The sequence below is a fragment of the Methylobacterium trifolii genome (genome assembly GCF_022179685.1).
GTDB lineage: Bacteria > Pseudomonadota > Alphaproteobacteria > Rhizobiales > Beijerinckiaceae > Methylobacterium > Methylobacterium trifolii.
In genome coordinates, this window is record NZ_BPRB01000055.1 from 1 (window position 1) to 40,464 (window position 40,464).

Here is a 40,464-nt window from a genome sequence, read left to right on the forward strand (position 1 = left end):
GCACGGGAGAGGGAGCCGCCCGGCGCTTCGGACGACCTGTCCGGTTCCCCCGCGCGGATGTGTGAATCCGGTAGCCTCTGCGGGAGAGGGAAAGCCGTTGCGTATCACAGTATACGCCGTTCAGGCCGCGCCCGCATGGGGGGCCGGCACCTCCGTCGAGATCGCGTCCACCGTGCGCTGGGGCGGGCTGCCCATGCCGTCCGAGCGGACGATGCGGATCTGCTGGTTGACCGGCTGCATGTTGCCGTAGGGCGTGGAGAAGGCGATCTCGGCCGCGTCCCGGCCGACGCCGATGCGCACGAGCCCGTCGAGGTCGGCCTGCCGCGTGGCGTCGAACAGCCACCAGCGCCCGTCGAGATAGGCCTCGAACACCGCGTGGAAGTCGCTCGGCACGAGGCCGTGGGCGTAGCAGGAGACGAAGCGGGCCGGGATGCCGAGCGCCCGGCAGAAGGCCGTGCCGATATGCGCGAAGTCGCGGCAGACGCCCGCGCGCTTCAGCAGGCTCTCGTCGGCGGTGGTCTCGCCGTCGCTGGTGCCCGGCTTGTAGGTCATGTGGTCGTGAATCCAGTTGCAGATCTGGTTCACGCGGGCGTGGCCCTTGGGCAGGGCGCCGAACTCGGCCTGGGCGAAAGGCGTCAGCCGGTCGGAGGAGACGAAGCGGCTGGGCAGCAGGAAGGGCAGGATGTCGAGGGGCAGCGCCGAGATCGGCGTCTCGTTGATCGTGGCCGGATCGGCGCGGTGCACGGTCAACTCGACCTCGGCGTTGTATTCGAGGGAGAACTGGCCCATCGGCACGTTGACGCCGAGGTAGCGGTTGAGGAGATCGGGCGTCGTGTAGATGTCGCGCTTGAGGTTCGGCGTCAGCACCAGCGACTCGCTGAGGATTTCCAGGCTCCTGAGGCGGGCCACCTCCAGGTTGAAGATGAAGGTCGTGTCCGAGAGGATGTTGTAGGACAAGCTGCAGCCCAGCGTGTAGCGCACCAGTTCTCTCCGTCTTGCCAGAAACCCTGCCGGCGGCCTGCAAGGCCCGCGCCGACTGCCCTGCCGGCCACCGTACCGTCGCTCGGATCGGAGAACGCTGGCCGCGCGGGCCGGTTTCTCGCGGACCCAGGTTCTTTGGCGACACCGCGGCCAATCCGTTTCCGGATCGGGCACGAGGGCGATAGACCGGTCGGACACTCCACGAACCGGGCCCGACCGACCATGCCGCTCGACCTCGTCGTCCCCGTCACTGCGGCGAATTTCGACGAGGCGCGCTATCTCGCCGTCAACGCCGACGCGCGGGCCGCGATCGCCTCCGGCCGCCTCGGTTCGGGCCGGGAGCATTTTTCGCGGTTCGGCGGGCCGGGTGGCCGCCTCATGGCCTATGCGAACCCGGACCTGCCGCGGGCCCGGGCGGACAAGATCACGCGGCTTCAGCCGTTCCTGCGCACCGACATGGCCTGCACCTGGGACGAGGGCCGGGCCGACTTCCTGACGCCGGAGCTGCGCGCAAACGCCCGGATCGCCGCGACCGAGGCGGTCTCATCCAACGGCTACGATCCGACAGCCCTCGACCTGATCGCACGCCATGCCGATGGATTGGTCCTCGATTGCGGGGCCGGCTACCGGTCGACCTATTACGAGAACGTGGTCAACTACGAGATCGTCGCCTATCCCTCGACGGACGTGCTCGGCGTGGGCGAGGCCCTGCCCTTCCGCGACGGCAGCTTCGACGCGGTGCTCTCCATCGCCGTGCTGGAGCACGTCCGCGACCCGTTCGCGTGCGCGGCCGAGATCGCCCGCGTGCTGAAGCCCGGCGGCCGGCTCTATTGCGGCATGCCCTTCCTCCAGCCCTATCACGGCTACCCGCACCACTACTTCAACGCCACGCCCCAGGGCGTGCGCCGGCTGTTCGAGGATCACCTCGTGGTGGAGGACGTGCGGGTCATCGATTCAATGCACCCGGTCTGGGCGCTGCACTGGATTCTCGCGGTCTGGGCGGAGGCGCTCCCGCCCGAGACCCGCAAGGCGTTCCGCAAGATGACGGTGGCCGACCTGATGCGGGCGCCGATGGAGCAGGTGGGCCAGCCCTTCTGCCGGCACCTGCCGCCCGACAAGCAGCTCGAACTCGCCTGCGCCACGGTGCTCACGGCGCACAAGCCCGAGATTTGAGGCCGCCTCAGGCCTGGCGCGGCAGCAGCACGACCGTCAGCGAGCGCACCCCTTGCGCCCCATGGATCAGCACGCCCTCGATGTCGGCGGTCGCCGAGGGGCCGGTGTGGAGCACGGCGTAGGCCGAGCGCCCGAATTCCGGCCGCAGGTAGGCCGCCTGGATGTTGGGCAGGATGTCGGCGGGGTCGAGCAGCACGATCAGGTGCTGGGCGAGGTAGGCCACGGCGTTGACCACCAGTTCGCCTTCCGTGAACAGCACCGAGCCGGTCTCGGCGACGCCGAAGACCGCACGGACCACCGCAACGTCCACGTCGTCCACCTCCTGTGGACGTTGCACCGCGGAGAGGTCGCGGTTGCCGGCCACCTCCGGCACCGCGGAGGCGATCACCGTGGCCGCGTCCAGGCGCTCGCGAACGCCGGCCAGCGGGTCGGGGCCGCCCGAGACGCGGCCGCCCATGCGCTTGAGGCGCTCGCCGAACTCTTCCACCAGATCGTCGCCGACCAGCGGCGTGAAGCGCGGCACCACCGGCAGCGGATGGTCGCCCGCCGGCCGGTTCTGCCGGATCGCCGCGAGCGTCGCCTCGCGGGCGCTCACTTGCCGGCCTCCTTGCCCATGCGGTTCTGCTTGTACCAAGCGTGGAAGCTCTGCTTGGGGGTCTCGGGCATCTCGCGCTTCTTCCCCCAGGTGTTCAGGGGGTTGTAGACGGCAAAGCGCGGCAGGACCTTGAGGGCCGAATCCGCGGTGCCGATGGCCGCCCGGTAGGCCGCCGGGCGGCTGAGCACGGCGCCGGCCGCCTTCATCATCCCCTGCTTCAGGAGCGGGATCTGGTGCTCCTCGGCCAGGACCTTGCGCCAGGCGAAGATCTGCTCGTGGATGTTGATCTTGACCGGGCAGACGTTGGTGCAACTCCCGTTCATGGTCGAGGAGAACGGCAGGGTCGAGTATTTCCGCTTGTTGAAGGTCGGGTCGATGATGAGCCCGATCGGCCCGGAATAGGTGGCGCCGTAGGACAGGCCCCCGGAGCGCCGATAGACCGGGCAGGTGTTCATGCAGGCGCCGCAGCGGATGCATTTGAGCGAGGTCCAGAACTCCTCCATGCCGAGGCGGGCGGAGCGGCCATTGTCCACCAGCACCATGTGCATCTCGGTGCCGGCCCGCGGCCCGCGGAAATGCGAGGTGTACTGGGTGATCGGCGAGCCCAGAGCCGAGCGCGAGAGCAGGCGGATGAACACGCCGAGATGCTCGATCCGCGGGATCAGCTTCTCGATGCCGATGGAGTGGATCTGGAGCTTGGGCACGTTGCCCGAGAGGTCGGCGTTGCCCTCGTTGGTGCAGGTAACGACGGTGCCCGTCTCCGCGATGGCGAAGTTGCAGCCGGTCATGCCGGCATCCGCGTTCAGGATGTAGGGGCGCGTGGTCTCGCGCTGGCTCTCGGCGAGGTAGTGGGCGTCGTCGTTCTCCGGATCGGTGCCGAGCGTCCGGGCGAACACCTCGGCCACGTCCATGCGGGTCTTGTGCACCGCGGGTGCCACGATGTGGCTCGGCTCCTCGTTATCGAGCTGCTGGATGCGCTCGCCCAAGTCGGTCTCGATGATCTCGATGCCGTTGGCCGCCATGTGGTGGCGGAAGCCGCACTCCTCCGTCAGCATCGACTTCGACTTGACGAGCGTCTTCGCTCCGTGATCGCGCAGGATGCCGAGCACGATGCGGTTGTGGTCGGCCCCGTCCGCGGCCCAGTGCACGTGCACGCCGTTGGCCTTGGCCGCCGCCTCGAACTGTTCGAGATAGCGGTCGAGGTTCGACAGCGTGTGCGCCTTGATGCTCGATGCGATCTCGCGCAGTTCCTCCCATTCCGGGATGCCGTGGGCTGCCGTGTCGCGCTTCTTGCGCAGGTCCCACAGGCGCTCGTCGTGGGCGGCCTGATGCAGGGGGGCGGCCAGGAACCGCTCGGCGGCTTCCGCCTGGTCGATCGGCCGGTCGCCGCGGATCTTGGCCCCGCGCGGCTGCTTCTCTCTAACCTTCGGCGCGGCGATCGGCCGGCTCGCGGCCTCGGCGTGCTGGAGGCGCCGGCCGTCCTGGCCGCGCTCGCCCTCGTCGCTCGGCGGTCGGACCTCGGGGTGGATCGTCGGCTCGCCGTCGGTCGGCCGCACGTCTTCGGCGCTCATGCTGCGGCTCCGTTCAGCACCTGGGCGATGTGGAGGTACTTCAGGGGCAGGCCGAGGCGCCCGGCGCAGCCCTTCTGGTGCATCAGGCAGGAGGAATCGGACGAGACCACGTATTCGGCGCCGGCCCGGTTCTGGTCGGCCACCTTGTCGTAGCCCATCTTGGCCGAGACGGCGGGCTCGAACACCGAGAAGGTGCCGCCGAAGCCGCAGCACTCGTCGGGGCGGGCGAGGTCGACGATCTCGATCCCCTTCACCTTGGCGAGCAGGTCGAGCGGCTTGGAGAAGAACGGCGCCACGATCTCGGACGGCCGGGCGTGGTGGATGCCCCGCAACGCGTTGCAATTGCCGTGATAGGCCACCTTGTGCGGGAAGGCGGCCCAGGGAAATTCCTCGATCTTGAGCACGTCGTGCAGGAACTCGACCAGTTCGAAGGTCTTGCTGCGGACGGCCAGCACCTCATCCGTCTGGGGGATCGCGGTGAGGTGCTCGCGCACCTGGTGCACGCAGGAGCCCGAGGGCGCGACCACGTAGTCGAACCCGGAGAAGTTCCTGACGAACAGGGCCTCGGTCGCCGCGGCTTCCGCGTGGCAGCCGGTGTTGGCCATGGGCTGGCCGCAGCAGGTCTGGTCGAAGGGGTATTCCACGTCGAGGCCGAAGCGTTCCAGCAGTTCGAGCGTGGCGATCCCCACCTCCGGCTCGAAGGCGTCGACGTAGCAGGGGACGAACAGTCCGATCCGCATTTTTTATACCTTCCGGCGTCAGGTCCTTGGGGCGTCCGGGCTCACTTCCACCAGGAGCTTGCCGAAATTGCCGCCGGTGTAGAGGCTGTCGAGGTGGGCCACCGCCCGCTCCAGGCCCGGCCGCACGTCCTGCCGGGTCCTGATGCGGCCCTCCGCCATCCAGCCGCCCAGCGCCGAGACGGCCTCGCCCCAACGGTCCGCGAAGTCGGTGACGATGAACCCGCGCACCGTCAGCCGCCGCATCAGGAGCCGTGTCCACGGTGCCGGCACGGTCTGCGCCTGCGTATCGTTGTAGCCCGAGATCAGGCCGCAGAGGGCGACGCGGCCGAACAGCCGCATCCGGCCCATCACCGCCTCCATGACCGGGCCGCCGACCTGCTCGAAATTGATGTCGACGCCCTCCGGCGCCAGGGCGTCGAGGCGGGCGCCGACGTCCTCCCTGCGGTAGTCGATGGCCGCGTCGAAGCCGAGTTCGTCCACGATGAAGCGGCACTTCTCGGGCCCGCCCGCGATGCCGATGACGCGGCAGCCCTTGATCTTGCCGAGCTGCCCGACGACCTGGCCGACCCCGCCGGCAGCCGCCGACACCACAAGGGTCTCGCCGGCCTTGGGCTGCCCGATGTCCAGCAATCCGAAATAGGCGGTCGGCCCGACGAGGCCGAACACGCCGAACGCCACCGAAAGGGGCACGCCGGGGGGCAGGTCCATGCGCGAGAAGTTCTGCCCGCCCGTGACGAGGTGGTCGGCCCAGAGGCCGAAGCCCGAAAAAATCTCGCCCTCCGCCACGCCGGCCTTGCGGCTGCGGACCACGCGGCCGGCCACGAGGCCGCGCATCGGCTCGCCGATCGCCACCGGCGGCATGTACTGCTCCATGTCGCTCATCCAGATCCGGTTGGTCGGATCGAGCGACAGGTAGATCACCTGGAGGAGGAACTGCCCCTCCGCGAGGTCGGGAATGGGCTCGGTGCGCAGGACGAGGTCGCCCTCCGTGACGGAGCCCACGGGGCGGCGCGCGAGTCGCCAGATCTGACGGTCGGAAGCCATGGTCGGCGTCTCGTCTCCCGGAATGCGGATCCGCCCGCGATCGCCTTCTCGGGCCGCCGGTGCCGGCGGTCTGGAACGATTGTAGGGTGAGACCTAGCGGATGAGGTTGGTCTTGGCGAGGTCGAGGACGGAATCGCCGCGGCCGCTCATCACGGCGCGCAGCAGGTACATGCTGAAGCCCTTCACCTGCTGCCCGTCGATCTTGGGCGGGATCGAGAGTTCGTTGCGGGCCACCGACACGTCGAGGAGGGACGGGCCGTCGAAGGCCAGGAACTCCGCTACCGCACCGGGAAGCTCGCCCGGATCGTCCACGCGCCGCGCGAAGATGCCGGCCGCCCGCGACATCGCGGCGAAGTCCGGGTTGTCCAGCGCCACCCCCGTCTCGAGGTAGCCCGCGGCCTTCATCTCCATCTCGACGAAGCCGAGCGTGCCGTTGTTGAACACGACGACCTTCAGAGGCAGGCGGTGCTGGCGCAGCGTCAGGAAGTCGCCCATCAGCATCGCGAAGCCGCCGTCGCCGCAGAGGGCGATCACCTGCCGGTCGCGCTCGGCCGCCTGCACGCCGATGCCCTGGACCATCGCGTTCGCCATCGAGCCGTGCACCCAGGAGCCGAGCAGCCGGCGCTTGCCGTTCATCTTCAGGTAGCGCGCCGCCCAGATCGTCGGCGTGCCCACGTCGGCGGTGAAGACCGCATCCTCCGCGGCCGCCTCGCTCAGGAGCTTGGTCAGGTATTGCGGGTGGATCGGCCTGCGGCCGGGCTTGCCCACCGCCAGCTCGTCCAGGTCCTCGCGGGCCTTGGCGTAGTGCTTGAGGGAGGCGTCCAACCAGGCGCGCTCTGCCTTGACCGTGAGCTTGGGCAGCAGCGCCCGGAGGGTGGCGCCGACATCGCCCACGAGGCCGAGGTCGAGCTTGCAACGCCTCCCGAGTTCGCCGGGCCGGATGTCGACCTGCGCCACCTTGGCCTTCTCCGGGTAAAACTGCTTGTACGGGAATCCGGTGCCCAGCATCAGCAAGGTCTCGCAGCCGTGCATGGCGGCGTAGCCGGAGGAGAAGCCGATCAGCCCGGTCATGCCCACGTCGTAGGGGTTGTCGTACTCGACGTGCTCCTTGCCGCCGAGCGCGTGCACGATCGGGCTCTTGAGGGTCTCGGCCAGGTTCAGCAGGTCCGCATGCGCCCCGGCGCAGCCGCGGCCGCACAGGAGCGCGATCTTCTTCGACGCGTTGAGGAGGTCGGCCAGGGCATCGAGTTCCGCGTCCGCAGGCCGGACGATGGGCTTTGCCGGGATCAGGCCGGCCTTGGGGCCGACCGCGCGCTTGGGGGCCTCCTTCAGGGCCACGTCGCCGGGGATCACGACGACGGCCACGCCCCCCTGCCCCACCGCGGCGCGGATCGCGTTCTCCAGCACGTAGGGAAGCTGGGACGGGTCGGAGACCAGTTCGCAGTAATGGCTGCACCCGCGAAACAGCTCGGTCGGACTGGTCTCCTGGAAGTAGCCGGAGCCGATCTCGGCCGATGGGATGTGGGCGGCGATCGCCAGCACCGGGGTGCGGCTGCGGTGGCAATCGTAGAGGCCGTTGATGAGGTGCAGGTTGCCGGGGCCGCAGGAGCCGGCGCAGACGGCGAGCTCCCCGCTGATCTGCGCCTCGGCGCCGGCCGCGAAGGCGGCGCTCTCCTCGTGGCGGGTGTGGACCCATTCGATCGTGCCGCGGGCCCGGATCGCCTCGGTGATGGCGTTGAGGCTGTCGCCGACGACCCCGAAGATGCGCCGGACGCCGGCCTCCTGCAGGGTTTCGACGAAGAGGTCGGCGACGTTGACGATCCGCATGCTCGGCTCCCGTGTTGGGAGCCGAACTTGGTGCAATGCCGCAATGTTCCGGGGTGGAGCCGCTCAGGCCGGGATGTCGGCTTCCCGTCCGGCCACCACCGCGAACAGGTCGGCGAGCGCCGCGAGGCTCGCGGCCTGGAGCTGGGCGGCCGGAACCACGGAGCCGTCCGGGGCGGGCAGAGCGCGGGTGGCGGTGGCCGCGGCCACCACGGTCGGGCGGAAGCCCAGGCTGAAGGCGGAACGCGCCGTCGAGTTCACGCACATATGCGTCATGAAGCCGGCCAGGATCAGGTCGGTGACGCCGGCAGCCTTCAGCCGGTCCTCCAGGTCGGTGCCGACGAAGGCGCTCGGGTAGTTCTTGGTGACGACCGCCTCCTCGCCCTGCGGGGCGACCGCGTCGCTGATCTGTCCGATCGGCGCGGTGAGGTCGTAGGGCGAGCCCGGCCCGGCATCGTGCCTGATATGGATGACCGGGATGCCCGCCTCCCGCGCCCGCGCCAGCAGGGCCGCGGCCTCCGCGATGGCCGGCTCGACGCCGTCGAGGCGCATCACGCCCTCGCGGTAGGTGTTCTGCAGGTCGATCATCAGCAGGGCCGAGCCCGTCAGCCCGGCCGGCTCCGGGCTGAGGCCGGACAGGCCGCGCAGGGTCTTGAGGTCGCTCATGGGCGTGTCTCGCTCGTTGCCGTGGATCGGTGCCTCAGCGCTTCATCAATCCGCCGAGCACGTTGCGCAGGATCGCGTTGCCGACCTGGGTGCCGACGCTGCGCGCCATCGAGCGGGCGGCGTTGGACACCACCTGTTCCGCCAGGCTCTTGGGCGGCCGCCGGCCGCCCTTGCCCTGGGGGGCGGGGCTCCCGAACACGCTGCCCATGATGCCCCCGAGGAGGCCGCCGAGACCGCCGCCGGAGGCCTGCGCGGCCTCGGCCGGGGCGGCGTCGAGGTTCTTGCGCTTGGCGAGCATCTCGTAGGCGCTCTCGTTGTCGACCGCCTCGTCGTACTTGCCGCGCAGGGGGCTCTTGGCGATCAGGTCGGCGCGCTCGGCCGGCGTCAGGGGGCCGACGCGGCCCTGCGGCGGGGCGATCAACGCCCGCTCCACGATCGAGGGCGTGCCCTTCGGCTCCAGGAAGCTGACCAGGGCCTCGCCCACCGCCAGCTCCGTGATCGCGGAGGCCACGTCGAAGCCGGGGTTCTGGCGGAAGGTCTCGGCCGCCGCCTTCACCGCGCGCTGGTCGCGGGGAGTGAAGGCGCGCAGCGCGTGCTGCACCCGGTTGCCGAGCTGGCCCAGGACCGTCTCCGGCACGTCGAGCGGGTTCTGGGTGACGAAGTAGACGCCCACCCCCTTCGAGCGGATCAGGCGCACCACCTGCTCCACGGCGTCGAGTAGCGCCTTGGGCGCGTCGTTGAACAGCAGGTGCGCCTCGTCGAAGAAGAACACCAGCTTGGGCTTGTCGAGGTCGCCCACCTCGGGCAACTGCTCGAACAGCTCCGAGAGCATCCAGAGCAGGAACGAAGCGTAGAGCCGCGGCTTCTGCATCAGCTTGTCGGCGGCCAGGATGTTGACGATGCCGCGCCCGTCCCGGTCCGTCTTCATGAAGTCGTTGAGGTCGAGTGCCGGCTCGCCGAAGAAGGCGTCGGCCTTCTGGTTCTCCAGCATCAGCAGCTGCCGCTGGATGGCGCCGACCGAGGCGGCCGAGACGTTGCCGTACTTGCCCGAGATCTCCTTCAGGTTCTCCGTGCAGAAGGCCAGGAGCGCGCGCAGGTCCTTGAGGTCGATGACCGGCCACTGGTTCTCGTCGGCCACCCGGAAGGCGATGTTGAGCACGCCCTCCTGCGTGTCGTTGAGTTCGAGGAGGCGGGCCAGCAGCAGCGGGCCCATCTCGGTCACGGTGCAGCGGATCGGGTGGCCCTGCTCGCCGAACAGGTCCCAGAACACGGTCGGGAAGCGGTCGGGCTCGTAGGCGATACCGAGCTCTTCCGCGCGCTTGACGAAGACGGGCTTGGACTCGCCGGCCGCGGCCAGCCCCGAGAGGTCGCCCTTGATGTCGGCGGCGAAGACCGGGACGCCGGCATTCGAGAACCCCTCGGCCATGACCTGGAGCGTCACGGTCTTGCCGGTGCCGGTGGCGCCCGCCACCAGTCCGTGCCGGTTGGCGAGCCTGAGGGCCAGGACCTCGGGCTTCGTGCCGCTCTTGCCGACCAGGATCGTGCCGCCGTCCGCCATCGAATCCGTCCCGTGCCGTTGCCTGGGGCGGTTATGCCGGGCCGTCACTGCGTTTGCCAGACGCTGGTCCGCCGACGCTTGATTTCCTCCGGCCCAGGCCCGAAGGACGGCGGGAAAATTCTCGGAGAGTTTTTGGCCATGGAAGAACTGATCGCCCGCGTGACCAACCGGACCGGACTCGACGCCGCCACGGCGCAGACCGCGATCGGGCATATCCTGGCCTTCCTCCAGAAGGAGGGGCCGGCCACCGAAGTGAGCCGGCTGATGGCCGCGCTTCCCGGCTCGGAGGCCCTGGTCGCCCAGTCGAACGAGGGCGAGGGCGGCGGCGGGCTGATGGGCATGCTCGGCGGCATGATGGGCGGCGGCGTGATGGGGCTCGGCCAGAAGCTGATGTCGGCCGGCGTGCCGATGGGCCAGATGCAGCCGCTGGGCCAGGAACTCTTCGCCTACGGCCGCGAGACGGCCGGCGAGGACACGATGGGACCCATCGTCGGCGCGATCCCCGGCCTCAACCAGTTCGTCTGAGCCGACCAGCCTTCGTGTCCCGGCTACCGATCCCGCATCGGTGACCGGGACCGGCGGCGTCCCGCCAAGCCGTTGATCGGGAACGGGTTCGGCTGTCATAAAAGCGTGCGCGCTTCGTGGTTCTGTCCCGGCTCAGGGCACGGAGCCGGCCATCCCGCGGGGATGGGCTCCGCGGGGCCTGGGGTCGGGCATCGACGATGGTCGCGAATCTGTTCGGGCGGGGCGCATCCGCAGCCTGGGCCAGCGGCTGGGAATGGGGCGTGAACGCCCCCATCGCCAAGCTGAAGCGGAAATCGGCCGAGGCCGGCCTGCCGGGATTCGGCGGCCGAAACCTCGTCCCCCCCGGCGCGACGCCGATCCGCTTCGCCGAGCGCCTGACGGCGCCCGAGCCCGCTCTCGGGCCGAGCCTCGGCCGCATGGGCTCGCTCGAAGTCCGCCTCGCCACGAAGAAAGCCGAGGTGCGCCGCGCCCAGCGCCTGCGCTACCGCGTGTTCTACGAGGAGATGTCGGCGATCCCCACCGGCATGGCGATGCTGTCCCGGCGCGACGTGGATGCCTACGACCCGATCTGCGACCACCTCCTCGTCATCGACCATGCGGCCACCGGCGGAAAACCCTTCCCCAAGCCGCGCCCGAAGGTGGTGGGCACCTACCGGCTCCTGCGCGGCGAGGCGGCCGAGCGGAACTTCGGCTTCTATTCGGCGGGCGAGTACGACATCGCGGCGCTGCTCGCCGCCCATCCGGGCAAGCGTCTGCTCGAACTCGGCCGCTCCTGCGTGCTGAAGCCCTACCGTACCAAGCGCACGGTCGAACTGCTCTGGCACGGCATCTCGGCCTACGTCGCCCATCACCGGATCGACGCCCTGTTCGGCTGCGCCAGCCTGGAGGGCACGGACCCCGACCGCCTCGCCCTCCCCTTGAGCTTCCTGCACCACCATGCCCGCGCGCCCGATGCCTGGTGCGCCCGCGCCCTGCCGGGGCGGCGCGTCGCCATGGACCGGCTGGCGCGCGAGGCGATCGACGCCAAGGCCGCCCTCCAGGCCCTGCCGCCCCTCATCAAGGGCTACCTCCGGGTCGGCGCCACCTTCGGCGACGGGGCGGTGGTCGATCACCAGTTCGGCACCACCGACGTGTTCGTGGTCCTGCCCATGGAGGCGATCAGCGCGCGCTACCTCGGCCATTTCGCCCCTGCCGCGAACCGCCGCGCCGCCTGATTCTTTTGGGACTTTTGGGCGTGGCGGCCCGGTGATGGTCGCAACAGGCACGCGGCCTCGCCGCCAGGAGCAAAAAACCGTCGCGTTGCCGCCCCAATGCTCTGGCAGCGGGGCGGTGTCAGGCCGGAATGCCCCTCGCCTGCCACCCGGTTCCAGGAGGCGGCGCGATGCGCGGCTACCGCTACGAGGCCCTCGACGGCGTGCGCGCGCTCGCGGCGCAGGTCGTGCTCGTGAGCCACGGCCTCGGCATGGCGTTCTTCCCCGTCCACTCGCCCGGCTCCGCTGCGGCCGAATGGTTCGGGCGGCTCGCCGTCATGGCGTTCTTCTCGCTTTCCGGCTTCGTCATCGCCACGAGCCTCGGCCGGCTGATAGCCTCCGAGGGCAGCCGGTTCGCGGTGCCCTACGCGGTGCACCGTATCGCCCGGATCTGGCCGCCCCTGGTGCTGGCCATCCTGGTCACCTTCGGGATCGGCTGGCTCGGCCAGAACGGCCTGCCGCTGCTCACCAAGACCGGCGACCCCTACCGCCTCGACCTCGTCGCCTTCCTGCGCGGCATCACCCTCACCTTCGCGCCGGGGGATGCCACCTTCGTCATCGACCGGGCCCTGTGGTCCCTGCGGCAGGAGGTCTACCTCTACGCGGTCGCCGCCTTCGCGGCCCTGGCGCTGGCCGGGCGCGGACCCTGGCGGTTCATCGGCGGCGCCATGGCGCTGACCCTCGTCGCGGTCACGGCCGAGCGCTTCTTCTACCTGCAATCCCTGGCCCTGTTCTGCGCAGGCGCCGCCGCGGCCCATTTCGGCGCGGACGCGCGCCTCCTGCGGATCGCCGGGTCTCGCTGGATCGCCCCCGCGACACTGATGCTGCTCGCCCTGCCGCTCGCCTTCGTCGGCGCGCCAGGCTTCATCGACGCCATGAGCGAGAGCCGGCTCTTCCTCGGCTACCAAGCAGTGCTCGGCCTGCCGGTGGCCGTCTGCCTGCTCGGCCTCGCCACGGGGGACGGCGCCGCCGGCCGCCTGTTCGCCCGCTCCGCCTTCGCGGCGTCCTTCTCCTACACCCTGTACGTCATCCACGTGCCGGTGATGACGCTGGTCTTCTCGCTGCGCGCCCATCTGAACCTCGCCCCCGGTCTCGCGGGCACGGTGGCGACCCTCCTGGCGGCGCTGGCGGTGGCCGAGATCGTGTCCTACGCCGCCGCCCTCGTGGTCGAGCGCCCGCGCGTCTTCCGGAAGCTGCTGTTCCGGCTGCTCACCGCGACGGGCGTCGCGCGGCCCGCACTGGCGCCGACCGCCTGAAGCGTCAGGCGTCGTCCTTCAGGGCGGCGAGCCCTTCGCGATAGGTCGGATAGGCGAGGTCGACGCCGAGTTCCTCGCGGATCAGTCGGTTCCGCACCCGCTTGTTCTCGCCGTAGAAGCTGCGCGCCATCGGGCTCAAGTCGGCCGTCTCGAAGTCGACGGCCGGCGGCAGGGGCAGGCCGGCGAGCGCCGCTGCGTGTTCCGTGACCACCTGCGGCGGGGCCGGTTCGTCGTCGGTGACGTTGTAGACCGCCCCCGCCCGCGGGCGCTCGAGGGAGGCGGCCAGGGTCGTGGCGATGTCGTCCACGTGGATGCGGTTGAAGACCTGGTCGGCCTTGACGATGCGCTGGGCCTTGCCCTCGCGCAGCTTGACGAAGGGGTTGCGCCCCGGGCCGTAGATGCCGGAGAGACGGAACACCTGCACGGGCTTGCCGGCGATGGTGCCGAGCGCCAGCCAGGCGTCCTCGACGGTCAGGCGTGCCAGCGACCGCTCGCTCCTGGGCAATGCGGGCGTGTCCTCGTCGGTCCAGGCCCCCTGCCGGTCGCCGTAGACGCCGATGGTCGAGAGATAGCCGATCCAGCCGATCCGGCTGTTGGCGATCGCCTCGCCGAAGCGCCGCAGCACCGGGTCGCCCGCCCGGTCGGGGGGGATCGAGACCAGGAGCACGTCGGTGTCGGACAGGTCGGCCGGGATCTGCGGGTCGTCCGCCTCCGGGCCGAAGGCGCGCATCGTGAGGCCGGTCTCGGCCTCGATCGCGCGGGCCTTGTCCGCATCCGTCACCGTGGCGCGGATCGTGGAGAAGCGGGCGCGTTCGCGCTCGGCGAAGCGCCGGGCCGTGAAACCGAGGCCGAAGACGAAGAGGTTCATGGCCCTGCTGTCTCCGCTGCGGCCGGATCGGTCAAGTCGAGCACGGCCCGCCATTCCGCCCCGACCATGGGATCGGTCTCGTCCGCACCGTGCCGTTCGTACAGGGCCCGGCAGGCGGCATGGTCCAGAAGTTCCCCGCAGGCCCAGACCGCCATGCCGCGCACGATTCCCGCCCGGTCGGTCAGGCAGTCCTCGGCCGCCGCCGCCAGCGCCGGGTCGCCCGAGTTGCCGATGGCGATGAGGACGTTGCGCAGGAAGCGGTCGCGGCCGGTGCGCTTGACCGGCGTTCCGGCAAAGCGCCGGCGGAAGGCCGCATCGTCGAGGGTCGCGAGCTCCGCCAGCGGCGGCGCCGCGAGGTCGTCACGTGCGGCGAGCCGCGCGTCGGCGGCCTCTGTCGCGAACTTGTTCCAGGGGCAGACCGCGAGGCAGTCATCGCAGCCGAAGATCCGGTTGCCGATGGCCTTGCGGAATTCCGGCGCGATCGGGCCGGCATGCTCGATGGTGAGGTAGGAGATGCAGCGCCGCGCATCCAGCAGGTAGGGCGCCGGAAACGCCTGCGTCGGGCAGACGTCGAGGCAGGCCCGGCAGGAGCCGCAGCGATCCGTGCCGGCCTCGTCCGGTGCGAAATCCGCGCTGGTGTAGATCGCCCCGAGCAGCAGCCAGTTGCCGTGGCCGCGGGAGATCAGAACCGTGTGCTTGCCCTGCCAGCCGAGGCCGGCGGCCTCGGCCAGCGGCTTCTCCATCACCGGGGCGGTGTCGCAGAACACCTTCACGCGCACGTCGCCCTTGGCGGAGAGGTAGCCGCCGAGTTCCTTCAGCTTGCCCTTCAGGACCTCGTGATAGTCCCGCCTTTGGGCGTAGGCCGCGATTACCCCCCGGTCCCGCCGCTCCAGCAGGGCGAGGGGATCGGTGTCGGGGCGATAGCTCATGGCGACCATCACCACGCTGCGCACCGCAGGCCAAAGGATGTCCGGGCGGGCGCGCTGGTCGGCGCGCTCCGCCATCCAGGCCATCTCGCCATGCGCACCTTCCCCCAGCCAGGCGCCGAGGCGCGCGGGCAGGTCCGGCACGGCTTCGGGGCTGGCGATGCGCAGGTCGCAGAAGCCGAGATGGCGGGCGCGGGCCTCGAGGAGGCGGCGCAGGTCGGGCCCGGAATGGGTCCGGCGGGCGGTCAGAAATCCAGGTCCGCGTAATGGGCGGCCGGCGGCATGCCCGCCACCCGGTCCGCCAGGAGGCTGCGGAACGAGGGGCGCGACTTCACCCGCGCGTACCAGTCCCGCGCGATCTCGTCCTCGTCCCATGGCACGTCGCCGAGATAGTCCACGCAGGAGATGTGGGCCGCGGCCGCCAGATCCGCATAGGTCAGGTGGTCGCCCGCGATCCAGCGACGCCGGCTGATCAGGTAGCCGATGTACTTGAGATGGTAGCGCACGTTGGTGCGTGCGGCGCGGATGGCGTTCATGTCGGGCGGGCCGCCGCCCTCGGCGCCGGTCATGAAGCGCTTCGAGATCTTCTCGGTGACGAGGTAGCCCGTCACCTCGGCATCGAACTTCACCAGGAACCAGTCCAGCAGCCGGCGCACCTCGACCCGCTCGACGGTGTTCTCCGGCATGATCCGCCGGCCGCTGAGGCCGAGCCCCCGCGTCTCGTCGAGATACTCGGCGATGACGCCGGCGCCGGGCACCACGAGGCCCCCCTGTTCCAGCAGCACGGGGGTCGTGCCCGCCGGGTTGATCAGCAGGAAGTCGTCGCGCCGGTCCCAGGGCCGTTCCTCGATGAGGACGGGCTCCATGCCCATCTCCGCCAGGACGAGGCGGATGAAGCGGGAGTTGGCGCAGAAGGGGAAGTGATAGAGCGTCGCCATCGATGCCGTGGTGAGGCGGGTGGGGGTGCCGGCGGGACGCACCGCACGAAAAACCGAGCCCGCAAGCCCGAGCGCGGGATTGAGGGATATTGCTCGATCGTTGCCGCCCCCTTAACACGCGCGGCAGGGCACGGTAACCGCCCGTCAACCCTGATCGGCCAAGTCTGCGGCCGGGTGCTGCATTGCACCCAGGAACGCCCGTTCGGCCCGCGGCCGGCACCCAATCGCGCGAGGCGGATACGATGATGGATGCGATGAGCATCGCGAAGGCGGTCGTGCTCGCGGTGGTCGAAGGCGCCACCGAGTTCATCCCGGTCTCCTCGACGGGGCACCAGCTCCTGGTCGGGCACTTCATCGGCTTCCACTCGCCCAACAACACCTTCGAGGTGCTGATCCAGCTGGGCGCGATCCTGGCGATCCTCGCCGTCTACTTCCGCCGGCTGCTGGGCATCACCCTGGCGCTCCCGAACAACCCGCAGGCCCGGCGCTTCGTACTCGGCGTGCTCATCGCCTTCCTGCCGGCGGCGATCGTCGGCGGCATCTTCTCGAAGACGATCAAGGCCTACCTGTTCAACCCCTGGATCGTCTGCGCCACCCTGGTGGCCGGCGGCCTCGTGCTCCTCGTCCTCGACGACACGGAGCTGGAGGTGAAGAAGACCGACGTCTACGACTTCACCCTGCCGATGGACCTCAAGATCGGCCTGTTCCAGTGCCTGGCGATGATCCCCGGCGTCTCGCGCTCGGGCGCCACCATCGTCGGCGCGATGCTGATGGGGGCCGACAAGCGCTCGGCCACGGAGTTCTCGTTCTACCTCGCCATGCCGACCATGGCCGGCGCCTTCGCCAAGGACCTGCTCGACAACTACAAGAACCTCAACGGCGACGATGTCGGCCTGATCCTGATCGGCTTCGTGGTCGCCTTCGTCTCGGCGCTGGTCGTGGTGCGCACCGTCCTCGACTACGTCTCCCGCCACGGCTTCTGGCTGTTCGCGTGGTGGCGCATCATCGTCGGCTCACTGGGTTTCGCCGGCCTGATCATCCTGGGTTGAAGCGAGGGTCCGTGATTGCCTCGCCCGCGGGGGCATGCGAGGCAGGCGGCAGACCTGGGCACCGCACAAGAGGACGGTGCCCGCCTGACCACAGGGCCTTCGCGATGGAAGACAGACCGCTCGCCGACCTCTTCGAGCCCGCCACACGCGAGCGCTGGCTCGGGCTCGTCGAGGGCGTGCTGAAGGGGGGCGACTACGAGAAGCGCCTCGTGGCCCGCAGCGCCGACGGCATCCGGATCGAGCCCCTCTACGAGGCCGCCGAGCCGGTCGCCCAGCCGGTGCGGGCGGCAGGCCCCTGGCGGGTGTCGCAGCGGGTCGACCACCCGGAGATCGTGGCCGCCAACCGGCAGGCCCTGTTCGACCTCGAAGGCGGGGCCGACGCCCTCACCCTCGTCTTCGCCGGTGCGGCTTCCGCCCGCGGCTACGGCCTGACGGCCAGGACCGTGGAGGAACTCGACGCCGCCCTCCAGGGCGTGATGCTGCCGCTGATCGGGCTGCGGCTCGATGCCGGCGCACAGGGTCTGGAAGCGGCGGCCCTCCTCAAGGAACTGGCCGCGCGGCGCGGGGAGGATCTCTCGGCCTGCGACATCGACCTCGGCATCGACCCGGTCGGGACGCTTGCGGCCACCGGCAGCCTCGGCGCGGTCTGGAGCGAGATCGCCCCCCGCCTCGGCCAGACCTTGCACGACTTCGACGCGGCCGGCTTCACCGGCCGGGCCTTGCTCGCCGACGGGCGGCCCTATCACGAGGCCGGAGCCGGGGAGGCTGCCGAGATCGGGGCGGTGCTCGCCACCGCGGTCGCCTACCTGCGTGCCCTGGAGGCCGCCGGTCACGACCTCGCCCGCGCCCGCGACGCGATCGGCCTGCTGCTGGTGGCGGATGCCGACGAGTTCCTGACCATCGCCAAGTTCCGCGCCATGCGCCGGCTCTGGGCTCGCATCGAGCAGGCCTGCGGCCTCGACCCGAAGCCACTGCGCCTGCATGCCGAGACGGCGTGGCGGATGATGACCCGGCGCGACCCCTTCGTGAACATCCTGCGCGCCAGCATGGCGGCCACCGGCGCCGGCCTCGGGGGCGCGGATGCGATCACCGCCCTGCCCTACACCCAGGCGCTGGGGCTGCCCGACGCCTTCGCGCGGCGCGTCGCCCGCAACAGCCAGATCATGCTGATCGAGGAATCGAACCTCGCCCGCGTCGCCGACCCGGCGGCCGGCGCCGGCGGCTTCGAGGCGCTGACGACCCAGATCGCGGAAGCCGGCTGGGAGGCGTTCCAGGCGATCGAGGCGGAAGGCGGCATCGTCGCCTCCCTCAGCGTCGGCAAGCTGCAGCGGCGCATCGAGGCGACCCGCGAGACCCGTGCCCGCAACGTGGCGACCCGGCGCGAGGCCCTGACAGGGGCGACCGAGTTCCCGTTCCTCGCCGAGAAGCCGGTGACGGTGCTCGACGTGCCTGCGGTGACGGCCGGCCCGACGACCAACTTCGGCACCGGCTCGGCGGTGGCCTGCGACGCCCTGCCCTCGCAGCGCCTCGCCGAGCCCTACGAGGCCCTGCGCGACGCCTCCGACGCGATCCTCGCCAAGGCCGGCCGGCGCCCGGCGGTGTTCCTGGCCAATCTCGGCGCGGTGGCGCAGTTCAACGCGCGGGCGACGTTTGCGGCCAACGCCTTCGCCGCCGGCGGCATCGAGGCGCTGTCCAACGACGGCTTCTCCGATCCCCGAGCCCTCGCCGAGGCGTTCGAGGCCTCGGGCGCGGCGATTGCCTGCATCTGCGGCTCGGATGCGACCTATTCGGAGCAGGCCGTCCCAGCCGCGCAGGCGCTGGCGGAGGCGGGCGCCGGCACGATCTACCTCGCGGGCAAGCCGACCGACCTCGCCGAGCCCCTGAAGCAGGCCGGCGTGCACGGATTCCTGCATGCGGGCTGCGATCTGCTGGCGCTGCTCAACGAGGCCCTGCGCCGCGCGGCCCGGACCTGAGGGCCCGATCGATCCCGCACCGCAACCGAACCGGGGCTCGCGAGTTTCCCGGCTCGGGACCGCCAACGCGAATCGGGATGCCATGAAGCCTCTGACCCATGCCGCGACCTTTGCCGCCGCCGCCCTGACGCTCCTCGCCGCGGGCGTCGGCACGGCAGACGCCGCGCGCAAGAAGGTGCAGGTGCCCGACCGCTACGATGGCACCTGGAGCATCGAGGTCATCACCGAATCCGGTGCCTGCGACCGCGCTTACCGCTACGGCGTGCGCATCGACCGCGGCGAGGCGAGCTACCCCGGAAGCGATTTTCGCATCAGCGGCCGGGTCGCCCCGAATGGGACCGTGCGGGCCACGATCTCCAACGCAGCCGGCAGCGCAAACGTGGTCGGGCGCCTCGGCCGGCAGGGTTACGGCAACGGGACCTGGACCACGGCCGGCGGGATCGATTGCCGGGGCCGCTGGAACGCCGAACGGCGTGGCTGAGACCGTCTGCCGCATGTGCCCCTGAGGCGACAACGCCAACGGAACGTCGATTTTGGGTACGCTGCGGTGCGGCAGGCCCTGTTCCGGACGCAATCCGCGGGAGAATGCTCGGAACCGGTTCGGACCCCGTTCGAGGCTTCCCCCCAGCATGAAGACGTCGCTCCTCGCCTCCCTCGCCGTCCTCTCCCTCATGAGCGCCGCAGAGGCGCGACCCCGCGTCCAGCCGGACGCCGAGAGGGTCATGGCGCCCCTCCAGCAGGCCGCCACCGATTGCTTCGCAGAGACGGTGATGGTCAATCCGGGCGCCATGACCCACGCCCGGGCCGGCCGCTGGTTCGAGGCCGCCGGGGTGATCGGCTTCCTCTGCCGGCCGGAGGTCGACGCCATGGTCCAGACCCACGACCGCCTGTTCGGCCGCGGCACCGGCGAGCGTTTCTTCAAGGGCGCCTACGCCCGCCACCTCGACCAGCAGCTCGCAGCCCGTCTCCAGCCGATGCTGGAGCGCAAGGCCGTGGCCAGCGCCGAGCCCGCGGTGGAGAAGGTCTCGGCCGAGGACGCCGCCGGCAACTGAGCCGGCGGGAACCGTCCGGCGCCCTTCCGGCCTATCGACGGGCGGAGGGTGAACATGGTCTACGAACTCTATTACTGGCCGACGATACAGGGACGGGGCGAGTTCGTCCGCCTCGCCCTCGAGGAGGCTGGGGCCGCCTACGTGGACGTGGCCCGCGGGAGTGAGGCGGACGGTGCCGGACTCCCGGCGATGAGCCGGGTCCTTCAGGACCCGGACAACCCCCGCCCCGCCTACGCTCCGCCCTTCCTCCGGGACGGCGATGTCGTCGTTGGCCAGACCGCGGCCATCCTGCTTCATCTCGGGCCCCGACTCGGTCTCGCGGGAGACTCCGAGGCCGACCGGATCTGGACGCACCAGATCCAGCTCACGATCGCCGACGTAGTGAGCGAGGCCCACGACACCCACCATCCCGTCGCCATCGGCCTGACCTACGAGGACCAGAAGACCGAGGCCCTGCGCCGGGCCAAGGCGTTCCGTGAGGAGCGCATTCCCGAGTTCCTGGCGTGGTTCGAGCATGTGCTGACCCGCAACGACGGCACCCACCTCGTCGGGGCCGCCCTCAGCTATGCCGACCTGTCGCTGTTCCAGCTCGTCGCCGGCCTGCTCTACGCCTTCCCGAAGGCGACCGGGGCGGTCCTTCGCGACAACCCCAGGGTGGCGGCCCTGCACGGCGCGATCCCGGAGCGCCCGCGCATCGGGGCCTATCTCGCCAGCCCGCGCCGCATTCCGTTCAACGAGCAGGGCATCTTCCGGCGCTATCCCGAACTCGACGGCTGATTGGCTTCAGGCGGCGGCAGCCGGCTTGTCGCCCCGGCCGCGATAGGAGAGGGCCTCGGCCAGGTGGAGCCGGCGCACGCGGGCCTCGCCGTCGAGGTCGGCCAGCGTCCGGGCGACGCGCAGGGTCCGGTGGAAGCCGCGGGCGGAGAGCCGCATGCTCTCGGCGGCCGCGCGGATCAGGGCCGCCCCGTCCGCATCCGGGCTCGCCACCTCCTCGATCACGGTGGCCGGGCAGGTGGCGTTGGTGGTCGCGGCCGGTAATCCGCGGGCGGCGTAGCGGTCGTTCTGGAGCCTGCGCGCCGCGGCCACGCGAGCCGCCGCCTCGCGCGAGCCCTCCACCGGCGACGGCAGGATCAGGTCGGCGGCGGTGACGGCCGGCACCTCGATGCGCAGGTCGATCCGGTCCAGCAGCGGGCCGGAGATCCGGGCGCCGTACTGGGCCATGCAGCGCTCGTTGGGCCCGCGGCGGCAGGCGTAGCCCGGCTCCAGCGCCTGCCCGCAGCGGCAGGGGTTCATCGCGGCGACCAGCTGGAAGCGGGCCGGGTAGGTCACGCGGTGGTTGGCCCGCGCGATCATCACCTCGCCGGTCTCCATGGGCTGGCGGAGCGAATCGAGCACCTGCGGCGTGAATTCCGGCAATTCGTCCAGGAACAGCACGCCCCCATGCGCGAGCGATGCCTCGCCGGGCCGGGCGTTGATGCCGCCGCCGACCAGCGCCGCCATCGAGGCGGAATGGTGCGGCTGGCGGAAGGGGCGCCGGTCGGAGAGCCTTCCCTCCCGCAACGCGCCCGCCACCGACTGGATCATCGACACGTCGAGGAGTTCGCGCGGCGAGAGCGGCGGCAGTATCGAGGGCAGGCGCGCGGCCAGCATCGACTTGCCGGCACCGGGCGGCCCGTTCATCAGCAGGTTGTGGCCGCCGGCCGCCGCGATCTCCAGGGCGCGCTTGGCCCCCTCCTGGCCCTTGATGTCGGACAGGTCCGGCATCGGGCCGCCGGGCGTGGCGATGGCGGGCTCGGGCCGCGCCATCACCTGGCTGCCCTTGAAATGGTTGGCGAGCTGGATCAGCGAGCGCGGCGCCAGCACGTCGAGGTCGCCGCCCGCCCAGGCCGCCTCCGGGCCGCTCGCGGCCGGGCAGATCAGGCCGAGCCCGCGCGAGCCGGCCGCGATGGCGGCGGGCAGGACGCCGTTGACCGCCGTGATCGAGCCGTCGAGCGCCAGTTCGCCGAGCACGCAATAGCCCGCGAGCGCATCCCCCGGCAGCGCGCCGATGGCGGCCATGACGCCGAGCGCGATCGGCAGGTCGTAATGCGAGCCCTCCTTCGGCAGGTCGGCGGGTGCCAGGTTCACGGTGATGCGCTTGGCCGGCAACGCCAGCCCCGAGGCGATCAGGGCGCCGCGCACCCGCTCGCGCGATTCCGCCACCGCCTTGTCCGGCAGGCCGACCACGGTGAAGTGGACCGCGCCGGGGATGATCTGCACCTGCACGTCGACGGCGCGCGCCTCGATCCCCTCGAAGGCGACGGTGGGGACGCGGGTGGCCATCGAAACTATCCTCGGCGTGGGACCGGAAGCCTAGGGGTACACGCCGGGGGAGACAACCTGAGGAACCCTCGCCGGGCTCGCCGGTTCATCGCCCGCCAACAGCCAAAAAGGAGACCGCCATGCGCGTCACGACGCCCCTCCTCGCCCTCGCCCTCGCGGCCGGCCTCGCGGGCCCCGCCGCAGCCGACGAGAAGCTGCCGCCCGAGCAGCAGGCCAAGGTCGAGGCCATGCTCAAGCAGGAAGGCTTCACCAAGTGGAAGGAGATCGAGCTGGACGACGGCATGATCGAGGTGGACGACGCCATCGACGCCAACGGCAAGCAGTTCGACCTCAAGCTCGATCCGAAGACCCTGGCGATCACCAAGCGCAAGCCGGAGTAGCCGCGCCCGCCGGGCGCTTGCCATCGCGCGGGCGCCCGGCCATATAGGCGCCGGGAGGTTGGCGAGGGACGTTTCACTCGCCAACCGGGTCAGGTCCGGAAGGAAGCAGCCCTAACGAGACCGAGCGGGTCTTCGTCCAGCCTCCCACCCGTTCCGATGCTCCGGCATCCCGGACCGCCCCCGCGCCGGGCGGATGCAGCACCCTCCGAATACGGCATGGACGCGCGCGACGGCACGCCTGACGACGAGCCGGGGCTGCCGGGTTTCCCCGCGCCACCCGCTGCCGCGACGCCCTACCGGGTGCTGGCGCGGAAATACCGGCCCAAGGATTTCGACGACCTGATCGGCCAGGACGCGATGGTGCGCACGCTGGCCAACGCGTTTGCGGCCGAGCGCATCCCGCAGGCCTGGATGCTCACGGGCGTGCGCGGCGTCGGCAAGACCACCACGGCCCGCATCCTCGCCCGCGGCCTGAACTATGCCCGCTTCGGCGTACCCGATACCGGCCCCACGGTGACGATGCCGGAACTCGGCGTGCACTGCCAGGCGATCATGGAATCCCGGCACATGGACGTGCTGGAGATGGACGCCGCCTCGCATACCGGCATCGACGACGTGCGCGGCATCATCGACGGCATCCGCTACGCGCCGGTCTCGGCCCGCTACAAGGTCTACATCGTCGACGAGGTCCACATGCTCTCGGAGAAGGCGTTCAACGCCTTCCTGAAGACGCTGGAGGAGCCGCCGCCCCACGCCAAGTTCGTCTTCGCCACCACCGAGATCCGCAAGGTCCCGGTGACGATCCTGTCGCGCTGCCAGCGCTTCGACCTGCGCCGCGTCGAGGCGCAGACCCTGCAGGCGCACCTGCGCAGGATCTGCACGGCGGAGGGCGTCACCGCCGAGGACGAGGCCTTGGGCGCGATCGTGCGCGCCGCCGAGGGCTCGGTGCGCGATGCGCTCTCGCTCCTCGACCAGGCCATCGCCCACGGGGCCGGTACCGTGACCGCTCAGAGCGTGCGCGACATGCTGGGGCTCGCCGACCGTGCCCGCATCCTCGACCTGTTCGAGGCGGCCATGCGCGGCGACGTGCCGGGCGCCTTCGCGGAACTGCGCAGCCAGTACGAGTCCGGCGCCGACCCCTCCGTGGTGCTCTCGGATCTCGCCGGCTTCACCCACCTCGTCACCCGGCTCAAGCTGGTGCCGGAGGCCGCCGCCGCCGACCCGACGCTCAGCGAGGTCGAGCGCGTGCGCGGCGGTACGTTCGCGCAGAAGCTGTCCGTGCGGGCCCTGTCGCGGGCGTGGCAGATCCTGCTCAAGGCGATTCCCGAGGTCCAGTCCGCCCCCCGGCCCCTGGCCGCGGCCGAGATGGCGCTCGTGCGCCTCGCCTACGCCGCCGACCTGCCGACGCCCGACGAGGCGTTGCGGCAACTCAGGGCCGAGGCCCACCCCGCCGGTGCGCAGGAGGGCGCCGCACCGGCCCGCCCAGCCCTCCCCCCGATCCCGGACCTGCGCGGCCATCCCGCCCCCGAACCGCCCCGGCGGCCGGAACCGGCTGCGCTCGTCCCCGCCCCTGTCACGCCCCGGCGCGAGCCGGAGCCCGCCGGGCCGCGGCTCGTTCGGTTCGAGGACGTGGTGGCGCTGGCCGACGAACGGCGCGACATCCAGCTCAAGGCGGCCCTCGAACGGGACGTCCACCTCGTGCGCTTCGAGGACGGGCGCATCGAGATCCGGCTCGCGGACGGTGCGCGCACGACCCTGGCCACCGACCTCGCCCGGGCGCTGGAGACCTGGACCGGCCGTCGCTGGATCGTCGCCCTGTCGAAAGAGGACGGCGCCCCGACGATCGCGGCCAACGCCCGCGCGGCCACCGAGACCCGCCGCGAGAGCGCGGCCGCCCACCCCCTCGTGCGCGAGGTGCTGGCCCGCTTTCCCGGCGCGCAGATCGTGGACGTGCGCGACAACGCGGCCGAGGCCCCATCCGGTGCCGAGCCGGAGATCGTGTCGGGTGAGGCCGATGCGGCCGAGGGCGACGAGGCCTGAAGCCCTTTTTTCGCGGACAGCATCGTTTTTTCCCGCGAACCGGCGGGCACTTCTCCGAATGATGCTTAGATCGGACGACAGACCCCGACCTGACAGGAGCCGACCGGCATGCGCGACCTCATGGGCATCATGAAGCAGGCTCAGGCCATGCAGGAGAAGATGGCCAGCATCCAGACCGAACTCGACACCGTCGAGGTGACGGGCTCCTCAGGCGGCGGGGCGGTCGGGGTGACGATGACGGCCAAGGGCCTGCTCAAGGCCGTGCGCATCGACCCGAGCCTGATGGTCGCCGACGAGCGCGAGATCCTGGAGGACCTGGTGCTGGCCGCCGTCAACGACGCCCGCGGCAAGGCCGAGCAGACGGCACAGGAGCGCATGGCCGAATTGACCAAGGGCCTGCCGCTGCCGCCTGGGATGAAGCTGCCGTTCTGAGGCGGCGCCCGCGCGCAGGGTATTCCGAACGGCGTCGCGCCGGCCGCCCGTGGCGGCCGGCGCGATCCATCGGGCTCAGGCGGCGATGGCTTGGGCGGAGGGCTCGGCCGCCTTCACGTCGTCGTCCACATGCGCCTCGAAGCGCTTGAAGTTCTCCTTGAACATGGAGACGAGGCGCGTCGCGGTCTCCGCGAAGGCGGCCTTGTTCTGCCAGGTCTTGTAGGGAACGAGGACGTGCGGCTCGACGCCGGGCACCGAGACCGGGACCGCGAAGCCGAAATACGGGTCGCGGCGGAACTCGGTCTTGGAGAGCGAGCCGTCGAGCGCGGCCCCGAGCAGGCGCCGGGTGACGCGGATCGGCATGCGCCGTCCGGTGCCGACGCCGCCCCCGGTCCAGCCGGTGTTGACGAGCCAGCAATCGACGTCGTGCTTGGCGATGAGGTCGCGCAGCAGGTTGCCGTAGGTGCTCGGGTGGCGCGGCATGAAGGGCGCCCCGAAGCAGGTGGAGAACGTCGCCTCCGGGCCGGTCAGGCCGCGCTCGGTGCCGGCGACCTTCGCGGTGTAGCCCGAGAGGAAGTGGTACATCGCCTCCGCGCCCGTGAGCTTGGCGATCGGCGGCATCACCCCGAAGGCGTCGCAGGTGAGCATCACGATGTTCTTCGGATGGGCCGCCCGGCCGGTGCTGCTGGCGTTGGCGATGAAGTCCAGCGGGTAGGCGCAGCGGGTGTTCTCGGTGAGCGAGGCGTCGTCGAAGTCCGGCACGCGCGAGAGCGGGTCGATGACCACGTTCTCCATCACCGTGCCGAAGCGCTCGGTGGTGGCGTAGATCTCCGGCTCGGCATTGCGCGAGAGCCGGATGGTCTTGGCGTAGCAGCCGCCCTCGAAGTTGAAGATGCCCTCCGGGCTCCAGCCGTGCTCGTCGTCGCCGAGCAGCTGGCGCGAGGAATCGTTCGAGAGGGTGGTCTTGCCGGTGCCCGAGAGGCCGAAGAACACGGCCGAGCCGCCCTCGGCATCGAGCGCCGCGTTGGCCGAACAGTGCATCGGCATCACGCCTTGGCCCGGCAGGATGTAGTTCAGGTAGGTGAAGACCGACTTCTTCATCTCGCCGGCATAGGCGGAGCCGCCGATCAGCACGAGCTTACGGGCGAAATCGATGGCGATCACGGTCTTCGAGCGGCAGCCGTGGCGGGCCGGGTCGGCCTGGAAGCTCGGCAGGTCGATGATCGTGAGGTCGGGGACGTAGGCCGCGATCTCGGAGCGCGCGGGCCGGATCAGCAGGTTGCGGATGAAAAGGGAGTGCCAGGCGAACTCGGTGAAGACACGCGCCTTGACCCGGTGGGCGGGATCGGCCCCGCCGTAGAGGTCCTGGGCGAACAGCTCGCGGCCCTCGGCCTGGGTGAGGAAGTCCTGGTACAGGGTCTCGAACTGCTCCGGCGTGATCGCGCCGTTGTTGTCCCACCAGATCTCGGCCTCGGTCGAGGCGTCGCGCACCACGAACTTGTCCTTGGGGGAGCGGCCGGTATGGCTGCCGGTGGTCGCCACCAGGGCGCCGCCGCGGGCGAGCAGGCCCTCGGCGCGGGCCAGTGCCTCCTCGTAGAGGCGCGGGGCCTCCAGGTTCCAGTGGACGGCCTTGAGGTTGCGCAGGCCGACGGCCTCGGCGCCGTGGCCCGCGTTGAAATCACCGATGTTGGTCACGATGTGTCCTCCGGCCCCTGTTCGCGCCGTGATGCTGTCATCTCTTGGGAGCGTCCGTGCGGTCGTACAGGCCCGCCGCACGCAGGTTCACCGCTCCCGGCTTCGCCCTGGATCAGTCGGCGAAGCGCCACCGTCAATATGCACGTTCCGGCAATTCCGCGACGCCGGACAGGGTTTGTCAGGCGCGGACGCGGAACGGATCGGGCACGGTGCCCTGGTATCCGCTGTCCTCTGAGGGGAACCTGAACGGCATCGCGGGAGCGTCCGACGGGCGTCACCCGGCCTCGCGATTTCGCGGTTCCCACGCATCCCGCTATGGGCTTCCCGACAATGCGGCCCGCCGCCCGAACCGACCGCCGAGAGAACCCGATCCGATGCCCCAAGCCGTCGCCGGTCCCGAGATCGAGCGCCTGATCCAGTTGTTGGCGCGGATGCCCGGCCTCGGACCGCGCTCGGCGCGCCGGGCCGCGCTCCAGCTCATCAAGAAGCGCGACACCCTGCTGGGGCCGCTCGCCGAGGCGATGCGGATCGCCGTCGAGCGCATCGTGGTCTGCCGGGACTGCGGCAACGTCGACACCAGCGACCCCTGCACCATCTGCCGGGACGAGTCCCGCGATCCCACCACCCTGGTCCTGGTGGAGGACGTGTCGGACCTCTGGGCCCTGGAGCGTTCGGGGGCGGTGCAGGCGCGCTACCACGTGCTCGGCGGCGTGCTCTCGGCACTCGACGGGGTGCGCCCGGAGCACCTCAACATCGCCGGCTTCGTCGAGCGGGTTGCCGACCCGGCGGTGAAGGAGGTCATCCTCGCCCTCAACGCCACGGTCGACGGCCAGACCACGGCCCACTACGTCACGGAATCGATCCGGCACCTCGACCGCACGGTGACGCGGCTCGCCCACGGCGTCCCCGTGGGCGGCGAACTGGACTACCTCGACGAGGGCACCCTCTCGGCCGCCATCCGCAGCCGCACGGCGTTCTGACGGGCGGGAGGGCCCGTCGCGGCAGCGGATTTGACCGGTCTGGCGCCTCCCCCTATTGGCGGAAGCTTCCGACGCAGCGCCCGCACGCCCCGGACGATCCATGGCCATCCGTCCCCTCGTCATCCTGCCCGACGCCCGCCTGCGCCAGCTCTCCGAGCCGGTCGGCCCGGTGACGGCCGAGATCCGGACGCTCGCCGCCGACATGCTGGAGACGATGTACGACGCCCCCGGCGTCGGCCTCGCCGCCATCCAGATCGGCGTCCCGAAGCGCCTCGTGACCATCGACACCTCGAAGGAGGAGAACGTCCGCCGGCCGCAGGTCTTCCTCGACCCCGCGATCACCTGGGCCTCGGAGGAGACGCGGGCCTACGACGAGGGCTGCCTCTCGATTCCCGAGTATTACGGCGAGGTCCTGCGGCCGGACCGCGTCCGGGTGCGGTTCCGCGACCTCGACGGGAGCGAGCAGGAGATCGAGGCGGACGGGCTGCTCGCCACCTGCATCCAGCACGAGATCGACCACCTCGACGGGGTGCTGTTCATCGACCACCTCTCGAAGCTCAAGCGCGACCGCATCACCAAGAAGTTCGCCAAGGCGGCCAAGCGCGACGCGGCTTAGAGCGCTTCCCGCCGAAGTGGACACCGGTTCGGCGTAAGGGAGCGCGTCCGATCAAGGACTTGGAGCCGTGCCCGATTGCAGCGCGATCGGGCACGGCTCCAGCCCTCGTCTTTGCCGCCCCCCATTCCGGCTGCTAGAGATCGCTCCCGTTCGCGGATGGCCGATCGCACGGCAGGCCGAGGGGAGATGCCGCGCATGGCGGGAGCCGGACGACGTATCCTGATCGACGTGTCGACGAGCCTGCGCTGGAAGGGGCACAACCCGGTCGGCATCGTGCGCACCGAGCGCGAGCTGGTTCAATATTTCCTCGAACACTGCCCGGACGCGGCGTTCTTCATCTACGATACCGGTGAGGACACGTTCTGGCTCGTGCCCAAGCGCGCGGTCGCGGCGATCTTCCAGGAACCGCAGGCGCGGGCCGCCTCGGTGCCCGTGGCGGGCCAACTCGACGAGAACGTGCTGCTGCGGTTCCAGCGCGAGGACGTCGTCTTCAGCGTCGGGCTGCAATGGGACATCGCCTACATGGCGCGCCTCTATGCCGAGAAAAAGCGCCGGGGCATGTTCGTCGTGCAGACGGTCTACGACATCATCCCGATCCTGATGCCGGAATACTGCGTTCCCGGCATGGAGCAGAAGTTCCCGAAGTTCATCGTCGACACCGCCTGGACGGCCGACCTGATCTTCTGCATCTCGGATTCGACCAGCCGGGACCTGATCCGCTATTACGACCATATCGGGCTGAAGGCCCCGCCGGTCACGCGGATCGAACTGGGTTCGGACATCCCGACGACACGCCCGCCGACCACGCAGGCTGCCGGCGAGTCCGGGTTCCTCGACCTCGAAGCCGGCAACTTCGTGCTCTACGTCAGCACGATCGAGCCGCGCAAGAACCACCAGATGCTGTTCAACATCTGGCGCGAGCTGTACGAGACCGACAGGGAGCGGCTGGTTCCACTGGTCTTCGTCGGGAACGCGGGCTGGAATACGAGTGAGTTGCTGCACTTCATCCGCAGCAGCGGCAACCTGTATCCAGACTACATCCGGATTTTAAGCAACGTCGCCGACGACGACCTCGACTGGCTCTACCGGAACGCGCGGCTGAGCGTGTATCCCTCCCTCTACGAGGGTTGGGGCCTGCCGATGGCCGAAAGCCTCGCCCGCGGCACCGTCTGCATCGGCTCGAACACCTCCTCGATGCCGGAGGTCGGCGGCGCCCTCACCGACCTGCTGCACCCCCTCGACTACCTGGGCTGGCGCGACCGCATCCGCCATTACCTCACGGACGCGGAGGCGCTCGCCGCGCGGGAGGCTGAGATCCGCGCGGGCTACGCGCCGCCGTCCTGGGACGCCTGCATGGCCAAGTTCAGCCGGGACCTGTTCGAGGCCCTGGACCGGCGGGAGGTGCCGCAATGAAGGTCCTCACGCTCTCGACCTACCGCACCGACCTGCCCCGGCACGGCGGGCAGGTCCGGCTCGCGGCGATCCAGCGGGTGCTGCGTTCGCAGGGTTGGACGATCCGGCACATGCCCGTCTACGTCCGCAACGCGGACGACCTGCCCGAGGACAGCGCGTTCCTGTTCCCCTTCGATCCCGATTTCCATCGCCGCCTCGAAGAGACTCAGGGGCGCAGCGACGTGGACGCCGCCGACTTCCTCCTCGGCGATCCGTCCCGGTTCGCGGCGGCCTGCGACCTGATCGACGGCTACGATCCCGACTGCATCTGGCTGGAGCAGCCCTGGCTCTGGCCCTTCGTGAAGGTCTATCTCGCCGGCCGTTCCGGGAGCCGGGCCCGGGTGGTCTACGGCTCGCAGAACGTCGAGACGCATCTGATCGAGAACGTGATCCGCAAGCTGCCGAAGCGGGCGCGCGAGCGCATCCGCGCCACGGCGGAGGCGATGGAGCGGGACCTCTGCGCGGTCTGTGACGGCATCGTCGCCGTGAGCCGGGGGGACCTCGCGTTCTTCCAGGCCTACGGGAAGCCGTCGGTCCTGGCGGCAAACGGAGTCTGGCCGAAAGGCCAGAGGAGCGGCGTCGACTACTGGCGCAAGGAGGCGTCGCTGTTCTCGACCGCGATGTTCGTGAGTTCGGCCCATCCGCCGAACGCCACGGGCTTCGTCGAGATGCTCGGGGACAACCTCGCCTATCTCGCACCGGACGAACGCATCATCGTGGTCGGCGGCGTGATCAAGCTGCTGGAAGGCCCCGGCTTCTACGGCGAGCACAGGGGGCTCAACCTGTCCCGCCTCATCGCCGCGGGCGTCCAGGACGAGGGCGGGCTGTCGACCATCCTCGACGTGACGAAGGGCGTCCTGCTGCCGATCAAGGAGGGCGGCGGCACGAACCTCAAGACGGCCGAGGCGCTGAACAACCGCAAGCCCATCGTCGCCACCACCGCGGCCATGCGCGGCTTCGAGGAATTCTCGGACTTCCCCGGCGTGACCATCCGGGACGATCCGGCCGCGTTCCGGGCCGCGGTCAAGGCGCTGCTCGCCACCGAGGCGCGCGGAGCGCCGGACTACACCGCAGAGCAGGAGCGCATGCTCGACACCCTGCTCTGGCCCGCCACCCTGGGCGCGATCCCGTCGTTCCTGGAGGGGCTGAGCGCCGGCCGGATCGGTGGTCCGCCCTTGCCGGGGCTCCTGCCGGGCCCAGAGACCGCCCGGGCCGCCACCGCCCCCGTCCGGGTCTGGTCGGAATATCAGTTGCGTCCTCTGCTGGCGCGGGGCTGGCACGATTTCGAGCCCGCCGGCACCTGGAGCCGCGAGCGGAACGCCGCCCTGCGCATCCGCTTCCCGGAAGAGGCGCGAGGCGCGGTGCACCTGCGCATCGCGATGGAGGTGTTCAACCCGCAGAAGCGACCCATCGACATCGAGATCTTCACCCCCGGCGGCCACCAGGCCACGCACCGTTTCCGCGGCGGGGACCGGCAGCGTTCGGTCGCGATCCGGATCGACGAGACCGACCGCGATGGCAGCGGCATGACGGAGGTCTACTTCCGGTCGAGTGCGCTGTTCAGCCCGATCTCGTCGAGCCGGAGTGACGATGCCCGGCTGCTCGGGTTCCGCGTCACGGCCATCGAGGTGAGCCAGGACCCTCTGCCCGGTTCGAGGCCTTCGAGCCCGGTGCGGAGCGCCCTCGCCGGAGCGATCGGGCGCATGGTGGACCGGCTACGGTAGGGTCTTGCGTCAGGTCGTGCGCGCCGCCCCGTAGCCTCGGACCGAAGGTCTTGTCCGGTCCGAGACTCCAGGTTCGTCGGGTGGCGTCGTCTCTGGGATCGACGGTCTAGACGAAGGCTCCCGCGTTCACCTGTCCCGGGGTCACGCCCGCTATCTCGACCGTCCCGCCGCCCGACAAGGTCAGGAGCGCGCTGCCGCCTGCGGCCGTGCCGAGGGTATAGGTCTGCCCCTGGAGGTCGATGCGGTCGCCCGCGGTCGCGTCGAAGCCAAGGATCACGTCCCGGCCGCCGTCGAGCCCGAAGACGTAGCGGTCCGCGCCCAGGTCGCCCGACAGCACGTCGTCGCCGCGATCACCCGACAGAACGTCGTCGCCCTGGCCGCCGAACAGGGTGTCGTACCCCTGACCGCCGAACAACGTGTCGTCGCCCTGGCCCCCGAGCAGCGTGTCGGAGCCGGTGTTTCCGTAGAGCAGGTCGTTGTCCTGCAGGCCGTAGACGAGGTCGTCGCCGCCGGCGCCCACGATCGTGTCGTCGCCGCGAAGCCCCAGGATCGTGTCGTTGCCCGCCGAGCCCGTGATGAAGTCGGGGCCCCCGAACGCGAAGATGCTCGCATTGATCTGGCTCGGAGCGTATCCGACGATCTCGACCGTACCGCCGCCCGAAAGGATCAGCAGGGCGTTGCCGGTGAAAGACTGCCCGCGCGTATAGCTCTGCCCTTGCAGATCGATGCTGTCGCCCTGGGTCTGGTCGAAGCCAACGATGATATCGGAGCCCGCGTTCGTTCCGAACACGAAGCGGTCCGCTCCGAGATCCCCGGACAGGACGTCGTTGCCCTCTTCGCCGTTCAGGATATCGTTGCCCTGGCCGCCGTAGAGCGTATCGGAGCCCGTGCCGCCGTAGAGCGTGTCGACGCCGGCATTGCCGAGGACGACGTCGTCGCCGCCATTGCCGAAGATGATGTCGTTCCCCTGAAAGCCGTAGAGGGTATCGTTGCGCGAACTGCCCTGAACCGCGTCGTTTCCCGGCGTACTCATGTCATCGCCTCATTCTACCAAAATTACAGCCCGAAACCGCGCGGCACGACGCTGAGGTCGCGGCCACGCTTGCCGCCGGCACTATAAAACAGAAGACCAAGACAAAGAGGATGTTTTTAGCGAATAACCATAATAGTGATCACTTTATCGTTAGCAAACGTCGGTTTTTAGGCTGATAGATTATTATATAGGCGCAATCAGCGCGCGACTGGCTAATTTGTAGGCAACATCGAAACGAGCCTCGCGCGGGGCCTCGCTGCCGCTTCCCTCGATGATTCGGCGGCAGCCGTGAAACGCGCGACGCCGCGGCGGCGGCGCATCGCGGTCAGCCCGACGCGCCGGCGTCTCCGGCCGGGCGCCGGAGAGCTGCTATCTCCCCGAGGGCGCGCAGGGCTTCCGGATCGTCGGCGGATATCCGCATCGCGTCGCGCCAGCGCTCCAGGTCCGCCATGCTCAGCTCCCACCAGCGCGCGTCGAGGAGCCGTTGACGGACCGCCTCCGGAAAGCGGTAGCGGACCACGCGGGCCGGGACGCCGACGGCCACGGCGAAATCGGGAACGTCGCGGGTCACCACGGCACCGGCGCCGATCACGGCGCCGATCCCGATCCGCCGGCATCCGGGGGTGATCACGACGTACTCGCCGATCCAGGCGTCGTGTCCGATCTCGAGTTCCGGCGCGGGCCGGGGCATGTTGTCGAAGGCGCCGTAGACGCCCTCGTAGAAGGCGGGACTCGCGCTGATCCGGTCGATGGGATGGTTGAAGGACCAGCTCGCGCTCTGCGCCATCGAGACGTAGCGGCCGATGCGCAGACCTTCGCGCAGGTGCCACGTGGGATAGAGCAGGTTGCCGTAGGTGTAGGCGCCGACGCTGACGCGATTGCGGTCCCAGAGCACCTCGCGCAGGGTGTAGCTGTAGGCCGCCCCCCCTTCCCAGTTGCGCAGCCGCCAGATCCACCGCGACGGCAGGCGCCGCCCGAGCAGGGCCAGGAGAAACCTCAGCCGCCGGGACCTCCGAAGCCCGGGGTCCGACAGGTCCGGCCCGTCGCAGGTGGCGCGCACGTCCCCCGGGGGGGGCGTCACCGCAGAGAACGCAGTCGCTCGCAGGGCCCTAGCCCCCCTATCGTCTCCGGACGCGTTCTGAACGGACGGCCGATCCCTGCCGGGCGCGACGGCGGAAGGGTCCCCGCCCCGTTCAGGGGACGCGGCCTTCGTGGGAACCAGCGGCAGCACGTTCGATCCCGTCATAGCTCCGGCGCTCCCGCGGGACCCAGGCGTCTTGGACGGCCGGTCTCGCCGCGCAGGCCCGCCCACCAGCCGGCGAGCGCCACGCGAAAGTTCCGGACCGCGCCGGCCCGCAGGTACTGGCCGGTGAGGAGCAGCGTCGCCACCGCCGCGACCGGGAAGGCGGCCGGGTAGAACCGGCGCGTCAGGATGAGGCGGTTGCGCTCGTCGAGGAACACGGACAGGGGCGAGCGCGCCCGCCGGTCGACGCTCGAACCGATCGTGGCGCCGTGGTCGTGCAGCACCACGGATTCGTGCGCGTAGCCCAGCCGGAAGCCGCGCCGGCGCAGGCACCAATCCACTTCCTCGGCGTAGAGGAAGTAATCCTCGCTCATCGGGCCGACCTGGGCGATGTAGTCGCGGCTGACATACATCGCCGCGCCCGAGACGTATTGCTGCGCCCGCTCGACGGCGGCGCGATCGACGGGGGAATCGGCCGCCGCGCCGAGGCCGATGTTGTAGCCCCGGCCCAGCCAGTGCCGCCAGCGCCCGCCGTAGAGCTGGACGCGTCCGGAATCCTTGACGATCAGGCGACTGCCGACGATCCCGTAACCGCCGGCCCGGGCATGGGCCACGAGGGCGGCCAGCGCATCGGGCCGCGGTTCCGTGTCGGGGTTGAGAATCCAGAGGGCGGACCAGTCCGGCCGTGATGCCAGCGCCGCGATCATCGCGTTGATCGCCCCGGCATAGCCGAGATTGTGCCGGGCGCGCAGGAGCCGGATCTCTCCGACCGCGTGGCCGGCGCCCGCCGGGCGCAGGACGACGCCGCGGTCGATCTCGCCCGACACGCCGTCGGCCGGCACGCCCTCGCCACCGAATCGGTCCCGCAGGACCGCTTCCAGTTCCGCGAAGCCCGCGGCACCGCCGTTCTCGCAGACGTAGACGGCGCGGACCGGATGGCTCGATCCGTCGAGGCTGGCGAGGCACTCCGCGATGGCCTGCGCACAGCGGAAGCCGACGATTCCGACCACGACATCCGTCATCGCACGGCCTCCGATGCGCGCCCGAAGGCGAGGCGGTGCGCCTCGGCGAAGCGGAAACTGCGTATCCGCAGCAGCACGCGCAACGCGGCCCAGCGGATGCGCGGTGCCGACAGCTCCGGCGCACGCAACAGGCGCACGGCCTGCGGCAGTGCCGAGAGCAGGACGATCCAGGCGCGGGCGAGCCAGGCCGCAGCGCCGAGGGGGCCGGGGCGGGCCAGGGCATGGGCCTCGCGGGTGGTGCGACGCCACTTGCGCACGAGCTCGGCCCAGGTCCGGCGGGCAGGATGGGCGACGACGCAGGCCGGCGCGTAGCCGAGCCGGTAGCCGAGGCGGCGGGCGCGGTGGCACCACTCGACGTCCTCGGAGACGCCGTTGGCGAAGGGGCCCACCGCCTCGAACACCGCCCGCGGCATCAGCATGTTGGCGGTGACCGTGAACCCCTTGCGCCTCACGTAGAGGTCGTTGCGGAAGGCGAACACCAGCTCGTAGGCCTCCACAGGCTCCGGCGCGCCGTCGCGCTCCGGCACGACGGTGACCGCGCCGCCGACCACGTCGTGGTGGGCGAGCGCCGCGACGCCTTCGCGCAGCCAGTCCGGCGCGGGGCGGCAGTCGCTGTCGATGAAGGCGAGGATACGGCCTTTGGCCGCCGCCACCCCCGCGTTCCGGGCCGGGCCCGCCCCGCGCTCGGGCGCGGCCACGACGCGGGCACGGGTGCCGGCCAAAGCCGCGACGGCCGCGAGACCGCCGCGCGAGCCGTTGTCCGACACGACGATCTCGAAATGGTCGCGCCCGAGGGTCTGGGCCTGGAGATGCGACAGGCAGAGGTCGAGGTTCTCCAGGTCGTCGAGATGCGGCATCACCACGGAGATCGCCGGGCCGTCCGCCGTTCCGGATGGTTCCTGCATGCGGTCCTCCTCACGGTCCGAAATCATCCGAGCACCTCGGCCACCGAGCCCATCGAGACCATGTCGCGCAGGCCGACGCCCCGGGCGCGCAGGGCCAGCACGTAGGCGAGCAGGCCCAGGCCGCCGTAGAGGACGCACAAGCCGATCCACTCGGGCAGCGGCAGGGGCTCGGCGGCGGCCGAGACGGCGACGAGGCCGAGGATGGCGCCGACGGGGAACAGCACGAGGAACCAGGCCAGCCCCCGGCTGAAGGGGTGCAGGACGAGCGTCCGCCAGACGATCCAGACCAGGACGAGGCTCTCGCCGGCGGCGAGCGCGAACACGAAGCCGGCGAGCGACCGGTGCAGGGGGATGGTCAGGGCGGCCAGGAGGACCGCGACCGCTCCGGCGATCGAGCCCCGGAGGAGGAAGCGCGTCTGCCCGGCGGCGAGACAGGGTGGGACGGGGAAGGCCAGCAGCGACTTGATGCAGACGTCGATGGCGATGGCCCCGATGAGCAGTTGCGAGGGCTCGTAGGCCGAGCCGAAGACGAGGCCGATCATCGGGCGGCCGGCGGCGAGCAGGCCGATGCCGTAGGCGAAGGCCGCCATGGAGAGCCACGCCGCCCAGCGGTCGAGGATGTGGGAGCGGGCGGGGTCGGCGGGCTTGAGCCCGACGAGGGCCGGCAGGTAGATGCTGGTGAGGAACTTGATCAGCTGCCCGCGGGGGATCAGGGCGGTCCCCATGGCATTGCTGTACTGGGCCAACGTCGCGACGCCGAGCGCGCTGCCGACGAGCAGGCGGTCGCCCATGATGCTGAAGGCGTTGGCCATGCCGTTGGGGATCAGCGGGCGCCCGAAGCTCTGGGCGTCCCTGGCGACGGCGCGGTTCCAGCACAGGCGCCAGCGGCGGCGCGCCATCAGGTGCGAGACGACGACGCCGACCACCGCCCCGCCGACGATCCCGAACAGCATGCAGCTGTAATCGCGAAAGACCAGGGCGAGGGCGACCGAGACCACGGTCCAGGCGGCCTGCGCGGCGACCAGCGTGGCCGCATCCGGCCAGAACTCGTAGGTCCGGGTGAGTTCCTTGACCCCGAGGTTCTGGAACCCGCGCACGAGGGACACCAGCGGCAGCAGCAGGAAGGCCCAGAGGGCCTGGGGCACGTCGAGGGCGGCCACGACGAACGGGGCCGCCGCCAGCAGCACCAGGGCGATGAAGACCGAGCGGATCAGGGCGACGGCGTGCAGCGTGCCGTAGACCTCGTCCGGGTCCGCCTCGGCGTGGCCGCGCACGGCCGAGTACTGGATACCGATGTCGGTGGCGAGTTCGGCGAAGGCCGCGACGACGGACAGCGAGATGGCCAGCCCATACTGCTCCCGCGGCAGGGTGTGGGACAGGGCGATGTTGCGCAGCAGCGGGAACAGCATGTCCGCCATGTTGCCGGACAGCAGCGTCGCGCCGGAGCGCAGGCGTGACAGGGCGGCCATCAGGCGAATTTCTCGAGGCGGATCGGGACGGGGCGGGAGCGCGCGAACCTCACGAGGGACTTCCCTCCGCCAGCGGTCGCAGGTCGGCATGCACGGCCTCGGGACGACGCTGGCGCACGCCGCGGATGAGGTCCGCGCTGCGCGTGCCCCAGGCCTCCCAGGTCAAGTCGGATCTGGCGCGGGCGAGCGTGCTCTCGCGCAGCCGGGCATAGGCCGCGGGCGAGCCCCACTGCGCCTCGACCACGTCCGCGTAGGCGCCGGCCGTCGCGTCCAGGGGGAACAGGAAGCCGTTGATGCCGGGGCGTACGATGGTGGGGATGCCGCCGGTGGCGGTGGCCAGACTCGGCAGCCCGTAGGCGCCGGCCTCGCAGAACACCAGGCCGTAGGCTTCCTGCCGGCTCGGGACGATCAGGAACGCGGCCCGGGCGAACAGGTCCTGGAGCTGCCGGTGCTGCGCGGGGTCGCCCTTGCTGAGGAAGCCGTGGGCGACGAGCCCCGGCACGGCGCCGACCGAGGCGGGCACGGCGCAGCCGACGACGTGCAGCTCGGCCTCGACCCCGCGCGCGCGGAGCGTCCGCAGCACCGCGAGCGCCAGGTCCCCGCCCTTGCGGGCCCAGTCGACGCCGATGAACAGCAGGCGGCAGACCCGGTCGGCGGGGGTATTCGACGGGACCGGGGCCTCGTCGAGGTTGGCGCCGAACGGCACCGCGTGCGCGCGGTCGTGGCCGGCGCCGTAATCCCGGCGTGCCGAGTCGGCCGCCCAGTCCGAGGCGTAGAGCGAGAGGGCGGCGCCCCCGATCACGCGGGCCTCGATCCGTTCGCCGTTGCGCAAGGTGCGCTGCGACAATCCGGAGAACCAGTCCGGATAGTAGTCGCGCATCACCCGGAAGGTCGCGTCCGAGCAGTGGACCACGTCGAAGTCGTCGACGAGGCCGTAGAGCTGCGTGGAACTGGCCAGCCCGAACACCACGTCGGGCCGGAACCGTTCGAGGCGCCGGCGCAGGGCCATCCCGTAGAGGGCGGCGACGGCGGGCTCCCGCAGGGGGTCGACCCGCAGGCGCGAGCCCGCCCGCCGCAGGCCCTGCATCAGCTTTCGCATCGGCGGGCTTCCGATGGGCTCCACCGTCTCGAACTGGGCGCGCAGGGCGCGCAGGCAGAAATACGGGGTCCCGCTCCAGGCGGCGTAGTTCTCCGGCGAGCCGGAGGAGAGGAAGGCGACGCGCATCAGGCCCGTCCCCGGCCGGACCCGGCCGCTCCGTCCGTCGCGAACAGCCCGGTCATGGAGGCCGGTGCCGCCGGGACGACCGCTCCGGCCTCGCTCCCGCGGGCGCGGAAGCGATGGCGCAGGCGCGAGACCGGCCGCGCGATCAGGACGTAGGACAGCCAGGCGAGGCCGAAGGTGACCACGGTCGAGACCAGGGCGACGGGCCACTTGGCCAGCGTGGACATCTCGCCGGCCCGGTCGTGGTCGAGCCACCAGAGGAAGAGGTCCAGGGGCATGAAGTGCCAGAGGTAGGCCGCGAACGAGAGCCGTCCCATCCAGACCATCGGTGCGGTGTCGAGGAACGCGAGCCCGCGCGTGCCGACGGGCGTCGCGTACAGGGCGAGGAAGCCGAGGCCGATGGCGACGCCCTGCACCGAATAGCGGGCCGTGTCCCGGAAGACGGGATCGCGCACGGCCAGCGACGCCACGAGGAGCCCGGCGGCGGCCGAGGCGATCAGGTAGCCGTGCCGCGCAGGCTTGGCGAGCATCGCCGGAAAGCGGGCGAACACCACCGCGAGCCAGCAGCCGTAGCCGATCGAATCCAGCCGTGAATCGCTTGCCTTGTAGGTCCAGTCCGCGTCGAGGTTCAGGGCGAGGACGACCACGAGGCGCCAGACCAGGGCCGCCACCAGCAGGCCGGTGAGGACGTACAGGAGGCGGCGCGGATTGCGGGCCAGCAGGAGCAGGCACAGGGGGAACAGGAGATAGAAGTGCTCCTCCACGGCCAGCGACCAGAGGATGTGCCAGCCGACGCAGACGTCGTACGAGCACATGCCGTTGATGAGGTGATAGTAGTTCGTGAAGTAGAAGACCGCCGCCAGCAGCTCGACCGGCCTGACGACCTTGTCCGTCGCCAGGCCGACGACGAGCGTGACGAGCACGAAGGCGAGGAGTTCCGGCGCGAGCCGGAGCAGGCGGCGCAGGTAGAAGTTCCGCAGGTCGATCCCGCCGGAGGCGTCGAGTTCGCGCAGCAGCAGGGTCGTGATCAGGAAGCCGCTCACGAAGAAGAAGATCGTGACGCCGAATCCGCCCGGAACGATCTTCCCGAAGCCGTAATGCCCGGCCATCACGATCAGGATCGAGAGCGCCCGGACCCCGTCGAGGCCGGGGATGTGCTCCCGGCCGACGAGTCGCGGCGCGGACACGGACTGCCCGGCTCCCGAGGAATGCGTTGCCGTCTGCAATGACATCAGCGATCCTTTTTCGAAGGGCCGACGCGCGTCGGAACGTCGAGTCCGGCGGCGGCGTACCGCGCGCGGCCTCGCTTCATCGGGCGGGTGCGCATCGCGGGGCTCAGGCGGCGATCCGGGTGCGGTAGTAGGTCGATTCCCGGTCGCCGTAGCCGGGCAGCCGGGGCAGGTGCACCTTGTTGAGCACCACGCCGAGGAGGCGGTCGTGGATCGCGGGCGCCGAGCGCAGGGCGTCGGCCACGACCTCGCGGCAGGTGACGCCCCACTCGACCACCAGGATGAAGCCGTCGAGGTAGGCCGCCATGGCGCGGGCATCGATCACGGGCAGGATCGGCGGCAGGTCCACGATGACGTAGTCGTAATCCTCCCCCGCCTCGGTCAGGAGGGCCTGCATGGCCCGCGAGCCCAGGATCTCGTGCGAGTCCCGCCGCGCCAGCGTGGTGGTGGCCGGCAGGAAGTCCAGGCGCGGGTTCGAGGATCGCAGCACGCTGGCCGACAGTTCGGCCCCGCCGTAGAGGACGCTGTCGAGCCCGTTCTCGACGCCGGGCGCCAGTTCGGCGGTCAGGGAGGACTTGCGCAGGTCGCCGTCGATCAGCAGCACCCGCGAGCCGTTCTGGGCGATCAGGTTGGCGAGGTTGGCCGCCACCATGGTCTTGCCCTCGTCCGGCAGGCAGGAGACGATTCCGACGAGGCGTGCGCCCGACCCGC

37 protein-coding genes and 1 other RNA gene are annotated in these 40,464 nt (G+C 70.7%); 17 read left to right on the top strand and 21 right to left on the bottom strand.

Going from position 1 to position 40,464, the window contains the following annotated elements; all coding sequences use genetic code 11:
* Window positions 1-120 precede the first annotated feature (120 nt).
* On the bottom strand, window positions 121-981 hold the full coding sequence (locus COGEMETH_RS04665) for a transglutaminase-like domain-containing protein (protein ID WP_238181442.1): 861 nt from the start codon (window positions 979-981) through the stop codon (window positions 121-123).
* A 222-nt stretch (window positions 982-1,203) separates the two neighbouring features.
* On the opposite strand from COGEMETH_RS04665, the gene COGEMETH_RS04670 reads away from it, so the two are divergent.
* Window positions 1,204-2,154, top strand: a complete 951-nt coding sequence (locus COGEMETH_RS04670) for a class I SAM-dependent methyltransferase (RefSeq protein WP_238181443.1) — start codon at window positions 1,204-1,206, stop codon at window positions 2,152-2,154.
* 7 nt (window positions 2,155-2,161) lie between these two features.
* Here the strand turns inward: COGEMETH_RS04670 and COGEMETH_RS04675 are convergent, their stop codons facing one another.
* From COGEMETH_RS04675 to COGEMETH_RS04705, 7 genes are all read right to left on the bottom strand, one after another.
* Entirely contained in the window at window positions 2,162-2,749 is a 588-nt protein-coding gene (locus COGEMETH_RS04675) for a LutC/YkgG family protein (protein ID WP_238181444.1), read from the bottom strand.
* Entirely contained in the window at window positions 2,746-4,320 is a 1,575-nt protein-coding gene (locus COGEMETH_RS04680) for a lactate utilization protein B (protein ID WP_238181445.1), read from the bottom strand. Before COGEMETH_RS04680 ends, COGEMETH_RS04675 begins: the two co-directional genes overlap by 4 nt.
* The gene (locus COGEMETH_RS04685; RefSeq protein ID WP_238181446.1) at window positions 4,317-5,060 is read right to left on the bottom strand and encodes a (Fe-S)-binding protein; all 744 of its coding nucleotides are present in this window, start codon (window positions 5,058-5,060) and stop codon (window positions 4,317-4,319) included. Before COGEMETH_RS04685 ends, COGEMETH_RS04680 begins: the two co-directional genes overlap by 4 nt.
* A gap of 18 nt (window positions 5,061-5,078) precedes the next feature.
* Window positions 5,079-6,104 (bottom strand): NADP-dependent oxidoreductase, encoded by a 1,026-nt coding sequence (locus COGEMETH_RS04690; protein WP_238181447.1) that lies wholly within the window; start codon window positions 6,102-6,104, stop codon window positions 5,079-5,081.
* A 93-nt stretch (window positions 6,105-6,197) separates the two neighbouring features.
* Window positions 6,198-7,931, bottom strand: a complete 1,734-nt coding sequence (poxB, locus tag COGEMETH_RS04695) for a ubiquinone-dependent pyruvate dehydrogenase (protein WP_238181448.1) — start codon at window positions 7,929-7,931, stop codon at window positions 6,198-6,200.
* Between the two features lie 63 nt (window positions 7,932-7,994).
* Window positions 7,995-8,594 carry a cysteine hydrolase family protein gene (locus COGEMETH_RS04700; protein ID WP_238181449.1) on the bottom strand — a complete coding sequence of 200 codons (600 nt, stop codon included), beginning with the start codon at window positions 8,592-8,594 and terminating at the stop codon, window positions 7,995-7,997.
* Window positions 8,595-8,628: 34 nt separating this feature from the next.
* Entirely contained in the window at window positions 8,629-10,152 is a 1,524-nt protein-coding gene (locus COGEMETH_RS04705; RefSeq protein WP_238181450.1) for a helicase HerA-like domain-containing protein, read from the bottom strand.
* A 138-nt stretch (window positions 10,153-10,290) separates the two neighbouring features.
* On the opposite strand from COGEMETH_RS04705, the gene COGEMETH_RS04710 reads away from it, so the two are divergent.
* The 3 genes from COGEMETH_RS04710 to COGEMETH_RS04720 all read left to right on the top strand — a co-directional run bounded on the left by COGEMETH_RS04710 (window position 10,291) and on the right by COGEMETH_RS04720 (window position 13,183).
* On the top strand, window positions 10,291-10,677 hold the full coding sequence (locus tag COGEMETH_RS04710) for a DUF2267 domain-containing protein (RefSeq protein ID WP_238181451.1): 387 nt from the start codon (window positions 10,291-10,293) through the stop codon (window positions 10,675-10,677).
* A 197-nt stretch (window positions 10,678-10,874) separates the two neighbouring features.
* Entirely contained in the window at window positions 10,875-11,891 is a 1,017-nt protein-coding gene (gene olsB / locus COGEMETH_RS04715) for a l-ornithine N(alpha)-acyltransferase (protein ID WP_238181452.1), read from the top strand.
* A 167-nt stretch (window positions 11,892-12,058) separates the two neighbouring features.
* The gene (locus COGEMETH_RS04720; RefSeq protein WP_238181453.1) at window positions 12,059-13,183 is read left to right on the top strand and encodes an acyltransferase family protein; all 1,125 of its coding nucleotides are present in this window, start codon (window positions 12,059-12,061) and stop codon (window positions 13,181-13,183) included.
* Window positions 13,184-13,187: 4 nt separating this feature from the next.
* Here COGEMETH_RS04720 and COGEMETH_RS04725 read toward each other — a convergent pair whose 3' ends face one another.
* From COGEMETH_RS04725 to COGEMETH_RS04735, 3 genes are read right to left on the bottom strand one after another with little or no spacing between them, the layout of a single operon-like run.
* A complete protein-coding gene (locus COGEMETH_RS04725; protein WP_238181454.1) occupies window positions 13,188-14,051 on the bottom strand; it encodes an SDR family oxidoreductase in 864 nt (287 codons plus the stop codon).
* On the bottom strand, window positions 14,048-15,193 hold the full coding sequence (gene queG, locus COGEMETH_RS04730; RefSeq protein ID WP_283214958.1) for a tRNA epoxyqueuosine(34) reductase QueG: 1,146 nt from the start codon (window positions 15,191-15,193) through the stop codon (window positions 14,048-14,050). Before queG ends, COGEMETH_RS04725 begins: the two co-directional genes overlap by 4 nt.
* A gap of 29 nt (window positions 15,194-15,222) precedes the next feature.
* The gene (locus COGEMETH_RS04735; RefSeq protein ID WP_238181477.1) at window positions 15,223-15,915 is read right to left on the bottom strand and encodes a glutathione S-transferase family protein; all 693 of its coding nucleotides are present in this window, start codon (window positions 15,913-15,915) and stop codon (window positions 15,223-15,225) included.
* A 245-nt stretch (window positions 15,916-16,160) separates the two neighbouring features.
* On the opposite strand from COGEMETH_RS04735, the gene COGEMETH_RS04740 reads away from it, so the two are divergent.
* The 5 genes from COGEMETH_RS04740 to COGEMETH_RS04760 all read left to right on the top strand — a co-directional run bounded on the left by COGEMETH_RS04740 (window position 16,161) and on the right by COGEMETH_RS04760 (window position 20,766).
* Window positions 16,161-16,964 (top strand): undecaprenyl-diphosphate phosphatase, encoded by an 804-nt coding sequence (locus tag COGEMETH_RS04740; protein ID WP_238181455.1) that lies wholly within the window; start codon window positions 16,161-16,163, stop codon window positions 16,962-16,964.
* A 104-nt stretch (window positions 16,965-17,068) separates the two neighbouring features.
* Window positions 17,069-18,937 carry a methylmalonyl-CoA mutase subunit beta gene (locus tag COGEMETH_RS04745; protein WP_238181456.1) on the top strand — a complete coding sequence of 623 codons (1,869 nt, stop codon included), beginning with the start codon at window positions 17,069-17,071 and terminating at the stop codon, window positions 18,935-18,937.
* 82 nt (window positions 18,938-19,019) lie between these two features.
* Complete coding sequence (locus tag COGEMETH_RS04750; protein ID WP_238181457.1) at window positions 19,020-19,418, top strand: hypothetical protein; 399 nt, start codon at window positions 19,020-19,022, stop codon at window positions 19,416-19,418.
* Window positions 19,419-19,566: 148 nt separating this feature from the next.
* Entirely contained in the window at window positions 19,567-19,989 is a 423-nt protein-coding gene (locus COGEMETH_RS04755; protein ID WP_238181458.1) for a hypothetical protein, read from the top strand.
* Window positions 19,990-20,043: 54 nt separating this feature from the next.
* Window positions 20,044-20,766, top strand: coding sequence for a glutathione S-transferase (locus tag COGEMETH_RS04760; protein ID WP_238181459.1), 723 nt, complete (start codon window positions 20,044-20,046; stop codon window positions 20,764-20,766).
* Window positions 20,767-20,772: 6 nt separating this feature from the next.
* Here the strand turns inward: COGEMETH_RS04760 and COGEMETH_RS04765 are convergent, their stop codons facing one another.
* Window positions 20,773-22,311 carry a YifB family Mg chelatase-like AAA ATPase gene (locus COGEMETH_RS04765; protein WP_238181460.1) on the bottom strand — a complete coding sequence of 513 codons (1,539 nt, stop codon included), beginning with the start codon at window positions 22,309-22,311 and terminating at the stop codon, window positions 20,773-20,775.
* A 119-nt stretch (window positions 22,312-22,430) separates the two neighbouring features.
* Here COGEMETH_RS04765 and COGEMETH_RS04770 point away from each other — a divergent pair, with 119 nt between their 5' ends.
* The 4 genes from COGEMETH_RS04770 to COGEMETH_RS04785 all read left to right on the top strand — a co-directional run bounded on the left by COGEMETH_RS04770 (window position 22,431) and on the right by COGEMETH_RS04785 (window position 25,163).
* The gene (locus tag COGEMETH_RS04770; RefSeq protein WP_238181461.1) at window positions 22,431-22,691 is read left to right on the top strand and encodes a PepSY domain-containing protein; all 261 of its coding nucleotides are present in this window, start codon (window positions 22,431-22,433) and stop codon (window positions 22,689-22,691) included.
* A 52-nt stretch (window positions 22,692-22,743) separates the two neighbouring features.
* Window positions 22,744-22,840: signal recognition particle sRNA small type (gene ffs, locus COGEMETH_RS04775), an RNA gene on the top strand.
* A 67-nt stretch (window positions 22,841-22,907) separates the two neighbouring features.
* Window positions 22,908-24,731, top strand: coding sequence for a DNA polymerase III subunit gamma/tau (locus tag COGEMETH_RS04780; protein WP_238181462.1), 1,824 nt, complete (start codon window positions 22,908-22,910; stop codon window positions 24,729-24,731).
* 108 nt (window positions 24,732-24,839) lie between these two features.
* Complete coding sequence (locus tag COGEMETH_RS04785; RefSeq protein WP_238181463.1) at window positions 24,840-25,163, top strand: YbaB/EbfC family nucleoid-associated protein; 324 nt, start codon at window positions 24,840-24,842, stop codon at window positions 25,161-25,163.
* 75 nt (window positions 25,164-25,238) lie between these two features.
* On the opposite strand, the gene COGEMETH_RS04790 is transcribed toward COGEMETH_RS04785, so the two are convergent.
* A complete protein-coding gene (locus COGEMETH_RS04790; RefSeq protein ID WP_238181464.1) occupies window positions 25,239-26,858 on the bottom strand; it encodes a phosphoenolpyruvate carboxykinase in 1,620 nt (539 codons plus the stop codon).
* Between the two features lie 374 nt (window positions 26,859-27,232).
* Here COGEMETH_RS04790 and recR point away from each other — a divergent pair, with 374 nt between their 5' ends.
* The 4 genes from recR to COGEMETH_RS04810 all read left to right on the top strand — a co-directional run bounded on the left by recR (window position 27,233) and on the right by COGEMETH_RS04810 (window position 31,630).
* Window positions 27,233-27,838 (top strand): recombination mediator RecR, encoded by a 606-nt coding sequence (recR, locus tag COGEMETH_RS04795; protein ID WP_238181465.1) that lies wholly within the window; start codon window positions 27,233-27,235, stop codon window positions 27,836-27,838.
* A 100-nt stretch (window positions 27,839-27,938) separates the two neighbouring features.
* Window positions 27,939-28,454 (top strand): peptide deformylase, encoded by a 516-nt coding sequence (gene def, locus COGEMETH_RS04800; protein ID WP_238181466.1) that lies wholly within the window; start codon window positions 27,939-27,941, stop codon window positions 28,452-28,454.
* Window positions 28,455-28,649: 195 nt separating this feature from the next.
* Entirely contained in the window at window positions 28,650-29,867 is a 1,218-nt protein-coding gene (locus COGEMETH_RS04805; protein WP_238181467.1) for a glycosyltransferase family 4 protein, read from the top strand.
* On the top strand, window positions 29,864-31,630 hold the full coding sequence (locus COGEMETH_RS04810) for a glycosyltransferase family protein (RefSeq protein WP_238181468.1): 1,767 nt from the start codon (window positions 29,864-29,866) through the stop codon (window positions 31,628-31,630). Before COGEMETH_RS04805 ends, COGEMETH_RS04810 begins: the two co-directional genes overlap by 4 nt.
* 106 nt (window positions 31,631-31,736) lie before the next feature.
* Here COGEMETH_RS04810 and COGEMETH_RS04815 read toward each other — a convergent pair whose 3' ends face one another.
* From COGEMETH_RS04815 to COGEMETH_RS04850, 8 genes are all read right to left on the bottom strand, one after another.
* On the bottom strand, window positions 31,737-32,663 hold the full coding sequence (locus COGEMETH_RS04815) for a calcium-binding protein (protein ID WP_238181469.1): 927 nt from the start codon (window positions 32,661-32,663) through the stop codon (window positions 31,737-31,739).
* A 325-nt stretch (window positions 32,664-32,988) separates the two neighbouring features.
* A complete protein-coding gene (locus COGEMETH_RS25560; protein WP_283214957.1) occupies window positions 32,989-33,744 on the bottom strand; it encodes a CatB-related O-acetyltransferase in 756 nt (251 codons plus the stop codon).
* Between the two features lie 161 nt (window positions 33,745-33,905).
* The gene (locus COGEMETH_RS04825; RefSeq protein ID WP_238181470.1) at window positions 33,906-34,928 is read right to left on the bottom strand and encodes a glycosyltransferase; all 1,023 of its coding nucleotides are present in this window, start codon (window positions 34,926-34,928) and stop codon (window positions 33,906-33,908) included.
* Complete coding sequence (locus COGEMETH_RS04830) at window positions 34,925-35,833, bottom strand: glycosyltransferase family 2 protein (protein ID WP_238181471.1); 909 nt, start codon at window positions 35,831-35,833, stop codon at window positions 34,925-34,927. Before COGEMETH_RS04830 ends, COGEMETH_RS04825 begins: the two co-directional genes overlap by 4 nt.
* A gap of 23 nt (window positions 35,834-35,856) precedes the next feature.
* Window positions 35,857-37,302, bottom strand: a complete 1,446-nt coding sequence (locus COGEMETH_RS04835) for an oligosaccharide flippase family protein (protein WP_238181472.1) — start codon at window positions 37,300-37,302, stop codon at window positions 35,857-35,859.
* A gap of 49 nt (window positions 37,303-37,351) precedes the next feature.
* Complete coding sequence (locus COGEMETH_RS04840; protein ID WP_238181473.1) at window positions 37,352-38,527, bottom strand: glycosyltransferase family 4 protein; 1,176 nt, start codon at window positions 38,525-38,527, stop codon at window positions 37,352-37,354.
* The gene (locus COGEMETH_RS04845; RefSeq protein WP_238181474.1) at window positions 38,527-39,711 is read right to left on the bottom strand and encodes an acyltransferase family protein; all 1,185 of its coding nucleotides are present in this window, start codon (window positions 39,709-39,711) and stop codon (window positions 38,527-38,529) included. The genes COGEMETH_RS04840 and COGEMETH_RS04845 overlap by 1 nt, the downstream gene beginning before the upstream one ends.
* A 148-nt stretch (window positions 39,712-39,859) precedes the next feature.
* A partial coding sequence (locus tag COGEMETH_RS04850) for a CpsD/CapB family tyrosine-protein kinase (protein WP_238181475.1) occupies window positions 39,860-40,464 on the bottom strand: 605 nt, incomplete at its 5' end.

Coding starts and splice junctions, on each gene's coding strand:
- COGEMETH_RS04670 (WP_238181443.1), top strand. CDS start 1,204: ATGCCGCTCGACCTCGTCGTCCCCGTCACTGCGGCGAATTTCGACGAG.
- COGEMETH_RS04680 (WP_238181445.1), bottom strand. CDS start 4,320: ATGAGCGCCGAAGACGTGCGGCCGACCGACGGCGAGCCGACGATCCAC.
- COGEMETH_RS04685 (WP_238181446.1), bottom strand. CDS start 5,060: ATGCGGATCGGACTGTTCGTCCCCTGCTACGTCGACGCCTTCGAGCCG.
- COGEMETH_RS04690 (WP_238181447.1), bottom strand. CDS start 6,104: ATGGCTTCCGACCGTCAGATCTGGCGACTCGCGCGCCGCCCCGTGGGC.
- poxB (WP_238181448.1), bottom strand. CDS start 7,931: ATGCGGATCGTCAACGTCGCCGACCTCTTCGTCGAAACCCTGCAGGAG.
- COGEMETH_RS04700 (WP_238181449.1), bottom strand. CDS start 8,594: ATGAGCGACCTCAAGACCCTGCGCGGCCTGTCCGGCCTCAGCCCGGAG.
- COGEMETH_RS04705 (WP_238181450.1), bottom strand. CDS start 10,152: ATGGCGGACGGCGGCACGATCCTGGTCGGCAAGAGCGGCACGAAGCCC.
- COGEMETH_RS04710 (WP_238181451.1), top strand. CDS start 10,291: ATGGAAGAACTGATCGCCCGCGTGACCAACCGGACCGGACTCGACGCC.
- olsB (WP_238181452.1), top strand. CDS start 10,875: ATGGTCGCGAATCTGTTCGGGCGGGGCGCATCCGCAGCCTGGGCCAGC.
- COGEMETH_RS04720 (WP_238181453.1), top strand. CDS start 12,059: ATGCGCGGCTACCGCTACGAGGCCCTCGACGGCGTGCGCGCGCTCGCG.
- COGEMETH_RS04725 (WP_238181454.1), bottom strand. CDS start 14,051: ATGAACCTCTTCGTCTTCGGCCTCGGTTTCACGGCCCGGCGCTTCGCC.
- COGEMETH_RS04735 (WP_238181477.1), bottom strand. CDS start 15,915: ATGGCGACGCTCTATCACTTCCCCTTCTGCGCCAACTCCCGCTTCATC.
- COGEMETH_RS04740 (WP_238181455.1), top strand. CDS start 16,161: ATGGATGCGATGAGCATCGCGAAGGCGGTCGTGCTCGCGGTGGTCGAA.
- COGEMETH_RS04745 (WP_238181456.1), top strand. CDS start 17,069: ATGGAAGACAGACCGCTCGCCGACCTCTTCGAGCCCGCCACACGCGAG.
- COGEMETH_RS04750 (WP_238181457.1), top strand. CDS start 19,020: ATGAAGCCTCTGACCCATGCCGCGACCTTTGCCGCCGCCGCCCTGACG.
- COGEMETH_RS04755 (WP_238181458.1), top strand. CDS start 19,567: ATGAAGACGTCGCTCCTCGCCTCCCTCGCCGTCCTCTCCCTCATGAGC.
- COGEMETH_RS04760 (WP_238181459.1), top strand. CDS start 20,044: ATGGTCTACGAACTCTATTACTGGCCGACGATACAGGGACGGGGCGAG.
- COGEMETH_RS04765 (WP_238181460.1), bottom strand. CDS start 22,311: ATGGCCACCCGCGTCCCCACCGTCGCCTTCGAGGGGATCGAGGCGCGC.
- COGEMETH_RS04770 (WP_238181461.1), top strand. CDS start 22,431: ATGCGCGTCACGACGCCCCTCCTCGCCCTCGCCCTCGCGGCCGGCCTC.
- COGEMETH_RS04780 (WP_238181462.1), top strand. CDS start 22,908: ATGGACGCGCGCGACGGCACGCCTGACGACGAGCCGGGGCTGCCGGGT.
- COGEMETH_RS04785 (WP_238181463.1), top strand. CDS start 24,840: ATGCGCGACCTCATGGGCATCATGAAGCAGGCTCAGGCCATGCAGGAG.
- recR (WP_238181465.1), top strand. CDS start 27,233: ATGCCCCAAGCCGTCGCCGGTCCCGAGATCGAGCGCCTGATCCAGTTG.
- def (WP_238181466.1), top strand. CDS start 27,939: ATGGCCATCCGTCCCCTCGTCATCCTGCCCGACGCCCGCCTGCGCCAG.
- COGEMETH_RS04805 (WP_238181467.1), top strand. CDS start 28,650: ATGGCGGGAGCCGGACGACGTATCCTGATCGACGTGTCGACGAGCCTG.
- COGEMETH_RS04810 (WP_238181468.1), top strand. CDS start 29,864: ATGAAGGTCCTCACGCTCTCGACCTACCGCACCGACCTGCCCCGGCAC.
- COGEMETH_RS04815 (WP_238181469.1), bottom strand. CDS start 32,663: ATGAGTACGCCGGGAAACGACGCGGTTCAGGGCAGTTCGCGCAACGAT.
- COGEMETH_RS04825 (WP_238181470.1), bottom strand. CDS start 34,928: ATGACGGATGTCGTGGTCGGAATCGTCGGCTTCCGCTGTGCGCAGGCC.
- COGEMETH_RS04830 (WP_238181471.1), bottom strand. CDS start 35,833: ATGCAGGAACCATCCGGAACGGCGGACGGCCCGGCGATCTCCGTGGTG.
- COGEMETH_RS04835 (WP_238181472.1), bottom strand. CDS start 37,302: ATGGCCGCCCTGTCACGCCTGCGCTCCGGCGCGACGCTGCTGTCCGGC.
- COGEMETH_RS04840 (WP_238181473.1), bottom strand. CDS start 38,527: ATGCGCGTCGCCTTCCTCTCCTCCGGCTCGCCGGAGAACTACGCCGCC.